Here is a 57,671-nt window from a genome sequence, read left to right as displayed (position 1 = left end):
CTGATCAGACTGCCCACGCCCGAACGCACCGCCCACTGGTTGACCGGAGCCTCTTTCGCGGTGCTAAGTCTGATCTACGCCTCTCGAGCGATCGCGATTTACTCGGCGCCGCCGGGTACCTACACCCTGTTCAGCCCGATGCTAATCAACCCGGTCATGTTCTTGGCGGGCAGCGTCATCCAATTGTTTCTGACCTTCGGCTTTATCTTGATGGTCAATTACCGGATGGCTTCCCAACTGGAAAATCTGGCCACTACCGATGCGCTGACCGGCGCGTGGAACCGGCGCAGTCTGGAGTTGGAATTACAGCGCATGCTGGCGCGCAGCCAACGCCGTCAGGAGCCGATGTCGGTGGTTATGCTGGACGTCGATCACTTCAAGCTGATTAACGACAGCCACGGCCATCGGGCCGGCGACGAAGTCCTGCGTCAGCTGACGGCTAGAGCACGGCTGGAAATCCGCCGCGACGACTATCTGGCCCGCTACGGCGGCGAGGAATTTTGCCTGCTGCTACCCGGCACCACCGAACTGGATGCCCACCAATTGGCCGAACGTTTGCGCCGCATCCAAGCCGAGCAAACGGTCGATTGGCGCGGAACGCCGATCAACAGCTCGATCAGCATCGGCATCGCCAGTTCCGAACACACCGGCCTTAACGGCGACGCGCTGCTGGAAGCCGCCGACGCCGCGCTATACCGTGCCAAACAAACCGGCCGCAACCGCGCGGAAACCTTTTCGCAATTCCGGATCAGCCCGGCATGACCGAGATAGTGCTGTGTACTCTGAATGCTCGCTACATTCATTCGGCCTTCGGTTTGCGCTACCTGTACGCCAATATGGCCGAACTGCGCGAACGTACCCAAATCGCCGAATTCGGCCTACAGCAACGGCCGGCGGAAATCGTCGAGCGCTTGCTCGACCAGCGACCTAGGATTATCGGCTTTGGCGTTTACATTTGGAACGTCGCGGAAATCGGCGCGGTACTGGCCATCCTCAAGCAAGTCGTGCCGGACATCACCATCGTGCTAGGTGGGCCGGAAGTCAGCCATCCACCGGATTTGCCGGCTTGCGCCGAACTGGCCGATTACATCGTCACCGGTCCCGGCGAACGGAGTTTTCCGGCACTGTGCTGTCAATTGTTGACCGGCGTAAGGCCCGAGCCACGCATCGTCGCCGGACCGACGCCGGCGCTCGCCGAATTGGCCTCGCCCTACCCGTACTACAGCGATAGCGATTTGCGCCAACGCCTCACTTACGTGGAAGCCTCGCGCGGCTGCCCGTTTAAATGCGAGTTCTGCCTCTCGGCGCTCGACGCGACCGCCAAGCCGTTTCCGCTCGCGGCGTTTTTAAGCGAACTGGACGCGCTATACCAACGCGGCGGCCGCCATTTCAAATTCATCGACCGGACCTTCAACCTGCGTATCGACAACAGCGTGGCAATACTGGAATTTTTTCTGGATCGGCTCGGCGACGGCCTGCAAGTGCATTTCGAAGTCATTCCCGATCACTTGCCGGAACGCCTGCGCGAAGCGATTCGCCGTTTTCCGCCCGGCGTGCTGCAATTCGAAGTCGGCGTGCAAAGCTTCGACCCGGACGTACAACAACGGATCAGCCGCCGCCAGGACAACGCCGCGACCGCCACTAACCTGAGCTGGTTGCGCGAACACACCCACGTCCACATTCACGCCGATCTGATCTTCGGCTTGCCGGGCGACACCCTCGCCAATTTCGGCGCCAGCTTCGACCACCTCTACGCGCTCGGGCCACAGGAAATTCAGGTCGGCATTTTAAAGCGCCTGCGCGGCGCGCCGATCAACCGTCACGACGACGCCTACCGGATGCGTTACGATCCGAATCCGCCTTATTCGGTACTCGCCACCCGCGATATCGGTTTCAGCGAGATTCAACGCATGCAGCGATTTGCCCGATACTGGGATATGATCGGTAATTCAGGCCGCTTTACGACCAGCCTACCCCTCCTGTGCGGCGATCGGCCGTTCGAACGGTTTTTAGACTTTAGCGACACGCTGTACGCCGGCGCCGGCAGCACTTGGCAAATCGCGTTGAAACGCCTGTACGAGCTAAGCTATGGCATCATGACCGAGCGCTTGCGGATACCGGCCGCTCCGGCGGCGGCGGCCTTGGCGGCCGACTACCGGCGGAGCGGCGAAAAAGGCCGGCCGGCGTTCGAAGCCGGCGCCTCGCCAGCGCCGGCCAAACGTCCGCAAACCGGCAAACGACAACGCCAAGCAATATGCGATTGACCCATGAAGACCCGGCGCCGCGAATGCCGCGTCGACACCCGACCTCCTCCGACTACGCAAAGGAAACCCGATGACTCCACTGAGCGAATACTTCGATTACCGGCAAGATGCCAACGGCCAAACCTATATCGCCGCTAAAATTCGCGGCATCGCCCTACTCCGGCTGCCGGCCACCAATAAAGGCACCGCTTTCACGATCGAAGAGCGTATCGAGCTGGGCGTGGACGGCTTGTTGCCGCCCCGAGTGACCGATCTTAACCGCCAATTGGACCGTCTCTACGCCAACTACCTAAAACAGCCCAGCGACCTGGCCAAGTACCAATTTCTCCGCGCCACCCAGGAACGTTCCGAAGTCTTGTTTTACGCGCTGTTGGAGCGCCATCTGGAAGAGATGGTCCCCATCGTTTACACGCCGACAATCGGTCAGGCCGTCCAACAATTCAGCTCGATGTACACCACCGCGCGCGGCCTGACGTTTTCGGTGGAAAACATCGACCGGGCCGGTACCATCCTCGACAACTACCCCTGGCACGACATCCGGATGATGGTGGTGACCGACTCGTCGGCCATTTTGGGCATCGGCGACCAAGGCATGGGCGGTCTGGCGATCTCGATCGGCAAATTGGCGCTGTATACCGCCGGCGGCGGCCTGTGCCCCTTCCAAACGCTGCCGGTCAACCTCGACGTCGGCACCAACCGCGACGATTTGCTGGCCGATCCGTTTTATCTGGGCGTGCCGCAAAAACGCCTGACCGGCCCCGCCTACTTCGAGATCGTCGATAAATTCGTCGCGGCGGTCCAAGCCAAATGGCCCAAAGCCATCATTCAATGGGAAGATTTCGCCAAAAACGTCGCGTTCGACGTGCTGGAGCGCTACCGCGACCGGATTCCGTGCTTCAACGACGACATTCAAGGGACCGGCGCGGTGGCGCTGGCGGGTTTGCTGTCGGCTTGCCGACTGAAGGGCGAAGCCTTGACCGATCAAACCGTCGTGGTGGCCGGCGCCGGCGCCGGCGGTATCGGCGTGGCGGCCGCGATCAAAAGCGGCATGATTCGCGCCGGTCTGACGCCGGACGCCGCGCAAGCCCGGATTTTCGTCATCGACGCGCACGGTCTGGTCGTCAAAGGCCGCACCAGCGATGCCTACAAATCGCCGTTGGCGCAAGATCCGGATATTTACCGCGACTGGGGCGTTGCCGCCGGCCAAGTACCCAGTTTGCAAGAGGTCATCGCCCACGCCAAACCCAGCGTGCTATTGGGTTTATCCGGCGTCGCGGGCCTATTCAGCCGGGAAATCGTTACCGATCTGGCCGGTTTCCATGCGCAACCGATCATTTTCCCGCTATCCAACCCAACCGACAATTGCGAAGCCAATCCGCAAGATTTGCTGAATTGGAGCGAGGGGCGGGCCATCGTCGCCACCGGCAGTCCGTTTCCCGACGCCAGTTACGGCGGGCGGCAATATCCGGTGGGTCAGGGAAACAACGCCTTCATTTTTCCGGGTTTGGGTTTGGCTGCGACCTTGGCCGAATGCAGCCGCATCAGCGACGAAATGGTCCAGGAAGCCGCCTATGCACTAGCGGACTACACCGCCGAACATTGGCTGGACGCCGGCCTGATCTACCCGCCGGTTGCCGATCTGAAAAAGGTTTGCCAATCGGTCGCCAAACGCGTCTTGGCCCAAGCCCTGCGGGACGGCTCCGCCAGCCGCACCGATTTGAACGGCACCGACTTGGCCGCGTATATCGAATCGGCCTCGTGGCGAGCGGAACAGCTGCCCTTCAAATACGAACCGGCTTAAACCCGCTGAGTCGCGCTATTTTCCGTCCAAGCGATGCCATCTCAGCCGAACCGAGACCGGCCCGAGTATTCAACGGACCGCTCTCGGTTGGAACGGAACAAACCAGCGGCATCGGTAGCCGACTGTCTCGTCGGCGCGGCTTATTGCCGATGCCGACCGCCCGGCGCCACACCAAAATCAGCGAAACTGCTCGTGGTATTCTCGCCACTGTTCGGCGCTCAACGGCAGCTCGTTCAACTCGGCCCGCGCCTCGCGCCAGGCCGGATAATATTCGTTCAAGATCGCGACAAACCGTTCGTTATGGCTTGGCTCCAACAGATGCACCATTTCGTGTACCAGCACATACTCCAAAAGATGCCTAGGCTTCTTGACCAATTCGGTATTCAAGCGAATATGTCCGGCTTTGGGGTTGCAGCTGCCCCATTTGGTTTTCATCCGCTGCAAAAAATACTGCTTAACCGTTACGCCCAGCTTGGCTTGCCATTTAGCAATCAACGGCGGGATGGCCTGATGCAGCAACACCTTATGCCATTCGTGCAGCAACTCGGCGCGTTTTTCCAGAGACGTATCTGGCGGCAAGTACATGGAAATCCGCCGGTGATCGACATTCACAAACGGCTTGCCGCCGCGTGCCATGATCGTCAGCAAATGCCGCCGCCCCCAAAGATAGTGGGTCTCTCGCTCGACAAACTGTCTGGGGGTCTCTCTGGCCTGATTACGCAGTTTAGCCTGTTGATCGCGTATCCATCCCAACTTTGAAATCGCGTAAGCCCTGGCCACTTCCAAACGGGTTTCCAGCGGAGCGGCCAAGGTAACGCGGCCTTCCGGCGGATGAACCGATAGATGTACATTCTTGATTGCCTTTCGAGTCACCTCGATAACAATCTCACCCAGTTCGATGGTTTCAATCATCAGTAGCCCGGCTGATTCTTGATGATCTCGAACAAGGCCAAAGTGGCTTCCTTATGCTTGTTCAGCAACAGAAACAAAAAATTCAAAATCACACTTTCCTTCGCTTGGTCTCCTTTCCAGCCCGCCGGCGCTTGCTCCCGCATGGCATGATCAATTTTTAGCGCCAGTTGCGCACGCTCATCGCTGTAGTCGGCCTTGGGTTCATGCGCCTGTGGCGTCGGTGAGGCTTCCGGCATCAAATCGGCCAGATTGTTGTAGATGACGATGGCCTCATGCTTGCCATGCAACATGGCGGGAATGCCGGCCTCGGGTTGTTTGGCCGCCAAGCGTTTGACCAACTCTTCGGCCTTGCGCAAAAACGCCTCATAAGCGGCAGTATCCGCTCGGCTTTGCTTGATCAGATCGTCGAGCAGCTTGGACATCCGCGCGTAGAACCTGGGGTCGGTGAGCTGGTCGCGGATAATGGTCTTGCGGACGTTGTTGATGATCCCCTCGGCGATAGCGTTCTTCGACAGCTTGCCTTTTTGGTTCAATTTCTTGGCAATAGCGTCGTGGATACCGGTCTCGATGATCAGCTCGGTCAGCGACATTTCACCCAGTTCCCCTAATGCCTCCGCCGGGTCGGCCTGGATGTAAGTATTGATGAGGTGGCGCATGTCAGCCTCGTAAGGCTTGATGTCCAGCTCTTCACCCGAGTGTTTCTTGATGGCGGCGCGAATCTCGGCGTAGAACTCCACTGCCTTTTTCAATGCCTCGGCCTCGGCCTCGGAATAACCCGCCTCGGTCAGTTCCTGGGCGATGTCGGCGTAGGCACGGGCAAAGATCGCCACTGCCTTGTAGTACGTTACCCGCAATGCTTCGGTTTCGGTTAGCGCCTCGGGATTAGCGGCATCGCCGCAGAAATAATGCAAGTACTGCTCGACTTCACGCGGCGGCAGTACCGGTTCGCACAGGTAGTGCAGTGCTTGACGGGCATGGTCTAGTTGCTTTTTGCCTTCTTCCAGCCAGTTTTTCAGGCGCACGTTGTTATCGCCGCCGTTGCCCTGGTCGATGTCCAGTTCGTCGGAACTGTACACCGCGATGGCTTGCTGAACGTCGCCGAAGAGTTTTTTGAAGTCGACGATGTGGCCGTAGTCCTTGTCGTCGCCATCCAGCCGATTGGTGCGGCAGATCGCCTGGAATAGGTTGTGGTCGCGCAATTCGTTGTCGAGATAGATGTAGGTGCAGCTGGGTGCATCGAAGCCGGTCAGCAGCTTGCTAACCACGATCAGCAATTTAAGATTGGCCGGCTCGTCGATGAAGCGGCGCTTCATCTCCGTTTCGTATTTCTCGGTCGTCGGAAAATCCTTCAATACCAACTGACTATAGGTATCAAACTTATAGCGTTCATCGCTGTTGGCGGGTTCTTTCGAGATGGCATTGGCATTCGCTTCGTACGAGGTAATGATGCCGCAGTAGGGGCCAAAGTGGGTATTTCCGAACAGCCTGAAATAATGACAGGCATCGTAGATGGAGGCGGCCACCAGAATAGCGGTGCCGCGGTCGTTGTTCAGTCTCGGTTTAAGGGCAAAATCGGAGATGATCTCGGCGACCACCTCGCGTTTACGGCCCTCGGCGCTCATCAACTCTTCCATCGTCGCCCAGCGTTTACGCAACGCCGCCTTCTGAAAGTTGTTGAGATTTTGGGTTTTCCGCTCGAACCACTCGTCGATTTTCTTCTGCGAGGTCAGCCGTTCGGGCACGTCGCGGGCCTCGTATTTCAAATCCAGCACCACTTTATCGGCCACCGCCTGATGAAACTTGTAGGTATGGATATAGGTGCCGAACACGTCCCGCGTCATTTGCTTGTCCTTGCGCAGCAGCGGCGTGCCGGTAAAACCGATGAAGATCGCGCTCTCCAGCCAGCGCTTCATCTGCTTGTTCATGTCGCCGCCTTGGGTGCGGTGGCATTCGTCGACGAACACGTAGAATCGGCCGAGTATTCTTGGAAGTCCTCGGTCTTCAAGAACTTCGGTTATTCCGTCATAGAGATCATCTTCACGCTTGCGTTTTTTTCGAGTAGGGAACTTATGTATCAAAGCACACATGACTCTGGGATTGGTTGCAGCCAATTTAGCAACCAATTCGTTCCGTGAAGTAATACGCGGCGACGCCGAGTTTTCGCCAATCACCCCGGCATTGCGCATGACGCCGACAATCTGCTTGTCCAGCTCGTCGCGGTCGGTGACCACCAAAATCCGCGCCTCGGGATCATGCTCCAGCAACCACTTGGCGATCAGCACCATCAAAATGCTCTTGCCGCTACCCTGGGTATGCCAGATGACTCCGCCCTCCCGCTTGGCAACGCGTTCCTGCGCGGCCTTCACGCCGAAAAACTGGTGCTGGCGCGGCACCTTTTTCTGGCCGGCGTCGAAGATGATGAAGTTGCGAAGCAAATCCAGCAGCCGAGCTTTGCCGCACAACTGCGCCAGAGGTCGATCCAGCAATGCGCCGATGGCTGTCGTAGGGGCGGGTTTCAAACCCGCCCCTACCAAACCGTCCCCTTCATCCTTCCACTCCACGAAGAACTGCTCCGGCGTGCCGGTAGTGCCGTAACGCAGCCCTTGCGCATCGCTGCCGGCCAACACCAGTTGCACCGTGCTGAAAAAACCTTGGTTGAAAATAGCTTCCTGATTGGTGATCAGCTGGCGTATGCCATCCGCCACATCCACCGAACTGCGCTTTAACTCGATCACCGCGATGGCGATGCCGTTGATATACAGCACAATGTCCGGCCGCCGCTCGTGGCCGCCCTTAAGAGTCACTTCCTCGGCCAGAGCAAAGTCGTTAAGCTCGGGACGTTCCCAATCGATCAAATGCACCGTCTCGTGCGCCTGACCGGCGGCAATTTGCACCGGCACGCCGTAACGCAATAACTGGTAGGTGCTCAGATTGGCCTGATACAAGGTAAAGCCGGTGGTTTCGGCGGCAATCTCCAGTTTCTGCAAGGCAGCGCTGATGTGGGCGGCGGAATAGCCGCGCGCCATCAGGTTGTCGCGAAGCAGTGCGGTTTCAATGAGGCGGTTGTTCTGGCGTTTGCTCCAGTCGCCAAGATAGCGGTAGCCCAAGCTATCCGGCCGTGTCGGGTCGGCAAACAAGGCGACGACTCGGTTCTGGGTGTTACGTTCCGAACGGCTGTGTTGTTCCCTCATGAATTAAGCTCCTATTGCCTGTCGGTTTGTGGTTGTAATTTCGCCAGCGTTTTTTCGACAACGGTTATAAAAATCGGACTTGGTATTTTCACCAGCGTTTTAGCCGGCGTTTTCACCCGCACTTTCAGCAACCGACTGCACTGGCAGTAGGCTCGATGCATCATCACCAATCAGCGCCGGTTTGCCGTCTTTCCAGACCACGGCATACTGACCCAGGCGGCGTTTGCGTTCTAACGCTTCACCAACCGCTGCCGTCAGGCAATCCAGAAGTTGTTTCTCTTTGGCGGGAATCGTGTTCATCATTGGGCCTCGCAAACGCTTAAACTAAAAAATCTATTATGCTGAGGCTAAGTCGTGCCACAAATCCTGCCAGCTCGGATTGGCTTGCTCAATCAGCCGTTTTTTAGCGGCTCGCGACCAATTCTTTAACTGCTTTTCCCGCAATATGGCACTCTCCATCCTGTCCTGCACCTCATACCAAACCAGCAGGTGCGCTCCATAGCGTTTGGTGAAGCCTTCGGCCATATCGGTTTTATGCTGGTAAACACGCCCAATCAAATTCGAAGTCACGCCAATGTAAAGCGTCCCGTTTCGTTGACTGGCCATTATATAAACACAGGGTTGTTTATCCATTTTTGCATGATTTTCAGTTTGACCTGCTGACTTTAATCCCGCCAAAAACAGCGCCGACAAACTTTAACGCAAATACCGCAATAATTCCCCGGCAGGGATTGCCGGGTTCCAGAAGCCATGGAGGGCTTTGGCGTTTTACCTCCCTGTAATCTGGGTTCCGGCAATCCCTGCCGGAACGACGGGTAGCGCGGTCATAGCAGCCAGGTCTTGCCGGTCAGCAATTCCTGCATCATGCCCTGTTTGAGGGCGCGGGGTTTGTCGCGGCGGGCAGACGGCTGCGTTAAACTTCAGTACCGTAAAGTGGCTCGCGGCGCCGTCACCCCGGCAGGGATTGCCGGGGTCCAGAAGCCACGGAGGGTTTTGGCGTTTTACCTCCCTGTAATCTGGGTTCCGGCAATCCCTGCCGGAACGACGGGTGGCGTGATCATAGCAGCCAGGTCTTGCCGGTCAGCAATTCCTGCATCATGCCCTGTTTGAGAGCGCGGGTTTTGTCGCGGCGGGCAGACGGCTGCGTTAAACTTCAGTACCGTAAAGTGGCTCGCGGCGCCGTCACCCCGGCAGGGATTGCCGGGGTCCGGAAGCCACGTAGGGTTTTGGCGTTTACCTCCCTGTAATCTGGGTTCCGGCAATCCCTGCCGGAACGACGGGTGGCGTGGTCATAGCAGCCTGGTCTGGCCGGTCAACAGTTCCTGCATCATGCCCTGTTTCAGGGCGCGGGTTTTGTCGCGGCGGGCAGACGGCTGCGTTAAACTTCAGTACCGTAAAGTGGCTTGCGGCGCCGTCACCCCGGCAGGGATTGCCGGGGTCCAGAAGCCATGGAGGGCTTTGGCGTTTTACCTCCCTGTAATCTGGGTTCCGGCAATCCCTGCCGGAACGACGGGTGGCGTGGTCATAGCAGCCAGGTCTTGCCGGTCAGCAATTCCTGCATCATGCCCTGTTTGAGGGCGCGGGTTTTGTCAAGGCGGGCGGACGGCTGCGTTAAACTTCAGTACCGTAAAGTGGCTCGCGGCGCCGTCACCCCGGCAGGGATTGCCGGGGTCCAGAAGCCATGGCGGGTTTTGGCGTTTACCTCCCTGTAATCTGGGTTCCGGCAATCCCTGCCGGAACGACGGGTGGCGTGGTCATAGCAGCCTCGTCCTGCCGGTCAGCAGTTCCTGCATCATGCCCTGTTTCAAGGCGCGGGTTTTGTCGCGGCGGGCTTCCAGCACGGCGAGTTCGGCATCCATGTCGGAGAGGATGGTGGCGATGGCGGTTTGTTCTTCTTCATTTGGCAAAGCCAGCTCTACGAGTTTCAGTGACTCTTTATTTAGCGTGTATCCTTTAACGGCCTGCTTGCCATATAGAGAAAAATCGGTCCGACCAAGTACGTAATAAAGAAAATCAGCATTTGCCTGCAACTTGTTAAAACTACAAATTGCCTCATTGGTAAACAAATCACAACCAGCGAAACAAAGGCGCCCAATTGAAAGCTTGAAGCTCATCAACAAGGTTCCTTTTGGAATAATCGACATTGACTCAGCGGCAAGCTGGGTGATCTGCTCCTTTGAATTAGACACAACCTTATCTTTGAGGTCTGCAATTGACAGCCATGGGTAACCGTTACCCCACATTGATGCGTTGAGTCTTGGTGGCGTTCTACCCATTTCAATTTCGCATATTTCACCCAACCGCGTAACCTCCCACTCCCCACTATACCCCGGCAAGCGGGTTTGGCCGGTGAGGAGTTGTTCCATGGCGGCCTGTTTGAGGTCGCGCTTCTTGGCGATCAGCCGCTCCAGCCCGTCCAGCAGCGCATCCACATCGCTCAACGCCGCCGCGATGGCGTGTTGTTCAGCGACTGGAGGCACTGGCATCGGGATTTCCATGAACTTTTCACGCGGTAGATGCGCGATACTCGTCTGCGTCACATAATTCTTGAGCATGCCGCGATCAGACCATTGTCGCAAATACGCAACCATGACTTTAGAGTTGAATCCGTTTAGTGGCCTCAAGCGATGAAGCGCTTTTTGATAGTAGCACTCTGATATAGGGGCTTCCCAAATTGCGGCTCGACCTACTTCGCCCCCTTCGCAAACGAGCAGATCACCTTTGTAAAGTCGGTACTTTTCAATATCCGCACGAGACATTGGAACTATAGGTAGTTCTGAGATATCGATCCTATCCCACTGAATTGCTCTATTGCCGAGGTAAGGTTTAGGAACGCCAGTGTTTCTCTCGGCGTCGAGCATTTTTCCAAGTTTGACCTCAAACTCATCGCCCACGGTTGAGACTTTCCAATCCTCCGGAATAACCCCCACCTCCGTCATCTTGTACCCAGGCTTAATCAAAGCCCCATTACCAACCTGCAAGCGATAAGCCGCGCTGGCTTCGTTGACCGCCTCGGCATGGTTTGTTGGTTGATTACTCATGGGTTTGCATTTTCCACGGCATCGCTGAACCGTCGAGCCTTGGGCAAGCAGTTGATTTCCATGCCATACGTTCGATGCGTCCGGTTACCGAAGGTTCACAAAAGGATTGATGACGGTCAAACGATCTTCGATCACCTGACCGTGTTGCAGGTCTTCGGAATAAAGCTGCCGACAATCGGCTTCCAGGGCGCTGGCGACAATCAAACTGTCCCAGTAGGAAAAACCATATTTCAGTTTGAGCCGATGGGCGAAACGTATCGTGGTGACTTGAATGGTCTGGATGGCGGCAATCGAAATGATGACCTCGATATTGTCTTGAATCAGCCTGTCGATGATTTTCTTTTTCAGCATCACGCTGTAGTACTCATTGAGCACTTGAGTACTGCTTACTAATGCCGGCAAGGTCTCGATCAATTCCAACGCAATAGCGCATTTTTCATGACTGTGCTGAAAATGCGCGTACACCCAGACGTTGGTATCGATAAAGCTGTTAACGCTCATATAAAGCTTCTCTGGCAGGCAGTTCGATACCCTCGACTACAAAGCGATGGGCGTAGGCTGTTCTGCGCTCCGTGACTTGCTGGCGGCCGGCGTCGCTATCTTTAAGCACGATGATGGTGAATTTTTCGCCGGTGGCAATGGGCAGGTCGGCTAATAAAACACCATGTGAGCTATCCATCACCAATTCTTTTGTTAATACGACTTGCATGGCATTGTCCTCGATAAGATTTTCAATTTTGGGGCAAATACGTTTTGGGCGGTGGTTTGGCGCGCGTAGCGAGCACATACCAGAGTGTGCTGGATTTTGAGGCATTCGACCCGATATGACCAACGCAATTGGTCAGACAGTGTCTGACTTATTGTGCCGTTGGGAGGATTCATTTCCATGTGATGCCCATCCTGGTGAGATGTCGCTCGACTTTGCTCGCCAGTTTGCTTACCTCGTCTTCCAACTGCGGCAGTGGCGCGGCATAGCGTTCGGCCAGTTGGCGGATGCGACGGGTCAGCGTCTGCGAAACCCGGTCCAGTTCGCCCTGTACGGCGGTGGACAGATGCGCCATCCACTTGTCGTCGATCACCAGCGTTTTGATTTCGGCTTCGCTCAACGTCGGGTATTTTTCATAAGCCTTTTGGTCGAGCGCGGCTTCGGCTTCCCTGATTTGTTTTTTCAACACGCCGATCTGGTTGCCAAATTCCAGCCATTGTTTCAACACTTTTAACTCTTCGGCGCCTTCCTGGTCATTACCGGTCGCTTCCAGCATCCCTGCCTCACGCGACATAAGGCCATCCGTGGCCAAAATTTCCTTGATCCGGTCTTTAACGGCGGCGGCATTGATGTTGTCGTATCCGGAAAAGATGGCGTCTTCGCCGCCGTGTTCTTCTTCCAGCTCGGCTAGGCTGGCGGTGGCGGCTTCCAGTTCGGCTTGTTTGGCCTCAATGGCGGCCTGTTCGTCGGCAAAGTAGCGGGCGACGATGAGGGGCTTGGGGAGCAAATCGCAAACCCAGCCTTTGTCCTTGGTTTTACCTTTTTTGTCGGTTTCGACGATGCGTGTGGGTTGGGCGACCCAGCCGTCGGCGGCGATCAGATAGCAATCGTCCTGCATGGTTTCGGCCCAGTAGTCCATCAGGTGCTGGTAGATGTCGTAGGCATCCAGCAGCGGCGCAGGCTTGAAGGTATTCAACAAGTCTTCGGCGATGGTTTCGATCAATGCTTTGGGATGGCCGTCTTTGCCAAAGCCGGTCAGTAGCGGCGTGACGGCGTCTCGCCAATGTTGAAAGCGTGCGCTGGCTTGGGCGTTGAAGGCGGTGAATTCGGCGTGGCCGAAGATGGCGGGTTTGACCTCGGCCAGCGGCAGCGTCAATTGCGTATAACCGGGGCGCAGCACGGCGAACAAGCTGGCGCGCACACCGGGCAACACTTGCCAGTAATCGGCTAGTGCATCCAGGTCGCGTTCGGGGATGCCGCCGTTCAGGTGACCATCGATGTCCTGAATGTCTTCCGGCTCAGTGCTGTCGATGTAGCGCGGCAGATTCAGGTTGAAGTCGTTTTTCGGATCGGCGATTTCGTCGAACGGCACCATCCGAGCATAGCGCGGCACATCGGCTTGCTTGCCGAAGGTGTCGACGATTTTGTGGATGTCCTGCTCGCGCAGGCGGTTTTTGTTGCCGTCCTTGATAAAGCCCTTACTGGCGTCGATCATGAACACGCCTTTGCGGGCGGTGGCGTTTTCCTTGTCGATGACCAAAATGCAGGCCGGGATGCCGGTGCCGTAAAACAGGTTGGCCGGCAGGCCGATGATGCCTTTCAGATACCCGGACCGCACCAGTTGCCGGCGAATCAACGCTTCGGCATTGCCGCGGAACAATACACCGTGCGGCAGAATGCAGGCGGCTTTGCCGTTGGCTTTCAGGCTGCGGATGATGTGCAGCAAATAGGCGTAGTCGCCTTGTTTGGCCGGCGGCTCGCCCCAAACAAAGCGCTGGTAAGCATCGTCGCCCGGCGTCAGGCCGGTGCTCCAGGTCTTGACGGAAAACGGCGGATTGCGACCACGTAATCGTAAGTGCGCAGGTTTTCGCCGTCTTTGAACTTGGGCGAGGCCAGCGTGTTGCCGGACAGGATGGTGGCGGTCGGGAAGTCGTGCAGAATCATGTTCATCCGCGCCAAACCGGCAGTGGTGACGTCTTTTTCCTGGCCTTCGAGGGTAATGTGTTTGCCGGCTTCGGCGGCGACTTTTAGCAGCAAGGAGCCGGAGCCGCAAGTCGGGTCGTAAGCCGTCGTCGAGCCTTTGGCGTTTTCCGGCGAGATGCCGATCACCTTAGCGATGATACGGCTGACTTCCGACGGCGTATAAAACTGGCCTTTGCTTTTGCCGCTTTCGGTGGCGAAATGGCGCATCAGGTATTCGTAGGCGTCGCCGAGAATGTCGTCGTGCTCGGCGCGGTTCTTGGAGAAATCCAGCTCGGGCTTTTGGAAAATGCCGATCAGGTTGGAGAGCTTCTCCACCATGTCCTGGCCTTCGCCGAGTTTGTTGGGATCGTTGAAGTCGGGGAAGTCGCTAAGCGCCAAACGGGAGTTAGCATTGACCAAGGGGCCGATGATCTGGGTGTTGATCTTGTCGCCGATGTCGGATTTGCCTTTGAGGGCGATCATGTCCTTGAAGCTGGCGCCGGGAGGAATCACCACCGGCGGCGCGAAGTCATCGCTGTCGGCGTATTTGTCGGTGATGTATTTGATGAACAGCATGAACAGCACGTAGTCCTTGTACTGACTGGCGTCCATGCCGCCGCGCAATTGGTCGCACGAGGCCCACAGCGAGGAATAGAGATCGGATTTTTTAATAGCCATGAATCGGTGATGGTGTGGCGTGTTTAGTCTTGGTTATTGGGGTTAGTCGATTGGCTGGGAACGGCGATGCCGTGTTGGCCGCAAAAGCCGTGAATCAGCACTTCCACCCTGTTAGCCAGAAAGCGATGCTTCCGTTCGGCGGCCAGACACAGCGCTGGTTTTAACGCCGAATCGATGCGAAACGTCGGCTTGGCGGCTTTCTTTGGTAGCCGGCCGGCTGCGCCCATCCGGATTACGGTACTGGGAACGTATCGCTATGTAAAGGAAAGCCGGCGACTATCCAAGTCCAGCGGACCTCGCGAAGCGTGGAAGTTTAGCCTCCAGGCGAATATCCGGCCGAAAACCGAGAGCGATCGGCGGCGGCCGCCGCGAACATCGCGCCGTTCGAAGCTATGCACCGCCACGGCAAGCCGTTCGAGTGGATGACTCTATCGGCTGAACGCGACAAGCCCTGAAGATGAAGGCAAAGAACCGCTGCCGCGCCAAATTGCTCGGATCGGCGCGGCGTCACGCCAATCCGAGCGCGAACTAGATTTTTCGCCGAGTCAGCGGGTGACTATCGAAGGCTTTGCGGACATGACGCCAATGTTCGACGACATTTTCTATCCGTTGGGTATCGCCGGTTTGCAGCTGGGTGAAACACTCGCTGCTGCGCACAAAGGACGCCAGGAAGTCGCCCATGATCAATTGCTGAGTTTGATATTCCGCCATGGCTTGACGCTTGGTCGCCACTTCGGCGGGCATCAAATTCAAACACACCCGGTGATGTCCGCGCAGCGGTAAATCGTCGGGCAGTTGCATGGGTTGCCCGCTCCAGTCCTGAGCGATCCCCCAATTCGAGCCGGTCGGCCATCCGGGGCGCCAATGGATCAAGTACGCCAGCATTTTCGGATGAATGTTTTGCGAGGGTTCGCGCGCCAGCCAGTCGCGCACGGCCAGCAACGTGAACATACCCAAACCGGCGTGATCCGAGTCGTTTTCCATCACGTCCGGGAAGGCTATCATGGTCGGACGGGTCTCGCGCAAGATCGCCACCAGTTCGCTGAGTAAGTCCTGGCCGTCTTGCGCGTAGCCTCTATCGACCGCTTCGCTGTAAGGCACATGGTCGAAGCCGGTGAAGTCCGAGCGCATCGGCTGGTTGCGCCGCCAATGCGACACCAGTGCCGAGTAGATGCTGCCGTCCGAGAAGCCCAACAAGTCCAGATGCAAAAACCCCTTGCCCAACACTTGGGCCGCGCGCCGCGATTCGTCCAGGCGACGTTCGCCGAACGCCAGAAAATCGGCCGCGGACGGCTTGCGCTTGCCGGTTTGCTGAACCACGGCATCGACGTAGGCGTCACCCGATGTCACGACGACGCTACGGACACTGCCGCCGTTGGCGAATACTCGTTGCGCCAGACCCGCGGCGCTCAAGCTTTCATCGTCGGGATGCGGCGCCAATATGAGCAGGCGCTCCCCCCTGCCCACGTCCAGCGCTTGCTCCGGCGCGGCGGCGGCCGGTAATGCCACCGCAACGGAAAGCCAAAAAAACATAACATGCCAAACACGATCAGACTGCCGCATACGCTGCTCCTGCTTCCAAAATAGACCCGGATGAAATGTGTCCGCTCGGCCCGTCAACACGGACCGGGCTATAATCCGCCTCGACTGGAGACCAGCGAAGACCGTGCCAAACCATGCCGGCACCGCGACCGGCTGCAATTGTGGCCGACTCAGTCCGGTTTGCAACCGACCCGGTTGAAATATCCGCCAGATTGGTTGCTATCAACCATTCGGGACGAACCCGCTATTCGGCCACCACCACCACCGCGACGACCTGATGAGAAACCGATTCAAACGCGCCTATCGACGTTATCGGCTACGCGGCCACGCCATTCCCTTCCAAACCTGGACCCAAGCCACCGCTGAGTTACCTTTACTGCAAGGACTGACGCCAATCGAACTGGCCCGCTTACGGGTGATGAGCTCGTTGTTTCTCCGCGAAAAAAACCTGGTCGGCGTGGATATTGATCTAAATACCAACATGCGCATCGTCATCGCGGCACAGTGCTGCCTGCCGGTTTTGTATTTGGGCTTGGCTCTGCTGTCCGGCTGGTTGGATGTCGTGGTTTATCCCGACGCCTTCGTCGTGGCGCATGAAGACGTCGACGACGCCGGCGTCGTACATCAAGAACAGCGAATTCTGACCGGGGAAGCTTGGTCGGCGGGACCGCTGATATTGTCCTGGCAAGAAATCCTGGAAGACATCGAATATCCGGAATCCGGACAAAACGTAATCGTTCACGAGATCGCCCACAAGCTGGATATGCGCAATGGGGTCGGCAACGGTATGCCGCCGCTGCACGCCGATATGTCGGTGAGCGAGTGGACGACCGCGTTATCCGCTGCCTTCCGCCAATTGCGCCAGTATCCCGAGTTGCCGATTTCGAGCTGGATCGATCCTTACGCGGCCACCGATCCAGCCGAATGCTTCGCGGTGTTTAGTGAAGCGTTCTTCTGCACGCCTGCGATTCTGTTGGAACATTGTCCGGCGGTGTTCCGACAACTGAGCCTCTATTACCGCCAACAGCCGCATCGGCGTCGCGATCGACAGCTAAACATCGACCATCGTTAAGCCCCCCGACCGGAAGCGCGTTGCAGGCTCATCCGAAACCGATGGAAATCCATTCGACCGCGCAAAAAAAGAAGGCGCGGATAACCGCGCCTTCCGTTACAACAGCAAATATTAGCTTACCAAGTAAAACTCGCCGCCACCTGGCCGCTGCCGTCGTAGGTATAACCGTTTTTGACGACGTTGCTAACGGTGTAGGCACAGGTTCCGGAGCTGCTGGAAGGTAGGCCGGAGCTACTGATGCTGGCGATACCGGTGGAACCGGTCACGGCGGATTTAGCCCAGGTTTTGGAAATAATGCCGGAACTGGTTTTCGCCGAGCAACTCCACGAACCGTTCACCGTGGCGTTAGCCAATGTAGCTTCGCCATACTTAACGGTCACTTTGGCCAAACACTCCGATTTGCCACCCGTCAACAATCTGCGGATTATCGCGGTGTTCGAGACTTTCATACTGACGTTTACCGGCGCCTGAGCGACATTGATCGATTGCGTGGCGCTGTTTTTCAAGCCGACGTTATCGGTCACCGTCAGCGTGGCAGTATAGTTGCCCGGAGTTCCGTAGGTATGATCGACACTGGCGGTACTGCCATTCGTACTTCCGTCGCCGTAATTCCAATCATAACCGACGATGGTGCCGTCCGGGTCGCTAGAGCCCGTACCATTGAATGTTACCTTGGACGGCGCATCGCTCGCGGTCGGTAATGCTGAAATGACGGCCGTCGGCGGGATCAGTTTCACGACGTTCTTCGGATAGCTACCGGTAATCTGGTACTGACCAAGGCTGGCGTAATCCGAATAGCCGGTCGTCAAGTCGCCTTTACCGACGCCATCGATTTGCAGGAAATATTGACCCGCGTTCAAGTTGGCGCTCAGCGACGCCGACAGACTATCGACCGGATTTACCTCGCTGACCGACTTACCGGAAGCATCGAACAATTTCAGAGCAATATCCAAATTACCAGCCACCGAACCCGAGGCCGCGTTGAACTGAACGTCGCCGCCATCGGTGTAAAAAGTGAAGACGTCCAGGTCGGTATTGCGTTCGATAATGCCGGTTTGAACCACCGAGGTGGGATCGCCCGACAAAGGCGCGGCCGAGGCCATGCTGTCCGGAAAATCGTCGACTCGGATCGGAGCACCCGCCGCACTAATGACCGCAAGGTCGTCCTGAGCGTTATTCGCCCCAGGATATTCGCCCTTACTCCATTGCGAAACGGGTTTGTAATAACCGACCCCCATCAGCGGCGCCCAACCGGTGGCGCCGCTGCCGTGCCCCGAATAGTAACCGACACTGGCGGTGCCGTCGTGGTAGAGACTCAGATTGTGGCCAACTTCGTGAGATACCGCCTCGGCCACATATTTGGGGTTGCCGTTACCCAATTTATCGAAGAAAGCCCAAGCCGGTTGATAGCGGTTGGGCGAAGTGGACGAATAAGACGAAAAGACGTTGACATAAGCAACGCCACCGCAGACCTGGCCGCACAGTTCCGGCATCGATCGAGTGATGACCGCGCGGGTGCCGTATTGAGTGTCGCTACTGGTAAGGCGTTGCATCGCATCCGCCGCCGGCTCTTGCGTCGTCACATCCACATCGAACGGCGCGTAGTCTTCCGCCACGCGTTGCCAGATTTCGCGGATGTTGTTCAACTCCGTGGTGCTGAATCCGTTGGGATTGCCATCCGTATCGTAGGCCTGAGCAGTCAACGTACCGTTGTACCAAGTGGTGTTGATGGCCTGATGACCGTTGAAATCCAGGTAAATGACGCGATTGGAATCGGGTTTGCTGTGCAGCGTGAACGGATCGGTCGTCGAGGCGGCGATCGCGGCATAAGTGCTGCCGCTTCCCTCCGCCGTCGCCGCGTCGGCGCTATCGGCGGTCGCGGTCTCGCCGGCACCCTGCTTGGGGTCGGGCTGGATATCCGACTCTATGTATAGCAAGCGGCCGCCTTGATCGATCCAAGCGGTCTGGTCGCTTTTTAAAATATTCTCCAAGCGTTCGGCGGACATCCCATAGGCCTTGGCCACCAAGGCCAGATTGTCACCTAGGGCGTCGACGGCGGCCTGGCCGTTGAGCTTCTCCTTCAACGAGATTTGCGGAAACGGCGATTCGGTTTCGTCCGACGACGGCAAATCGCCAATGTTGGCCAACGACTTTTGCGAGTTCGCCTTAACCACGCTCAACGGATTTTCGAGACCGGAACCGTTCAAACCGGTGACGATGGCCTGTACTCGGCCATTCGAAAGCAAAGTCAAGACATAGTTGTAGCCGACCAAAGCTTTAGCCGCATCGTCCTGATTAGAGAAATACAGTGTCTCTTTCAAGAGACTACCGGTACCGGCGGGCGGATACGACTGGCTCACGTCGCCTTCCGTCTGAGTGGTCTGGTCGGGAGTGACGGCACACCCTACAATAGTCGTGAGAGCGGCCGTGGCAACAAATAGTTTTGTATTCATAATCGACTTCCAAAGTATGAGCAAGATCCAGTCGATGAGTGCCAATCACGCGGCGCATCAAGACCAAAATCCTTGCGGCAAAAATTAATCGAAAAAGCTGACCGCCAGTAGGGAGTATGTGTTTGTTTTAAGCTGAACTATCGAAACGCATATCCCTGGTGATCCGGAATTTGCATTAGAAGCTTGGCAATAAACCTCGCGCGACTTGGAGCGGTAAAAAGATTATTGAGTTAACGCCGTCGATTCTTGGCTAGCTAGCCTACTCAAATTCGAGTGTCTCTGGCACACCGGTTATAGGGAAATTTGACGACAGACAGGTTATAGCCCAACGCGGCCGATTCGGCTAGCCTGGATCTTGGAGCCGGTTTAGAAAATGAAGCGTAGTTCCGATTCGCGATTTTAAAAGCCGCCGCGTTCGACGATTGCGATAATCTTTTCGCCCGTATCACGAACGCTGCCGCCTCGCCATACAAGAACGGTGTCCGATAGCGTTTACGCCGAGAAAATGCCCTATTCAACTTCGAATTCCGTGAGACTGTCGTTCAGCGCCGAAAGACGCCGCTCCGCCAACGGCCCTCGGCATTCACGCTCGCTGATAGGAGTTTGGGCTATCCGTCTGCACGGGGTTCCAACACTCGCCGTCCAGGCGTGTTGATCGCCCGCAAGCCGCGCCGATCAGCGATTATTCCGGTACATATCCTGCTGACGTTCGATGGCTTCGGTCAGGTTATAACCCTGGTCGTTGAGCAAATCGCCGACAAAAAACAAACGCATCTCGAATATCCAGGCGATTTTCTTTTGCTTATTGTTTTCCACGACAATCGTCGCCAGCCTGGGGTTATTATCGACTACCTGACTTACGACGGTTTTCGGATTATTCGGGTCTTCGTTCAACGCGCCGGATACGATCCGCTGTGCGTATTCCAGCGTCAATACCGAGCGAGTGGCCGGGGCCGCCGCATTTTTTTCGTCTATCATCGACTGCGCCTTGAAATAGCCGATGTCATAGGCCAGTTTGGCGACAACACTCACGGCTATCGCGATTGCCCAGATCGACAAGCCGATCTTCAAGCGGCGTCTGACTTGGGGGTGGGAAAGTCTTCTAACTAAAACGCTAAACTTCATTGTATGGTGTTTCCGTGGCGCCATTCGCCGGTTTTTGATGGTTGAAACAGTTGAGGGATTTAAAAACAAACATTCAATCAGGGCATCGGCTATCCATCATCTCTTTAAGTTGGTCCTTACGAGCACCACTCACAACCAGCCGGACCGCTTCAAGCGCCAATACAGCAGCAAGCTACTCAAGGCCACGCCGCCCAGCACCAACGGGTAACTAAAGGTCCACTCCAGTTCCGGCATGTGGCGGAAGTTCATACCGTACCAACTGAACACCATCGTCGGGATCGCCAGAATCGCCCCCCAACCGGCCAGACCTTTAACCACTTCGTTCTGGCGCACGGTTTCGAAGGTCAGGTGAACCTGCATCGCTGCGATCAGCATCTCGCGCATGCCTTGAATCGATCGGTCTATGCGCTTGATATGGTCGGCGATGTCGCGAAAATAAAACCGCACGTCCTTCGGTATCAAGCCGTTATGAAAGCGCATCAATTCGTTGCAGATGTCGATCACCGGCGTGATCGCCGCTTCCAGCATCAACAGCTCGCGCTTTAGTTCGTACAAGCCTTCCATGGTCTGCCGACTGGGCCGTTGCTCGAAAATCGCCGACTCCAGTACCTCGAAGCGCTGTTGCAAGCCGTCGATCACCGGGACATAGTTATCGACGATAAAATCCATGATCGAATACAGCGCAAACCCCGGTCCCTTCGCCAATTGCTGCGGCATCGCCTCGCAACGCCCGCGCACCTTGGCGTGACTCAGCGACGAACCGTGCCGAACCGTCACCAGAAATTTCGCCCCCATGAACAAGTGGGTTTCGCCGAATTCCACTTTGTCGTCGACCAGTCTAGCGGTGTGCAGCACGATGAACAACGAATCGGCGTATTCCTCGATTTTCGGTCGTTGATGAGCGGCGCACGCATCTTCGATCGCCAAATCGTGCAAACCGAATTCTTGTTGCAACTCGGCCAACAAGGCCGAATTGGTTTCTCGCAAGCCCAACCACACGAAGGTCTGATCCTGCCGGATCACTTCGCTGATGTCCGGAATCGACACTTCTCCGATACCAATGCCGTGCCGGTAGGCCACGCATTTCATAATCATGTTGCTATCGATGGATTCGGCCAAAAACTTTCCCCTTATTTGGAAATCGTGATGACGGGAGCCCCGGATTGGGCGAACTGGGTCATCGTCATTTGAAAAATCTGACAGAGCAACCGAAAGCCTTCCCGGTTCCATTGATAGCCGGTTTCAGGGCGAAGCGAATAGTAACGGTCGCCCAAGCGCACGCTCGGATCGTCGTCGGGCTCGTCGCCGACCGTCAAGGCCAGCGTTTCCACGGGATTTTCGCGAACTTCCGGCGTGGCCGGATGGCGGGCCACCGAATATTCGGGCATATCGCCCAAGGTTTGGCCGACGAAATTCAATACGTTGTGAAAACTGCGCAAGCGGAACACGCCGTGCAACGGCCACTCGCCACCTGGAAATCCGGGGCGAATATCGACACTCACATCGTTGTCGGCGCCCTGCTCGGCTTCCTGCTGCAAACGCATCCGTTCCTCGTTGCTTAAGGTAGCCGGATCGTAATTGGTCAGCACGATCCGGCCGACCTCGCGCTTGGTCAATGTCAGTTGTTTACGCGCCGGATCGAAAGTCACTTGGTAGTTTTTTTCGAGCGCCGCCAGTTGTTCGGCCGGCAACGCATCGGCCGGCAAAGTCCAACTACGTTCGAACAACAACGGCTCGACGAACAAGCGATGACGGTCCTGAATCGACGATAAATGCAACACGGCCTGGCGAAATACCCGATAACCATCGGCGTCCGCAGGCAAGTTGCGATGGATGCCGGCTTGATCTCCGCCGGACAAGCGCAGCTCGCCGGCCAACAGGCGCAGTAACAAATCCACGTCCACGCCTTGCCTGAGCAACATCGTCAGCTTGCTTTCCTGAAACGGCGTCAACAAGCGGCGGGTGAATTCCTCGCCTTCGATCGGTACGATGCTAATGGTCGGATTCTCGGACAGGCTGCCGCCGAACACCGGCGTCAACAGAGAGCCGGTCGGTCCGGTCAGCGCCGGCGTGGCGCCGGCATTGAGCTGGAAATTGAAGGTGGCGGCGATATTGGATACGCCGGTGAAATGCAGCGGTTGGTGTTGATGGGCGCGGGCGATGTTTAGCAGCAACTGCTTCGCCAACACGTCGTTAGTGGCCTTATCGTACTCGATGACGGCCCTGTCCAGGGCCGGCGGCGAAACGCATCCCGCCAAGCTCAACGCCAACCCCGCCGCCAACGCCCTGCGCCCGCCGGTCATCCCGTAGCCGCTCCACATGTTTGCTTCCTCAAAACGTCATCCTACCGCGAACTCGCACTCTCAGACCGTTCATTTTATCAGCAATGCCCGATCCCGAGCAGCGTCGTCGCCGACATTTACCATCCGGAATCACTCGGCCACCGCTAAACTAAACGACACGCTAGCCGACCGCACGAAGCTACCATGAAAATTCACCACCTAACGCCCGAGGAAGCCCTCGACAGTCTCGGTTCGGGCCCCAACGGCCTGGCCGATACGACAATTGAAGGCCGCTTGCGCGAGTTTGGTTTCAACCGTCTCGAAGAAACCCGAAAAAAATCGCAGTGGCTGTTGTTTGCAGGCGAGTTTTTACACTTCTTCGCGCTGATACTCTGGCTGGCGGCCGGTCTGGCCTTCTTCGCCGAGTCCCAACAACCCGGCGAAGGCATGGCGACGCTGGGTTACGCAATATTGGGCGTGATCGCGATCAACGGCTGCTTCTCGTTTTGGCAGCGCGTCCAGGCCGAGCAGGCCATTGCCGCGCTACGCAAATTATTGCCGAACCAGGTCAAGGTAGTGCGCGACGGCGCGCTGTGCCGAATTCTCGCGGACGAACTGGTGCCCGGCGACCTGCTGGTCTTGCAGGAGGGCGACAACGTCCCGGCCGATTGCCGATTGCTGGAGACCTTCAACCTGCGGGTGAATAACTCGACCATCACCGGCGAATCCCTACCCAAGGGCCGCGACGCTCTACCGTCGGCGGCCGAAGACCTGGCGCAAAGTCGTAACATTCTGCTGGCCGGCACCTCGGTGGTCGCCGGCGAGGCCAAGGCCGTGGTGTTCGCCACCGGCATGCACACCGAATTCGGCAAAATCGCCCACACGCTGAAAACCACGATCAAGGGCCAATCGCCGTTACAACGCCAGATCGCTCGGCTGAGCCGCTTCGTCGCGCTACTGGCGCTGTTGCTGGGCGCGGCATTTTTTCTGATCGGCCAGGCCATCGGCCTAAGCTTCTGGGAAAATTTCATGTTCGCGATCGGCATCATCGTCGCCAACGTACCGGAAGGCCTACTGCCGACCGTGACACTGGCCTTGGCAATGGCCACCCAGCGCATGGCCAAGCGCAACGCCTTGATCCGCAATTTGCCGTCGGTGGAAACCCTGGGCTCGACCACGGTCATCTGCACCGATAAAACCGGCACGCTGACCCAGAACCGAATGGCGGTCAAACAACTATTTCTGGACAATCGCCACTGTCGACCGGACGAATTGGGCCGCGACAGCCTGCGACACCATGCCGAGTTCCTGGCCTGCGCGGCCCTATGTCACGATCTGAAACGCGTCGAAGGCCAGCACTTGCTCGGCGACCCGATGGAAGTCGCGCTGGTCAATTTGGCTCACGACCAAGGCATGCGCGTGGCCTATCCCAAAATCGGCGAAGTGCCGTTCGACACCGACCGCAAGCGCATGTCCACGCTGCACGATACCCCGGCCGGCAAGCGGCTGTATTGCAAGGGCGCGCTGGAAATGGTGCTACCGCTGTGCTCGCAAATCGCCGTCGCCGATCAGATTCTGCCGCTGGACGACGCCGGCCGCCGCACACTCCAGGACGCCCTGCAGACCATGGCCGATCAAGGCTTGCGGGTACTGGCCCTAGCCCACCGCCCACTGGCCGACAGCGTTGGCGCCGACCCTGAAGCGGCGATGATCTTCAGCGGCCTGGTCGGCCTGGAAGATCCGCCGCGCCCGGAAGTCGCCGACGCCACAACCCAATGCCGGATCGCCGGGATCAAAGTCATCATGGTCACCGGCGACCATCCGCACACGGCGGTCGCGATCGCCCGCCAAATCGGTCTGGTGCAATCCGACCATCCCAAGGTCATCACCGGCGACCGGCTGAAAAAACTCACGCCCAGCCAATTGCAATTGGCCTTGGATGCGCCGGAAATTGTGTTCGCCAGGGTAGGCGCCGATCAGAAAATGCACATCGTCGAAGCGTTGCAGCGTAAGCGGCAAGTGGTCGCAGTGACCGGTGACGGCGTCAACGACGCGCCGGCCTTGAAGAAGGCCGACATCGGCATCGCGATGGGCCTGGCGGGCACCGACGTCGCCAAGGAGGCCGCCGACATGATTTTGCTGGACGACAATTTCGCCAGCATCGTCGCCGCGATCGAAGAAGGCCGCGCGGTGTTCGACAACATTCGCAAATTCTTGACCTACATCCTCACCTCCAACGTCCCGGAAGTGATTCCCTACCTGGCCTTCGTGCTGTTCAAGATTCCGCTGCCGTTGACCATCCTGCAAATTCTGGCGGTCGATCTGGGCACCGACATGCTGCCGGCCTTGGGGCTGGGCGTCGAGAAACCCGATGCGGCGGCAATGCGCAAGCCGCCGCGCTCGAGCCAGGAGTCATTGATCGACTGGCGCCTGCTGGCCCGAGCTTACGGATTTCTCGGCTTGCTGGAAGCCGCGGCGGCAATGGCGGCGTTTTTCTTCGTGCTGAACGCTGCCGGCTGGGACTACGGCGCCAGCCTGCCGCGCCACGATCCGCTGTACCTGCGGGCCACGACCGCCTGCCTGACCGCGATCATTGTGATGCAGATCGCCAACGTCTTCCTCTGCAAGCAACGCCAGCGCGGCCTGCTGGCCACGCCCCTGCTGGACAACCGGCTAATACTGGCCGGCGTCGCCGTGGAGATTGCGCTGATCCTCGCCATCGTCTACACGCCGTGGGGCAATCTGTTGTTCGGCACCGCGCCGCTCGGCCACGAAGTCTGGCTGTTCACGCTGCCGTTCGCGCTGGGCCTGCTAATCTGCGAAGAATTGCGTAAATGGCTGGTGCGCCGCTTCGCGCCGTTTCCGCGTCACGTTAAATCGCCTGTGCTCCGCCGAAGCCGGCGGTGTTAACTCGACGTTGACGGCCTCAAGCGCACCCTTTCCCTGGCGGTTCGGCATGCGACTCGGCGGAAACGATCTAAATGCGTTCCATCAAGGCGCCGCGCCTCTCCTCCGAGCAGAGGCGGGTGGCGGCGCCGGGCCGATTTAGCTTGGTCGGGGCGTGCGCATTGCCGGGACAAAACGCTGGAAATGCCCGGCTATCGGCATGATCTTGATCTCTGAGTCGCGCGCAGGCGACCAAGTAAAGTCACGCGGCCCCGTGTGCGTCAGGCTGGCAATGGCGTTGCGCCGAGCCGTAGCATCCGGAGCCGAAACCGATCCAGATATAAATAAACCACCGGCGTCGTGTATAAGGTCAATAGTTGGCTGAATATCAGGCCGCCGACGATAGCGATGCCCAGCGGCTGGCGCAGTTCCGCGCCGTAACCGCTACCTAAGACCAAGGGCAACGCGCCGAACAGCGCCGCCAACGTCGTCATCAGGATCGGTCTGAAGCGTAGCATGCACGCTTGAAAGATCGCCTCGCGCGAATCCAGCCCGCGCTCGCGCTCGGCCAGCAACGCAAAATCAATCATCATGATCGCGTTTTTCTTGACGATGCCGATCAACAGGATCACGCCGACCAGCGCAACGATGCTGAACTCCTTACCGCAAACCATCAGAGCCAACAACGCGCCGACGCCGGCCGACGGCAGCGTGGACAGTATAGTCAACGGATGCACCAGGCTTTCGTAAAGCACACCGAGCACAATGTAAATGCTGATCAGCGCCGCCAAAATGAGCCAGGGTTGATTGCGCAACGCGTCCTGAAAGGCTTTGCCGGAACCTTGAAAACTGCCGGTAACGGCCGCCGGCAAGCCGATGTCGCGTAAGGCTTGATCGATCGCCGCGCTGGCGCCGGACATTGCCACGCCGGGTTTTAGATTGAACGACAGCTCGCTGACCGCGAACTGGCCTTGATGGCGCACCGACAGCGGTGCGTTGCTGGGGGCGAAACTGGCTAGCGCCGACAGCGGCACTTGGCGCGGCTGACCGGTGCCGGCAGTGCCGCTCTGGGCCGGCGCGCTGATATACAGTTGTTTCAGACTGTCCGTCGATTGCCAATATTGCGGCGCCAATTCCATGATCACCCGGTATTGGTTGAGCGGATTGTAAATCACCGACACTTGCCGCTGACCGAAGGCGCTGTTCAAGCTGTTGTCGATCAGGGCCTGGCTGACGCCGTAACGCGCGGCCAGATCGCGGTTGACGGTCAAGCCGATTTGCTCGCCCTTGTCCTGCTGACTGCTGTTGACATCGGTCAGTTCGGGCAAGCGGGCCAAGGCGGCCTGGACCTTGGGCGTCCATTCTTTCAACAAGGCCAGATCGTCGGCTTGCAAGGTATAGTCGATTAAACCGAAGGACATCCGCCCGCCGATGCGCAGCTCCTGGGCCGGAAACATATGCAAATTGGCGCCGGGGATTCGGCCGGCCGCCTTGCGCAATCGATCCATCACGATCTCGATAGCTTCGCGCTCCCCGTGCGGCTTCAACGTGATAAACACCCGCGCGCTATTGCTGCTTTGCGAACTACCGGCAAAGCCGGCGACATTGGTGACCGCGGGGTCTTTCAGCAAAATCTCGGAGATTTGCCCAAACTGCTTTTGCAGCGTTTGAAACGAGGTGTTTTGGTCGGTTTGTATCTCGCCCAACAAACGGCCGCCGTCCTGGGTAGGGAAAAAACCTTTGTCGATGGCGCCGTATAAATAAAAATTCAAGCCTATCGTCGCCAGCAACAGGCTCAGCATGATCCGACCATGACGCAAGGCCCAACTTAGGCTGATGCGATAATTGTCCTGCACCCAATCGAAGGCCGCGCCGATACCGCGATAGATCGGTCCGTGTTCCGTTGGCTCCTTGCCCAGCCAGCGCGCGCACAACATCGGCGTGGTAGTCAACGAAATCAGCAGCGAAACCAGCACCGCCGCAGACAAGGTCACCGCGAATTCCCGAAACAGCCGGCCCGGCACGCCGCCCATCAATAGAATCGGCAGAAACACCGCGACCAGCGACACGCTCATCGCCAACACCGTGAAGCTCACTTCCTTGGCGGCCAGCAGCGCGGCCTTGAACGGTGCGATGCCGGCCTCGATATGCCGGTTGGTGTTTTCGACCACGACAATCGCATCGTCCACGACAAAGCCGGTGGCGATGGTCAAGGCCATCAAGGTCAAGTTGTTGACGCTAAAACCGCAGAAGTACATCACCGCGCAGGAACCCAGCAGCGAGGCCGGTACCGCGACGATGGGCACCGCCGCCGAACGCGGATTACGCAGAAATACCAGCACCACCAAAATCACCAGGACCACCGCGACGAACAAGCCGTGCTCGACTTCCCGGATAGACGCCCGAATCGACAACGATCTATCCACCACCACCGACAGCTCGATATTGCTGGGCAAAGCGGCCTTGAGTTGCGGCAACACCGCCAGCACTTGATCGACGGTTTGGATCACATTGGCCAAGGGTTGTTTGCGGATGATCAGCAACACCGAGGGTTTGCCGTTTTTCAGGCCGACATTGCGCAAATCCTCGACCGAATCGACCGCTTCGCCCAGGTCGGCGATGCGCACTGGCGCGCCGTTACGGTAAGCAACGATCAGCGGCAGATATTCGGCGGCGGCGCGGGCCTGGTCGTTGGCCTGTATTTGCCAGCGGGTATCGGTGCTTTCCAACACGCCCTTGGGCCGAGTGATGTTGGTTTGGGCGATGGTGTTGCGCACGTCGTCCAAACCGATGCCGTATTTGCTCAAGGCATTGGGATTCAGTTCCACCCGCACCGCCGGTAGGGTCGCGCCGCCGATTTGCACTTGGCCGATACCGGGAATTTGCGAAATTTTTTGCAGCAAAATCGTCGACGCGGAATCGTACAGCTGGCCGCGCGTGAAGCTGTCCGAGGTCAGCGCCAGGATCAGAATCGGCGAATCGGACGGATTGTCGCGCCGATAACTGGGCCGGTTGGGCATGCCGCTGGGCAGCAGGCTGGCGGCGGCATTAATCGCGGCTTGCACGTCGCGGCAGGCGCCGTCGATGTCGCGGTTTAAATCAAACTGCAACGTAATCGAAGTCGAGCCTTGCGAACTGTTGGAGGTCATTTCGGTGACGCCGGCGATGCGTCCCAACGCACGCTCCAGCGGCGTGGCGACCGTCGCGGCCATGGTTTCGGCGTTGGCGCCGGGCAATTGCGCCTGCACCGCGATGGTCGGAAAATCCACCTGCGGCAGCGACGAGACCGGCAGATTCAAAAACGCCAATACGCCGCACAGGCAGATGGCGAGGGTCAGCAAGCTGGTGGCGACCGGGCGGCGGATGAATAGCGCGGACAAATTCATCTCAATCGCGGTCCCGTTCCGCTGCGGCGCGCGGGTCAACACCCAGCGCGGTTGTCACCCGTCGCGCCAGATTATCCATCGCCAGATAAATCACCGGGGTGGTGTACAAGGTGAGTAGTTGGCTGAGCAACAGGCCGCCGACCATCGTAATACCCAGCGGATGGCGCAGTTCCGAACCCACGCCGTTGCCCAGCATTAACGGTAAGGCCCCCAACAGCGCCGCCAGCGTGGTCATCAAAATTGGCCGGAAGCGCAGCAAACAGGCTTGGAAAATGGCTTGCTCGGGTGGCAGGCCTTGCTGACGCTCGGCTTCCAGGGCAAAGTCGATCATCATGATGGCGTTTTTCTTGACGATGCCGATCAGCAAAATAATGCCGATGATGCCGATAATGCCCAGATCGCCGCCGGACAGTTGCAGCGCCAGCAAAGCGCCGACTCCGGCCGAGGGCAGGGTGGACAATATGGTCAACGGGTGGATGTAGCTTTCGTACAGCACGCCCAGCACGATGTACACGGTCACAATCGCCGCCAGGATCAACAACAGGGTGTTGCTTAAGGATGCTTTGAAGGCTTGGGCGGCGCCCTGGTATTCGCTGCGAATTGCCAGCGGTAATTCGATTTGGCTCTTGGCGGCTTCGACAGCGTTCACCGCATCGCCCAGTGCATAGCCGGGCGCCAGGTTGAACGACACCGTGGCGACCGGATATTGGTCGAGATGATTGATTGCCAAGGTGGTGGGCCGCTCGGACAATTCGGCGATGGCCGATAGCGGCACCTGGCTGCCGTTGGTCGACGGCACCCGCAATTCGTTCAGCGCCGCCGGACTGGTCTGCTCGGCCGGATCGACTTCCAACACGACCCGGTATTGGTTCGCCTGGGTGAATATCGTCGACACCAAGCGCTGGCCGTAAGCGCTGTACAGCGCATTGTCGATCGCGGCGGTACTGACGCCCAAGCGGCTGGCGGTAGCTCGGTCGATGTTGACGAACACCTGCCGGCCTTGGTCGAGTACGTCGCTGACCACGTCGGCGAATTCCGGCCGACCTTGCAGCTGGTCTACCAATTTGCCGGTCCAGCGGTTCAATTCGTCCAGATCGGCGCCTTCCAACGTAAATTGATATTGGGTGCGGGTGACGCGGTTTTCCATCGTCAAATCCTGCACCGGTTGCAAATACAGTTGTATACCGGGCAAATCGGCCAGCCGGTCTTTCAGACGGGCGATAATTTCGCGGGCCGGCGGGCGTTGGTCGTGCGGTTTTAGATTAATCAAAAACCGGCCGCTGTTCGGGGTGGCGTTGATGCCGTCCACACCGATGAAAGACGACAAATTCTCGACCGCCGGGTCTTCCAGGATGCGTTGCGCCAGCTTCCGTTGTTGTTCGGCCAGGGCTTGAAACGACACGGTCTGCGGCGCTTCGGAAAAACCTTGAATGATGCCGGTGTCCTGACTGGGGAAAAAGCCTTTCGGTATCCACACGTACAGCGCGGCGGTCAGTGCCACGGTGGCGAAAAACACCAGCAAAGTCGCCGCTTGGCGTTGCATCACCCAACTTAGGCTGCGCCCGTAGAGTTTAATCAGCCGGCCGAACCAGTCGTCGCCGATTTTATTTTGGTGTTGATGGCCTGCGCCGGGCTGTAACAGCTTGGCGCACATCATCGGCGTCAGGGTTAACGACACCACGGCGGAAATTAAAATCGCCACCGCCAGCGTGATGGCGAATTCCCGAAACAGCCGGCCGACCACGTCGGACATAAACAGCAGCGGAATCAACACCGCGACCAGCGAAAACGTCAGCGAAATAATCGTAAAGCCAATTTGCTCGGAGCCTTTCAACGCTGCTTTCAGAGGCGATTCGCCGCGCTCGATATAGCGCGAGATGTTTTCGATGACGACGATCGCATCGTCCACGACAAAGCCGGTGGCGATGGTCAGCGCCATCAAGGTCAGGTTGTTGATACTGAATTCGGCCAGATACATCGCCGCGAAGGTGCCCACCAGCGATAGCGGCACCGCGACGCCGGGGATGATGGTCGCCGGAATGTTGCGCAGGAACAGAAAAATCACCATCACCACCAGGGCCACGGCCAGCAGCAATTCGAATTGTACGTCGTGGACCGACGCGCGGATCGTCACGGTGCGGTCGGTGAGTGCGTCGACTTCGACGCCACTCGGCAGCGAGGCTTGCAGCTTGGGCAGCAAGGTCTGGATCCGATCCACCACCTCAATGACGTTGGCGCCGGGCTGGCGCTGAATGTTGACGATGATGGCGGCCTTGTCGTTGGCCCAGGCCGCCAGCCGGGCGTTCTCGGCGCCGTCGATTACGGTGGCGACATCGGTCAATTTGACCGGCGCGCTGTTTTTGTAAGCCACCACCAGGTCGCGGTACTCGGCAGCCGAGCGCAGTTGATCGTTGCTGTCTATGGTCGCGGCGCGGGTCGGGCCGTTGATCGAGCCCTTGGGCTGGCTGACGTTGGCGGCGGCGATGGCGGTGCGTACGTCTTCCAGGCTGATGCCGTAAGCCGCCAGTGCTTTGTGGTTGGCCTGAATCCGCACCGCCGGTCGCTGGCCACCGCTGATGCTGACCATGCCGACACCCGGCAATTGGGCGATTTTTTGCGCCAAGCGAGTATCGACCAAATCTTCTACCTTGAACAAAGGCATGGATTCGGCGCTGACCGCCAAGGTCATGATCGGCGTGTCGGCTGGATTGACCTTGCTGTAGATCGGCGCTTGCGGCAGGTCGCTGGGCAGGAAATTGTTGGCGGCATTGATCGCGGCCTGTACGCTTTGTTCGGCCACGTCCAGGTCTAGGCTCAAGTTGAATTGCAACGTGATCACCGAGGCGCCACCGGAACTGGTCGAGGTCATTTGCGTCAGGCCCGGCATTTGCCCGAATTGCCGCTCCAACGGCGCGGTGACAATCGCGGTCATCACCTCCGGGCTGGCGCCGGGATACAGCGTGGTGACCTGGATGGTAGGATAATCGACCTGCGGCAGCGCCGACACCGGCAGCAGCCGGTAGGCCAATACACCGACCAGCAACAGCGCCACCATAAGCAACGAGGTGGCGACCGGCCGCAGAATGAACAGTCGAGACGGATTGAAGCCCGCCTTGCCGGGATCGCTGAAACTCATGAGTTACCCGCGCCGCCGACGTTGGCCGGATTCGTCTGCCGGCTTGGGCTGTAGTTCCGGCCTTGCCGCCACTGCCTGGCCGTCTTTTTCGGCGACATCGACCGCCCCACCATCCTTGACCCGGTCGATGCCGGTGACGATCAAGGCTTCGCCCGGCGCAATCCGGTCCGCGATCGCGACTTTTTCGCCTTCGCTGGGCCCCGGTTCCACCCGGCGCAGATGGGCGATGTTTTCGGCATCGACCACGTAGACAAAGGCGCCCTGACTGTCGTGCTGCAGCGCGGCGCTGGGGATTTGCGTCACGCCGCGCAAGGTGTCCAGATGCATGCGGATATTGACGAACTGGTTGGCGAACAGGGTTTGCTCGCGGTTGTCGAATTGGGCCTTCAATTTTAGGGTGCCGGTGGTCGGATCGATTTGATTGTCCAGTGCGATCAGTTTGCCGTCGGCCAGCTTGGTTTTCCCGGCGCGGTCGTAAGCTTCGATGCCAATCTCCTGGCCTTCTCGATAGCGTTTTACCACGTCCGGCAGCTTGTCTTCCGGCAAGGTAAACACCACGCTGATCGGTTGCAGTTGGGTAATCACCACCAGGCCGTTGACGTCGCTGGCCCTGACAATATTGCCTTGGTCCACTTGCCGCAAGCCGGCCCGGCCGGAAATCGGCGCGGTCAGTTTGGCGTAACCGAGCTGTAGTTTGGCATTATCGACCTGGGCTTGATCCATCTCGACATTGCCGCGATATTGTTTGACCTGCGATTCTTGGGTGACGGTTTGTTGGGCGGCAATCGAATCTTGTTCCAGCAGGGTTTGATAGCGGACCCGGTCCAGTTCGGCGTTTTGCAGCAAGGCCTGATCGCGGGTCAGCTGGCCTTGGGCTTGTTGCAGCTGCACCTGAAACGGACGCGGGTCGATTTCGGCCAGCAGATCGCCGGCTTTAACCATTTGCCCTTCGCTGAAGTTCACTTTCACCAGTTCGCCGTCGACGCGCGATTTGACGGTGACGGTGCGTAGCGCGGTGACAGTGCCTAGCGCGTTTAAATACACCGGAAAATCGCCGCTACCGGCGGATTGGATGGCCACGACAGCCGGTGCGTCCGGCCGCTCGCCGAACGGCGGCCGGTTTTTGGAGCCGCGCTCGGCTTTAGTATCGGGCGCGGCCTGACCGAATTGCAGATAGACCAGAATACCGATCACGCCGAGGGTAGAAAGTGCGCCGCGCCAATACCAGCGAGAGCGGCGCCGGATAGAAGCATCGATGGGGGTTGGGTTAGTCATGCAAGGGATTCTATATGAGGATATAAGGTTGCCAAGGTATTGTCGTTATTAGGCGTGCGAAGCGGCCGCCGGTTCCGCCGAGAGTCGAAAAACGGTTGCATAGCAAGGCGAGCCGGCCGGGCTTTAAGCGGTATCGATTAATCGCTGGAACCTGGACACTGACGACGGCGTCGCGGCGGTTAGCCTGCTAACGGAGTTGAAGCCGCGGCTTGGCCATCGTTTGGTATTTCCCTTTGGCAAACATTGTTTCACGAACCTTAGGTCGACAGCGGCGATTTAGTTCCCGCCTCGGCCAGTGGCTTGGAGAGCCAACTCATATTGGGTTAGCAAAAGGTATGGCAGCGGCTTGCACGGCATGCCAGCAACAACTCTTCAGTTTGTGGGTGGCGAGGCAATACCGCTCGGCGAACTGGCTACAGTCCATCAATTCGCCGTCCCTGGCCGGGAAGTACCGCCCGGCTCGACCATCTGGCCGCGGGCAATCCGCACCCTGACGCTGGTATCGAAATTAAACTCGGCGGTGTAGCTGTCAACCGCGACCGGAGGTCTAGACAAATCCGGCGCGGGCGCCTGGCCGAACTGAAACCAACAGCCGACACCGGAACATTCGATGCCTTTATCAGAGCGACACCGGCCGATTCGCTGGTCAGTTTAACCTTATCTTGGGATAAACCCGCGCGGCCGGCCAGAGCGGTACAGAGGCTGGCGGAGTTGAAGGAAATGCGCATGGTGACTCCTGGTCAGATGTCGGATGAATGGCGATGCCGATGCTCCCTCAAAGGGCAAAACTTATGCCATGCGCTGCAATGGCGTGCTATCCGGACGGAAAAGCAGCGGTTGCTAGCGCGCCATACGATGATCCCTGAATAATCCAACCCGGCGTCTTTGCTCGGTCGCGCTTTGAATCCGGAGCGTCGAACCTTGGTTTGACATTCTAAAATAGGCCGTGACGAGGATACGATAGGGACCTGGAGGTAACGCCGAACCCGGCCGTCGAATGTCGGCGGATTGTTGCTGCAGGATCGGCGATTGCTGGACGACTGCTGTTTCGGCAACAACGCGGCGTGGTCCCAGTCGACTACTGTCACAGCAAGCCTTCCCCGATCACGACTACTTCACACCGGAATCAATCGACATGTTGGGCATCGCCCCAACCGTCATTACCCCAGCGTTCTGTGTTGGATCGACACGTTCTGGCTAGCCGTTCAGGAAAACGGCCTGCGTCAATTGCTTGGTGTGTGACGGAATTGGTATATCTCAACAGGCCAGCCTGACGATCGAACCGCCCGTGGCCGACAAAATCCGCCCAGTCGGTTCCGAACGCTCACGAACCGCGGCGGCGCGGACAACTTGGCCGCAATCGGCGCAGCGGCCTGCCGAATTGATGGGCGCCGGCGGTCGGGCCGACATCCGGACTGCCGAGTGTACGGCTTGTCTCTGGGCTGGCGAGGTGAAACGTTGGGCGCGCCTTATTTGCGCATGCCGACCTTTTGGGATCGCCGCATCGCTTTACCCAGCCGAGGACACCCACCCTGGCCATGCCCTACATCCGTCTAGCGGATTTGGGGGCGAGGAGAAACTTAAGCCACAAAGGAATTTAGGCGCCCAAACGACATGGGTTGGGAAACACTTCTAAACGAGCTCCCCTATAAAACACGAATAGCTTACGTCTCCCAGGCCTGGAATGCCGGTGTGACGAGTTAAGCGAGTGGGTATCTCAATCCGCCGGACAAAAAAAAACGGCCGCGGGCATGACGCCCGCGGCCGTCGTAAGATACCTATATATGCAGCTGAGATTAGCCTAACAAACCGCCAACGTTGATGCGCGTGCCGTTGCCTTGAGCGGCGTAGAAAGCCGCCGGGTTGGCCGCGCTGGAGCTCACCAGATCCTCGGCGGCCCGGCGCGCTTCGGCGCTGGAATTCAGCGCCGGTTGCGCGTCGGTCTTCGATTGACTTTGCGCCAAGCGCAACGAGGCTTGGGAAAAGCTCACGGTATCGCCAACGGCCTGATTGTCGCTATCGGAATCGCGATCCGGCGTCGTAACCGATTTGGGTTCCGCCGATTCGGCGCTTTTGGGTGCTTTAAGATCGCGGGTTGCCTGAGTGGTCAGGGCGCTGGATTGCGAGTATTGGGTATTGATGTCCATGGGGGCCTCCAGATCTTTACGGAGCGAGGGCGTTGTGCCATCGTTGCGTCGAATTCTAATCCAATCCGCCGGCAATTGCCGAATTTAATCGTTTTCTTATTATTACGCCCCACATCCCGGAGTTCATCGATGAAATGTTTGCAGATCACTATGTTAGCGACCGGCGCGCTGCTGTCCACGGTGGCATCGTCCGCCGATTTATCGCGCATCGAGCACATCCTGGTGATCTATCTGGAAAATCGCAGTTTCGACAATGTGTTCGGCCTGTTCCCCGGCGCCGACGGCCTCAGCAACGCCCAATCGGCGCCGCCGCAAATCGACGAATTCGGTAGGCCCTACGGCACGCTGCCGCCGATTCGCAGCGACGGCAAAAACGACGAGCGCTTCCCGGCCGATCTCGCCAACGCCCCATTCGACATAGGCCGTTACATCAACCCCAACCAACGTCACCCGGATCTGACTCACCGGTTTTTCATCCACCAGATGCAAATCAACGCCGGCCGTAACGACCGTTTCGCGCAATTATCGTCGGCCGGCGGACTGACCCAAGGCTACTACAATCTGGCCGGCACGGCGCTGTGGCAATATGCCAAGGAGTTCACGCTGGCCGACCATTTTTTCCAGGCGGCTTACGGCGGCTCGTTTTTAAATCATCAATGGCTGATCTGCGCCTGCACGCCGCGTTTCGACAATGCGCCGGACGACATGCTGCACTGGCAGGCGGACCCGGCCACCGGCAAGCCGGTCGGCGATCCCAGCGTCACCTTGGACGGCTACGCGGTCGGCACGATACAACCGTTTTTCCCACCGCACGACGACAAGCACCCCGAACGGCGTCTGCCGATACAAACCGCGCCAACCATCGGCGATCGCCTGTCGGACAAGGGCGTGAGTTGGGCCTGGTATGCCGGCGGTTGGGACGACGCCGTGGCCGGCCGCGACCTTGGCGACAACTTTCAGTACCACCACCAACCCTTTATCTACTACGCCAACTACGCGCCGAACAGCGCCGCCCGCGCCGAGCATTTGCGCGACAAACAGCGCCTGTTCGCGGACCTGAAAACCGGCTTTCCGCAAGTCGCGTTTTACAAGCCGGTCGGGCGCAGCAACCAACACCCCGGCTACTCCAGCATCCTGGAAGCCGACCGGGATGTTCGCGACGTGGTCGAAGCAATTCGCGCCAGCGCGATCTGGTCCTCCACCGCCATCGTCATCACCTACGACGAATACGGCGGTTTGTGGGATCACGTCGCCCCACCCGAGGGCGACCGTTGGGGACCCGGTACGCGGATTCCGGCCGTCGTGGTTTCGCCGTTCGCGAAAAAACACTACATCGACCACACCCGCTACGACACGACGGCCATCCTAAAGCTGATCGAAACCCGCTTCGGCCTGGCGCCGCTCGGCGAACGAGACGCCAACTCGGAAGGCTTGCTGGGCGCGTTCGAATGAATCGCCGGATTAATAGGCCCGAAGCAAAAATATCGCCGACCTCGCGCCGATCGCTCGTTGTCACCCATCCCTGGGTAGCCGCGGTCGCTTTACAGACGAACACGGCTTTTTATATGAGGCCGATATTTGCACTCCGTTTTCGAGTGGCTTAAGCTCTGCCGCGTCCAGCCGATTCAGGCTTGCCGCCAGTCCGGCGGCTCGCGGCTCGCCCCCGCCTGTCGATGTCAAGGTTCGGCCGTTTCCGGGACAGAGACGGCGAATTTCCGGTTTTCAGTTAGTATTTGCAATCGTACGCCACCAAGCAGGGAGACCCTCCGATGAATCAAGCCTATCCACGCCAACCCGCCGAAAAATGGCGTTTCGCCAAACTCGGCGGTTTCGACCAAGTGGAACTGAAGCGCGCCAGCGATTTACTGGCGCTGCCGGAACTCGATCAGAAATTGTGGGCGGCGCTGAGTTGTCCGACCCACGGTCTGTACTTCGACGAACGCACGTTACAACTGCTCGACAGCGACGGCGACGGCCGGATTCGGGTACCGGAGGTGCTGGCGGCGGTACGCTGGGTCGGCAAGGTCTTGAAAAACCCGGCCGATTTGCTGCAACAAAAAGCCAGCCTGCCGCTGGCGGCGATCAACGACCACGATGAGGAAGGCAAGCAGCTGCTGGCTTGCGCCAAGGAAGTACTGAAAAATCTGGGCAAACCGCAAGCCAGCGAAATCACCGACGAAGATTTGGCCGACATGGCGAAAATCTTTGCCGAAACCCGTTTTAACGGCGACGGCATCGTCCCGGCCAAAGCCGCCGACGACGAAACCGGCCAAGCGGCTATTAGCGACATCATGGCCTGCCAAGGCGAGTTGATCGACCGTTGCGGCGAACCCGGCATCGACGCCGAAAAGCTGACGCAATTCTTCGCGGACGCCCAGGCCTATTACGACTGGTGGCGGGAATGCGACCGGGAAGCCGCCCAGGTGCGCGGCAACATCGCCGACCCGGAATCGGCGGCAGCCTCGCTGGACAAAATCAAGGCCAAGATCGACGATTATTTCACCCGCTGCCGGCTGGCGGCCTTCGACGAACGCGCCGCCACGGCACTGAATCCCAGCGACGCCCGCTACGAACAACTGGCCGGATTCGATCTGGCGCCTGAGCTGGAAGCGGTGGCGCAACTGCCGTTGGCCACCATCGCGCCCGACCGCGATCTGCCGCTGGGCGGCGGGCTCAATCCGGCCTGGAGCGATGCGTTGGCGCAATTACGCGCCGACGTGCTGACGCCCTTACTCGGCACGCTGGAAAGTTTGAGCTACGCCCAATGGCGGGACGTACTCGGCCGGTTTGCCGACTACCGGGCGTGGCTGGCGCAAAAGCCGGCCAGCACGGCCGCCGGCCTGCCGATCGCCAGCGTCAAAACCTATCTGGAAAGCGGCACCCAAGCCAAGCTGGCGGCGTTGATCGAACAGGATCTGGCCCTGAAGGCCGAAGCCGACGCGATCGACGGCCTGAGCCGCTTGCTGCACTATCACCGCGACCTGTACCGGCTGCTGAACAACTTCGTCTCCTTCCGCGATTTTTACACCGCCGAGCCGCACGCGATCTTTCAGGCCGGTACCTTGTATCTGGACGGCCGGGCTTGCCGTCTGTGCGTTAAGGTCGACGACGTCGCCACCCACGGCAAACTGGCCGAACTGAGCAAGATTTTTCTGGCGTACTGCGAATGCCGCCGCCAGGGCAGCAGCGAGAAACTGACGATTGCCGCCGCGTTCACCGACGGCGACAGCGACAATTTGCGGGTCGGCCGCAACGGCGTGTTTTACGACCGCGCCGGACAGGACTGGGACGCGACCGTCGTTAAGATTATCGAAAACCCGATCAGCATCCAGCAAGCCTTCTGGGCTCCCTATAAACGGGTGGCACGGATGATTAACGAACAATTGGAAAAAAGCGCCAGCGCCCGCGACAAGGCGGCCCACGAAGGCGCATTCAAGGGTATCAACGAAGCCGGCGCACAGGCCGGCGAAGGCAAGGCGCCGGCCGCGACCGCCTTCGACGTCGGCAAGTTCGCCGGGATCTTCGCCGCGATCGGCCTGGCGATCGGCGCGATCGGCACCGCGCTGGCTTCGGTATTTAGCGGCTTTTTGGCCTTGCAATGGTGGCAAATGCCGCTGGTGATCGCCGGCATCATGATGGCGGTTTCCGGACCATCGATGTTCATCGCCTTTCTGAAACTACGCCAACGCAATCTGGCGCCGTTGCTGGACGCCTGCGGCTGGGCGGTCAACGCCAAGGCCTACATCAACATTCCGTTCGGCCATTTGCTGACCGACGTCGCCAAACTACCCAAGGACGCCGAAACCCATCTGGCCGATCCGTTTGGCGAAAAACCCAGCCGCTGGCCCGCGCTGTTGTTGCTGCTCGCGTTACTGGCCGGCGCCGGCTGGGCTTGGCGACAAGGCTATATCGGACCCGCTACCGCCCCGCCGACCGCTGAAGAAACCCCGGCAACCGCACCGGCGCCGGCGAACGGGCCGATTGCACCGCCTGGGCCGGCAACCCCAACACCCGCGCCGGAAGCCGCGAAACCGGCCGCGAAACCCGCCAAGTAAAGGGCGGCAGGCGGCCGTCTCGGCGGTCGCCGGCTAAGGCGCGATCATGCCGTTATGCAAATAGCTTTCTTCGTAGTTGAAAACGACATTACCGTCCGGCAAGATCAACTCCTCGTCCCGGCCCTTGTAATCCAGTCGCGACAATAAATCCTTGATAATGTTGACGCGCGCCGCCTGCTTGTCGTCGGCGCGCACCACAGTCCAAGGTGCCGATAAATGATGGGTCCGGGCGAACATGATGTTGCGCGCCTCGCTGTATTGGCGCCAATGCTTTTGGGCGGCTTTGTCGATCGGGCTGATCTTCCATTGTTTCAGCGGATCGTCCAGCCGCGCCTTCAGACGCTTTTTTTGCTCTTCCTTACTGATATCCAGATAGTACTTAAATAGCTTGATGCCGGAACGCACCAGCAATTGCTCATAATGCGCGACGGTTTCGATGAACTCGTGGTAATCGGCGTCGCTGCAAAATCCCATGACCCGTTCCACGCCGGCCCGGTTGTACCAACTGCGGTTGAACAGCACCATTTCTTGCGCGGCCGGCAGATGCTCGGTATAGCGCTGAAAATACCAGCTCCCCAGGTCGCGATCCGACGGTTTGCCCAAGGCCACCACTCGAGTCTCGCGCGGGCTCAGATGCTGAATGATGCGCTTGATGGTGCCGTCCTTGCCACCGGCGTCCCGGCCCTCGAACAGGATCAAAATCTTGTCGCCGTGCTTGATGATATGGCTTTGCAGTTTGACCAGTTCTACCTGCAACTGCCGCAGCACGTCCTTGTAATTCGGTCGTTCGGATTTCTTTTTGCCCATGGCTGCATCCTCGAAAGTGAATTGGCTGACTACCAGTGTAGCGGTTTCGCCGCATCGCGCTATCGATCCGCACCACAAGCGTGCAAAATGTCGTAAACCGTACCGATTGAGTGCAACTTTGATCCCACTTGGCCACACACCGACAAGCCACACCGACAACCGCGACCGACCGAACTCAAGTCATATTATTGATTTTTAATTAAATTATCGCAAATCGACTCACAAATATCGGTTTTGGCATCCGAATTGCTTTCGGGCTAACGTGGCTCCGCGATAGGAGCCGACTGAATTTAGGCTCGACGTAGAGCCGACAGACAAAGGCGTCTAACTCTCGTTTCGGTAACGAAACGGGGTAGACGCCTTTTTTTTGGCCTGACTTTTTCAAACCCACGGGAATCCGCCATGACTTATCGCACGACATTCGCTCCGAAATCTCTGATCGCGGCCTTGGCTACGCTGATCGCCGCCGGCCTGGCCGGTTCGGCCTGGGCGGCCGGCAAGCCGGAAAAAGAAGACCTGAAATTCGGCTTCATTAAACTGACCGACATGGCGCCGTTGGCCGTCGCCGCCGAGAAAGGCTTTTTCGAGGACGAAGGCCTGTTCGTGCAACTGGAAGCCCAAGCCAATTGGAAAGTGGTAATGGACCGGGTCGTCAACGGTGAACTGGACGGTTCGCACATGCTGGCGCCGGCGCCGCTGGCGGCCAGCATCGGCTTCGGCACCAAGGCCGACATCGTGACTGCCTTCAGCATGGGTTTTAACGGCAACGCCATCACCATTTCCAACGACATCTGGAAGCAAATGAAGCCCAACGTGCCGATGGACGGCGGCAAACCGGTTCACCCGATCAAAGCCGACGCGTTAAAACCGGTCGTGGACAAATACAAAACCGAAGGCAAGCCGTTCAACATGGCCATGACCTTCCCGGCCGGCTCGCACAATTTGAAACTGCGCTACTGGCTGGCGGCCGGCGGCATCAATCCCGGTTACTACGCGCCGCCGCAGGATATTTCCGGTCAGGTCAACGCCGACGCACTGCTGTCGGTAACGCCGCCGCCGCAAATGCCGGCCACTCTGGAATCCGGCACCATCTTCGGCTATTGCGTCGGCGAGCCGTGGAACCAGCAAGCGGTATTCAAAGGGATTGGCGTGCCGGTGATTACCGACGAGGAACTGTGGAAAGACACGCCGGAAAAAGTCTTCGGTGTCACCAAGGCTTGGGCCGATAAATATCCCAATACCTACTTAGCGGTCACCAAAGCCCTGATTCGCGCCTCGATCTGGCTGGACGCCGAGAACAACAAAAACCGCAAGGAAGCCATCGAAATGCTGTCGCAAAAACAATACGTCGGCGCCGACGTCGAGGTACTGGCGGCCAGCATGAACGGCAGCTTCGAGTACGAGAAAGGGGACAAGCGTTCGCTACCCGACTTCAACACCTTTTTCCGCCACGGCGCCAGCTATCCATCCTACGGCAGCGCGGTCTGGTATCTGACCCAATTGCGCCGCTGGGGCATGATCAACGAAGCCAAACCGGACAACTGGTATCTGGAAACCGCGAAAAATGTCTACCGCCCCGACATTTATCTGGCCGCGGCGAAGGAGCTCGTCGCCGAAGGCAAGGCCAAGGCCGAGGACTTTCCGGCCGACACCGCCATCAAGCCTTCGCAAAACTTCTTCATCGACAAAGTACCGTTCGACGCCAATAAGCCCAACGATTATTTGGCCAAGTTCGCGATCGGCTTGAAAGGCAAACAAACAGTTTCCGGCGGCAAGGTCGTCGACTAAGAACCTTTGGTGGGTGCTCAAAAGCAGGGACGCGATTTGATGCAGGGAGGCATCTTTTTTACCAACCGAAATTTTGCAGCAAGCGCAGGGTACCCACCGCGTACCTTGCCAGCCGATCCGATTGTCAAGACCGAAAAAAGGTACGCGGTGCGTATCTACGACATCACATACAGAGGTATCCAGATGACTAACAAACTCATCAAATTCTTCAACATCACCGGCCTGACCTGGTTCGTGCCGCTGGTCAAAATCGCCGCCGGCGAAAATCCGGCCCAACAACTGCGGCAACTGTTCTTGGTAATGGGCGTGCCGATGATTGCCTTCGCGCTGTTTCTGGGACTGTGGAGCGTGTCGGCATCCGGTGTCAATACCAGCCTGGGCACGATTCCAGGTCCGGTCGCGGTGTGGGACGAAGTCGGCGGTCTGATCGCCGAACACACCGCCGAACAAACCAAGAAGGCCGAGTTCTACCAGCGCCAAGCCCAGCGCAATAAGGAAAAGCTGGCCGAAGATCCGAAGGCCGACATTAAAACCCGGCCTTACACCGGTAAACCGACCTATCTCGACAAAATCCTGACCAGTCTGCGCACCGTGTTCGCCGGCTTCGTGATCGCGACCTTGATCGCGGTGCCGATCGGTATCCTGTGCGGCATGAGCCCGGTGCTCAATACCGCCTTCAATCCGTTGATCCAGATTTTCAAACCGGTATCGCCGTTGGCCTGGCTGCCCATCGTCACGCTGGTGGTCAGCGCCGCCTACGTGACGACCGACGACTCCTGGTTCGAGAAATCCTTCATCACCTCGGCGATTACCGTGACCTTATGCTCGCTATGGCCGACGCTGATCAACACCGCCGTCGGCGTGTCGTCCATCGATCGCGACCTGGTCAACGTCGGCAAGGTATTGCGGCTGGACTGGATGACCCAGATCAAGCGCATCATTCTGCCGTCGGCCCTGCCCTTCATCTTCACCGGCATGCGCTTGTCGCTGGGCGTGGGCTGGATGGTGCTGATCGCCGCCGAAATGCTGGCGCAGAATCCGGGTCTGGGTAAGTTCGTTTGGGACGAGTTCCAAAACGGCAGTTCCAATTCGCTAAGCCGCATCATGGTGGCGGTGTTCACGATCGGCTTCATCGGCTTCGCGCTGGACCGCATCATGCACTCGTTGCAAAACCTATTCTCTTTCCAAAAAGTGTAAGGCCGCCGCCATGAATGCCCCCGCCAAAATCATCGAACTTTCCATGCAAAAAACCGCGACCAACCAACCCGCCAACGACGCGCGCGCGCCGCTGGTCGAATTGAAAAATGTCTGTAAATCCTACGGCGAGGGCCGGAGCAAGACCTCGATCCTGAAAGACATCAATCTGGACATACAAGAAGGCGAATTCATCGCCATCGTCGGCTTTTCCGGCAGCGGCAAAACCACGTTGGTGTCGCTGATCGCCGGCCTGATTCAGGCCGACGCCGGCGAGTTGCTGAAAAACGGCGCGGCGATCCGCGAACCCGGACCGGACCGGGGGGTGGTGTTTCAAAACTATTCGCTGATGCCGTGGCTGACCGTTTACGAAAACGTGGCGTTGGCCGTCGATGCGATCTTCAAGGACTGGACGCCGGCGCAACGCCGCGCCCACGCCGAAAAATACGTCAAGATGGTCAATCTGGGCCGAGCCATGGACAAGCGCCCGGCCGAACTGTCGGGCGGCATGCGCCAACGGGTCAACGTGGCGCGCGCGCTGGCAGCCAACCCCGATATTTTATTGCTGGACGAACCGCTCAGCGCGCTGGACGCTCTGACGCGCGGCAACTTGCAGGACGAGATTCTGCAAATCTGGGAGCAGGACAAGAAGACCGTCATTCTGATCACCAACGACGTCGACGAAGCCATCTACATGGCCGACCGAGTGATCCCGCTGAAACCCGGCCCTGACGCCACCTTCGGCCCGGATTTCGTCATCGATCTGGAACGGCCGCGCGACCGCGCCGCGTTGAACCACGATCCGGAATTCAAACGACTGCGCGCCGAAATCACCCGTTATCTGATGGACATCGGCCTGCAAAAAGCCCAAGCCGAAGTCGGCGACCGGGTCAAGCTGCCGGACGTGCGTCCGAACACCAGCAACGACTGGAAACTCGATACCTCGGCGCTCAAGCCCAGCCAAACCGACCTGGGTAAGGCCCGCTATCTGGAGTTCGCCAACCTGTCGAAAATCTATCCGACCCCGGACGGCAACAGCACCGTCAAGGTGGTCGACGGTTTTGACTTGCGGATGAAAAAAGGCGAATTCGTGTCGATCATCGGCCATTCCGGTTGCGGTAAATCCACAGTGTTGTCGATGACCGCCGGCCTCAACGACATTTCCGAAGGCGGCATCATTCTGGATAACCGCGAAATCGACGGCGCCGGCCCGGATCGCGGCGTGGTGTTTCAGGCGCCGAGTTTGTTTCCGTGGCTGACCGCGTTCGACAACGTCATGCTCGGCGTCGATAAGGTTTACCCGCACGCCAGCCAGGACGAGCGCGACGACATCGTCGAATACTATCTGACTCGGGTCGGATTGACCGACAGCATGTTCAAGAAAGCCGCCGATCTGTCCAACGGCATGCGCCAACGAGTCGGTATTGCCAGGGCCTTCGCGCTGTCGCCGAAACTACTGTTGCTCGACGAGCCTTTCGGCATGCTGGATTCGCTGACCCGCTGGGAATTGCAGGAGGTGTTGATGGAAGTGTGGGAACGCACCCACGTCACCGCGATTGTCGTGACCCATGACGTCGACGAAGCGATTCTGCTGGCCGACCGGGTGGTGATGATGACCAACGGCCCGCACGCCAAGATCGGCAAGATACAAGACATCGATCTACCGCGGCCGCGCAGCCGCAAGGCGCTGCTGGAGCATCCGGACTACTACCGTTACCGGGAAAGCCTGCTGACCTTTCTGGCGGAGTGCGACCACACCCATTAGATATTGTTGGGTACACATCCCGTACCTTTTCAAGCCATGAACAAACCGAATTCAACCAGGTACGCGCTGCGTACCCTACGACCTCTTTGTGCCGAAATTCCCGCCTTGCAGGCTTAGGCGGATGGCAAACCGACTTTCGACCGACCACAGACCAGGAGACATCATGTTCAAATCCACACACATCTTGCCGGCCGGCGTGCTGGCGATCGCCGGAGCCGGCACGCCGGCCCAAGCCGACATCACCAAGGAGGTGGAGGACGCGCTGAATTTTTACCACTACGGCAGTAACGGCGCCGTCAAAATGGATTTGAACTACCGCTGGGAAAACGTCGATCAGGACAAAGGCCCCATCATCCCCGGCAAGGCGCCGAAACGGGTGGAAACCGCGAACGCCAATACCGCCCGCTTACGCTTGGGCCTGCTGTCGCCGACTTTTTACGATTTCCAAGCCTACGCCGAATACGAAGGCAATTACGCGCTACAGGAGGACTACGATCAGGGCGGCACGACGTTGAACCGTCACCGCGACTATTCGCTGATCGCCGACCCTGACCGTAGCGAGCTCAACCAGTTCTGGCTCAGTTACAAGGGCATCGCCGACACCTTAATCAAGGTCGGCCGGCAACGCATCAAATTCGACGACGACCGCTTCATCGGCAACGTCGGCTGGCGGCAAATGGAGTCGACCTACGACTCGGTGCTGGTTACTCACAACAACCAAACCCTGTTCGGCTTGACCGTCAACGCCGGTTACCTGGACCACGTGCAAAACATTTTCGGCGAAACCGACACCTTGAACGCGCCGGTGCTGAATCTGAATTACAAGGTTGGCGATTGGGGTAACCTGATCGGTTACGGCTATTGGCTGGACTTCCGCGAGCGCGCCAATTACGCCAAATCCTCGCAAACCTACGGCCTGCGCTTCGACGGCAAATCGCCGCAGTTCTTCGATACCGTGAATTTTCTGTACACCGCCGAATGGGGCAAGCAATCCAATTACGCCGACAACCCCAACCATTACCAGGCCGACCGCATTAACCTGATGGGCGGTCTATCGGCTTTCAACCTGACCTTGCAAGGCGCGATGGAACAGCTGAACGGTTACGGATTGAACAAGACCTTCAACACGCCGTTGGGCACCAACCACGCCTTCCAGGGCTGGGCCGATTTGTTCATCAATCCGTTGGGCAACGCCACCTTGGGCCAGGGTATCCGCGACGTGTTCGCCACCGCCAGCTATAAGGCGATGAACGATACATTGATCGTCACCGGCATGTACCACGATTTCTACGACGACACCGGCGGCGTCGAATACGGCAGCGAGTGGGATTTCTCGATTTTGAAAAAATTCGGCAAGCACTACTCGCTGCTGGCCAAGTACGCCAATTTCAACACCGAAAACGCCGCGTTTACCGATACCCAGAAAATCTGGCTGCAGGCCAACGTCAGTTTTTAACGACTTATCGCTCGCGCCGGCCGGTATCGGCCGGCTCCCGAGGCGCAACGTCAACGAGGCAAGATCATGAAACCGAAACTCGTCGTCGTCGGCAACGGCATGGCCGGCATGCGGACCGTCGAACAACTGCTGCAAATCGCCCCCGACCTTTACGACATCACCGTATTCGGCGCCGAACCGCACGGCAACTACAACCGCATCATGCTGACGCCGGTGCTGTACGGCGCGAAAAATTTCGCCGACATCGTGATCCACGACTTCGACTGGTACCGGAGCCGCGCCATCACGCTACATTGCGGTCCCGCCAAAACCGTGGTCGCCATCGACCGGACGCGACGCCAAGTCATAGCGCGCGACGGCACGACGGCGGACTACGATAAACTGCTGATCGCCACCGGTTCGCTGCCGCTGCTGCTGGACATTCCGGGCCGCGACTGCGACGGTGTGATGGGCTTTCGCGACATCGCCGACGTCGAGACAATGATCGCCAAATCGGCCCGGCGCCGTCACGCGGTGGTGCTGGGCGGCGGCCTGCTGGGACTGGAAGCGGCCAACGGCTTGTTGAAACGCGGCATGCAAGTCACCGTGGTCAACCGCGCCGACCACTTGCTGAACCGGCAACTCGACGCCCAGGCCGGCGAATTCCTGCGCCGGCACCTGGCCGAAACCGGCATGGAATTCCAACTCGGCGCCACGATCGCGGCGATTGTCAGCCGCGCCGGCCACGTCGTCGAGGTCGAACTGGACAACGGTCAAAAACTACCCGCCGATTTGCTGGTGATGGCTACCGGCATCCGCCCTAATATCGCGTTGGCGGCGGCGGCCGGCCTGGAATGCCGGCGCGGCATCGTTGTCGACGATGCGATGCAAACCAGCGATCCGGCCGTGTACTCGGTCGGCGAATGCATCGAACATCGCGGCGAATTGTTCGGCTTGGTGGCGCCGGTCTACGAACAAGCCAGAATCTGCGCCGACCAACTGGCCGGCGGCACGGGCAGCTATCGGACCGGTTTCGCCGCGACCATGTTGAAAGTCACCGGCATCGATTTATTTTCGGTCGGCGATTTCGACGGCGATGCCGACAGCGAAACCCTGCGCTTCGTCGATTACGGCCTCGGCATCTATAAAAAAGTGGTACTACGCGGCGACGTGCCGATCGGAGTGATTCTGTACGGCGATACCGGCGATGCCAATGGCTATCTGCGCTTGGTCCGCGACGGCGTGCCGGTGAGCGACAGACGCCGGCGCTTACTGTTTGGCGGCGCGACAACCGCCGAGGCCGCCTGAGACAATAGCACCATGAGTCTAACCACCATCGTCAAGACCACTTGCCCTTACTGCGGTGTCGGCTGCGGCATCTCGGCAGAAATCGAGGATGCCGCCGGCCACCGCGTCCGGATTGCCGGCGATCCGGAGCATCCGGCCAATTTCGGTCGGTTATGTTCCAAGGGCGCCGCACTGGCCGACACCGTGTCCTTGGAAAACCGCCTGCTCCATCCGCGCATCGGCGGCGCCCGCGCCGATTGGGACAGCGCGCTGGATCTGGTCGCCGAGCGTTTCCGAGCCGCGATCGCCGAGCACGGCCCGGATTCGGTGGCCTTCTATGTATCCGGCCAATTGCTGACCGAGGATTACTACGTCGCCAACAAATTGATGAAGGGCTTCATCGGCTCGGCCAATATCGATACCAACTCGCGGCTGTGCATGTCGTCGGCGGTGGTTGGTTATAAACGGGCCTTCGGCGCCGACGCGGTGCCGTGCAATTACGAAGACCTGGAACTGGCTGATTTGATCGTGCTGGTCGGCTCCAACGCGGCTTGGTGCCACCCGGTGGCCTTCCAGCGCATCCGCAAGGCCAAGGAACGCAATCCGGCGTTGAAAATCGTCGTGGTCGATCCGCGCCGCACCGCCAGTTGCGACATCGCCGATCTGCATCTGCCGATTCAACCCGGTATGGACGCGCTGCTGTTCGACGGCCTGCTCGGTCATTTGGCGGCGGTCGCCGCCACCGACGCCGCCTATATTACCGCTTATACCGAAGGCTTCGAGGCGGCCTTGGCGCAAGCGCGAAGCGCCGCGCCGGACATCGCCGCGACCGCCGCCGCTTGCGGGCTGGCCGCGGCCGAGGTTGGCTTGCTGTTCGACTGGTTCGCCGCGACCGAAAAAACCGTCACGGTGTACTCGCAAGGCATCAACCAATCCAGTTCCGGTTCGGACAAATGCAACGCGATCATCAACTGCCACCTGGCCACCGGCCGCATCGGCCGGCCCGGCATGGGGCCGTTTTCGTTCACCGGCCAACCCAACGCGATGGGCGGCCGCGAGGTCGGCGGCCTGGCCAACATGCTGGCCGCGCACATGGATTTGGACAATCCGGTCCATGTGGATCGAGTCGGCCGGTTTTGGGGTAGCCAGCGGGTCGCCGACCGCCAGGGCCTGAAAGCGCTGGAACTGTTCGACGCGGTCGCGGCCGGCAAGATCAAGGCGATCTGGATCGTCGCCACCAATCCGGTCGCGTCGATGCCGGACGCCGACCGGGTAAGGCAGGCGTTGCAGGCTTGCGATTTCGTGGTGGTCTCCGATTGCATCGCCGATACCGACACCACTCGATTGGCGCACGTGCTGCTGCCGGCCACCGGCTGGAGCGAAAAAGACGGCAGCGTCACCAATCTGGAGCGGCGGATTTCCCGCCAACGCGCGTTGTTCGCGCCGTCCGGCGAGGCCCGCCACGACTGGTGGATCTTCAGCCAGGTGGCGCAACGCCTGGGCTTTGGCGAAGCCTTCGCCTACCGTTCCAGCGCCGAGATTTTCCGCGAACACGCCGCGCTGTCGGCCTTCGAAAACGATGCCGGGCACGGTCGCCGCGACTTCGATCTGTCCGGTCTGGCCGATCTGAGCGATCCGGCCTATTCCGACCTGCAACCGCTACAATGGCCGGTGAACGCAGCCGGCGGCACTGCCCGGCTGTTCGGCGACGGCCGGTTTTTCACGGCCAACGGCAAAGCCCACTTCGTGCCGGTGTCGCCCCGCCCTCCCCGCCACGTGCCCGACGCCAACTATCCGTTCACGCTGAATACCGGCCGCTTGCGCGACCAGTGGCACACGATGACCCGCACCGGCCTGGCCGCCAAACTGAACACCCACCAAGTCGAACCTTGCGTCGAAATCCATCCGGACGACGCCGCCTGCCTGCAGTTGCCGGCCGGTGCCATCGCCAAACTGACCAGCCGCTGGGGCGCGATGCTCGCCAAGATCGCGATCAGCGCCGAACAACGGCCCGGCAGCTTGTTCGTGCCGATGCACTGGACCGGCGTCAACAGCAGCCACGGCCGGATGGGCGCGTTGGTCAATCCGGTGGTCGATCCCTTGTCCGGTCAGCCGGAAAGCAAGCAAACGCCGGTCGCCATCGAAGCCTGGCCGGCCCGCTGGCATGCCGTACTGTTGTCGCGGCAAGCCTTGCCGCTATCGGACTGCGAATACCGGGTGGAGATGCGCGGCGACGGTTTTTACCGTTACCAACTGGCCGGCGGCCATACCGGCCGGGACTGGCGAACCTGGAGTCGCCACCGGCTGGCCGCCAATGCGGCCGAACGGTTGGACCGCCACTGGCTGGAATACAGCGATCCGCCATCCGGCGACTTTCGGACTGCTCTGATCACCGAAGCCGGCCTGCAAGCTTGTTTATTCGTCGGCGCCGGGCCGGAATTGCCGGAACCCGGCTGGATCGCGACCTTGTTCGGCAAAACGGCCTTGAGCCGGGGCGAACGCCTGAGTCTGTTGAGCGGCGCACCGCCCGCCGGCGAAGCCGATATTGGCCGAATCGTCTGTTCGTGTTTCAATGTAGGCGAGAAAACCATTCGGCAAGCGGTTCGCGACCGCAAGCTCGGCAATGTCGCCGAGATCGGCGCCTGCCTGGGGGCGGGTACCGGCTGCGGTTCCTGCCTGCCCGAGTTGAAGGTTTTTCTAGCGACCTGAACTAACAACGCGCATGCGAGCAGCCACCAGGGAACGATGCAAGCCAAACTACAGTTATTTCCGTATTTTCAACCTATCATTTCCACCGCCAGCGGCCAGATCGTCGGCTACGAGGCGCTGGCCCGCCAGCACGACGCTAACGGCCGCGTGGTTTCGGCCGGAGCTTGGTTTTCCTCGGCCGACATCGACGCCAAGCAGCGAACCGAACTCGACCGCCAGGTGCGTTGGCAGGCCTTGCAAAAGTTTGCCGAACACGCCGATCCCAATAGCTTTCTGGCCATCAATATCTCGGCGGCCTGGATAGACAATCTGCGCCAGCTGAACGCGGTGCCGACGGTGCGGATGCTGGAAGAACTGAATATCGACCGCGGCCGAGTCATCGTCGAAATCTCCGACGCACCGGCCGATCCGCAAAAACTCAAGCAAATCGTCCAGCGCTACCGTAAGCATGGCCTGAGCGTGGCGATCGGCGATTTCGGCGCCGGCTCCTCGCAGCTGGAACGACTGATCGCGGTCCAGCCCGACATCATCAAGATCGACATGCGTTTGTTCAAGCAAGCCGCCAAGGGCGGCATCGCCGGCGACATCATGCAAGTGTTGTCGCGGCTGGGCAAACGCACCGGCGCCCGGCTGACCTGCGAAGGGGTCGAAACCGACGAGGAATTCTGGTTCGGTTTGGACTGCGGCGCGCAATATATGCAGGGTTTTTTGTTCGGTAAGGCCGAGGCCGATTTCAAGCCGGCCCAGCAATATCAGCAACACATTGCCTCGCTGCGCGGCAAGTTTCTAAAACAAACCCTGGTCCGCGAAGAACGCAAAATCAACGCCATCAACACCCTCAAGAGCTTGGCCTATCGGCTGGCGGAGGCTTTGCAGGACGATTTCAATCTCAACGAATTGGTCAGTTGGAATTTCGCGGAAAGCGGCGTAATCCGCTTTTATCTGTGCAACAACCTGGGCGACCAGATTTCCCCCGACTTCAATTTCAGCGCCAACCGCTGGTTTACCGATCCGCGCAAGATCGGCTTCAATTGGTCATGGCGGCCTTATTTCTTTCAACTGTTGGCACTGGAACATTGCGGCGACCGCGACCGCATCGTCAGTTCCGAACGCTATCGCGATTTCGAGACCAACCTGCTCTGTAAAACCCTAGCATTACGGCTGGACGGCGACCGATTATTGCTGGTCGATACCGTCGCGGTCGATTAAGCGGTCTATACTCTTTCCAGCGGCGGCGCATCAGGAAGCGGGTTTAGGCCCGGGTCGGCGCTTTTCGTGCGTCCGTTCCCGCGATTGAAGGCATTCCGGGTTTTTCAGGCGTGTAGGCGACCAAACCTCCCCGCGCCGAAAACCGGTGATCGCAACGCTTTACGGCGCGTACCTACCGAGCTTACGGAATGACCAAGCCATCGCGCATCCCCACTTCACTTTCATTCGCTATCCTGGCCGCGGGCCTGGGACTGTTGTTCCCACTGGGTACTAGCGCCTTTCTGTTGAATGGCGAGGACTTCCAGCTTGATCTGGCCACTCTCGCCTCCTTGCACCGGCTCCACCCCGAACTGTGGGTCATCTGGGGCGCTCCGCTGGTTCTGGGACTAGCCGGCTATCTGCTGGGCCGTCAAAACGAAACACTGCAACAAAAAATGCGCAGTTTGGAGCGGCAAACCAGCCAACTGAACACAATTCTGGATACCGCGCCCAGCGCGATCATCACCATCGATCAAACCGGAGCGATCCGAAGTTTCAATCGCGGCGCGGAACGCATTTTCGGTTACTCCGCCGGACAAATGGTGGGCGAAAACGTCAAACGGCTGATGCCGGCCGACATTGCAAGCCGACACGACGGTTATTTGGCGCACTACATCGCGACACGGGAAAGCCGCGCCATGAACCAGCGCCGCGAGTTCCAGGGCCGCCGTGCCTCCGGCGAAATTTTTGCAGTGCAATTGCACATCAGCCCCATCGAAATCGACGGCGAGACGCTGTTTTGCGGCATCCTCGACGACGTCAGCGAAACCAAGGCACTGCAAACCCAACTGACCCAAGCTCAAAAACTGGAAGCCATCGGCCAACTCGCGTCCGGCGTGGCTCACGAAATCAACACGCCAATTCAATATATCGGCGACAACCTGGCCGCGTTGCAAAACTACTTCGTCGACCTGAGCGCCTGGCAGTCGGCGGTTTACCAACAAGCCGACCCGGCCTCGAAAACCCGGCTAGACGATCTCGGCGAGCAATTCGATCTGGCCTATATTCTGGACGACAGTCCCAAAGCCATCGGCCAAGCGCTGGAAGGCGTGACCAGGGTCGCCGAAATCGTCAAGGCCATGAAGACTTTTTCGCACGTCGAACCTAGCCAATCCCGGCAAGCGATCAACCTGAACGACACCGTCGCCGGCGCGATCACGATCAGCCGAAACGCCTGCAAATACATTGCCGACGTCGAAACCGACCTCGCCGCCGATTTGCCTGCCGTGCCCTGCTACGCCAACGAACTTAGCCAGGTCCTGCTCAACCTGATCATCAACGCCGCCCATGCCATCGAAGAAAAAGGCGGCGAACGCGGCGTGATCCAGATTGCCACCCGCAAGCTCGGCGATATGGCGGAAATCCGCATCCGCGACAATGGCGCGGGCATTCCGGCCGAGATTCGGGAGAAAGTCTTCAACCTGTTTTTCACGACCAAACCGGTCGGCAAGGGCACCGGCCAGGGGCTGAGCCTGGCCCACAACATTATCGTGGAGCGACACCGAGGCAGACTATACTTCGAATCCGAGGCGGGACTCGGCACCACCTTCCACGTACTGTTGCCGCTCGACCCGCAGGCACCGGTTACCGAAAATGACTAAGAAGCACATACTGTTTGTCGACGACCAGGAATTGGTTATTCAAGGCATACAACGCCAATTGCGGCCCTACCGCGAGCAATGGCGGCTGTATTTCGCGACGAGCGGCGCGCAAGCCCTAGCCATCATGGCGGCGGAGAAAATCGACTTGGTGGTTAGCGATATGATGATGCCGGGGATGCACGGCTACGAATTGCTGAAGACCGTCGCCGAGCGCTATCCCGGCGTGGTTAGAATCATGTTGAGCGGCTACACCGACGAAAACAACCTGAAACAGAGCCTGGAAGTCGCCCACCAGTATTTGAGCAAGCCTTGCAGCGCCGAAACCTTGCGGGAAGCGCTGAGCCAAATCTTCAAAATCCAAGATTGCATCAACGATCCGCTGATCGCCGGCACCCTCGGGGATGCCAACGCCCTGCCCAGCCTGCCCGCGATCTACCGGGAGTTGAACGCGGCAATCGCCGACGAAAACACCACCACCAAGGACATCGCCGACATTTTCGCCCGCGACATGGTACTGTCGGCCCGATTGCTGCAACTGATCAACTCGCCCTATTTCGGACTGAACCGGGTGGTCTCCAGCCTGACCGACGCCATCAACCTGATCGGCATCAAGCGCCTGAACAATCTGGTCTTGTCGGTACATGTGAAGACTGCGTTTCCGATCGCCAGTCCGGAATTGGAGCGAAAAATGGAATATTTGTGGCAAAACGCCGGCCGGGTCGGCGAGTTGGCACGCCTGATCGCGCTAGCCGAACATCAGCGGGAAGACCGTCCGGACCAAGCCTACCTGGGCGGCTTGCTGCACAATATGGGCTTGCTGCTTTTTCTGTCGCGCGGCGGCGGCAAAACCCTGGAATTGTTGGCGCGCGCCAAACGCCACGAGCAACCGATAACGGCCTTGGAAACCGAGATTTTCGGCTTCAATCGCTGTCAGGCGGCGGCCTATGTGTTGAGCCTGTGGAAAATCCCGCCGCGTATCATCGAAGCGATTTTGTTGCATTACACCCCCAACGAGACCGATTACGACGGCGTCAACGCATTAACCGCCGTTCACGTCGCCGCTTGCCTGTTGCAGCCGGCAAATCCGAACGACTACAGCCATTTGTTCGAAATGCAATTGGACGAAGCCTATCTGCGGCGTTTGGGCAAATGGGAACGTCTTGCGGAATGGCAGGCGTTGGCGGAAAAAGTCGCGGAACAAGCCGGAGGCAGCCGATGACCTTACCCAGCAATCCGACCGCCGAGCCGGCCGCCTTACCCGAGATCAGCCGGAAAACCCTGTTCGTCGACGACGAAATCCTGCTGTTGGAGGGCATCAAGCGCCAATTGCGCCGCGATTTCGACCTGACCGTCGCCGACGGCGGCGCGGCCGGCTTGCGCATCCTGGCCGAGCAGGGACCGTTCGCGGTGGTGGTGTCCGATTACAACATGCCGGATATGGACGGCATCGCCTTTTTAAATGCGGTGTACCGGCAGTATCCCAATACGGTCTTGGTCATGTTGACCGGGCGGGCCGAATTGGACATCGCCGTCAACGCGCTACACAGCGCTCATATCGCCCGCTTTTTAAACAAACCCTGTCCGCCGGAAATTCTGCGCGAGACCTTGAACGACGGCCTGGAGCAATATCGCCTGAAAATGGCCGAGCAAATCCTGCAAAACCAATTGCAGCAAGCCAACCATCAACTCGGCCAACTCAACGCGCACCTCGAAGACTTGGTGGCCAAGAAAACCCGCGCCCTCGCCTTGCAATATCGCTACGTGGCCAACATGACCCGCTTGAACGACTCAAGAGGCGTGGTATCGGCACTGATCGCCACGTTGACCGAGCTGATCGGTAGCAATGCGATCGGTTTGTGGTTGAGTCCGGGGGCCGATCAACAGTTTCGCTGCTTCCATCCGCAAAACGGCGAACCGAACCAGTTCGCCGTCGCCGATCTGCCCGAGGGCGCGATTCGCCGCGCGATCGCCGAGAACCGGCGTTGGCAATTCGGATCGCCGCTGGACGGCGGCGGCATCGCCTGGTTTACCGGCCAGCCGCTGGCCTGTCTGCCGATGGTCAGTTCTCGCGGCGTCATCGGCCTGATCACCCTGGCCGGCGACGGACCTTCCCTGACGGCCGACACCTTGTCGACATTGATCGGCATGCTGAACGTCACCGCCACCGCGTTACAGAGCCACTGGCACCGCGAAGCCTTTATCGAAGCTCAAGACGCCATCATCACCGCGTTGGCTAAACTGTCCGAATACCGCGATCCGGAAACCGGCTCGCACCTATTGCGTCTGAAGAAATATTGCGAGCTGATTTGCCGCCACATGAGCCGCACCGAGCGTTATGCCGCCAGCGTGACCGCCGAATTCACTCAGGATCTGGTGCGCTCGTCGCCGCTGCACGACATCGGCAAGGTCGGCATCCCCGACGCGATTTTGAAAAAGCCCGGCCGGCTGACGCCGGAAGAATTTCAGATCATGAAAACCCACGCGGCGATCGGCGGCGATACGCTGCGTTCGGTTTACGAGCAATATCCGTCGCAGGGCTTCATTAAATGCGGCATGGACGTCGCCTACGGCCACCACGAGCGCTGGGACGGCAGCGGCTATCCGCTGGGCTTGCGAGGCGAGGACATTCCGCTGGCCGCCAGAATCCTAGCCTTGGTCGATGTATACGACGCACTGACCAGCCGCCGGGTTTACAAAGCGCCGATGCCGCGCGAGGAAGCGATGAACTTGATCGTCGAAGGTAACGGCAGCCACTTCGATCCCGACATCGTCGCGGCCTTCCAGGAACTCGAACCGCAATTTCATCGCATCGCCGAAACTTACGCCGACCACGTCGAGGTACTTGCACCCGACGACCAATAGCGGAGACAATGCCGACAACGCTAGCCACCGCCTCGAGGAACCGAGATGAATTATTGGTTGATGAAATCCGAACCGGACACTTTCGGCATCGACGACTTGCAACGCAAACCCGAGCAAACCGAGCATTGGGACGGCGTCCGCAACTATCAGGCCCGCAACATGATGCGCGACGACATGCAGCCGGGCGACCTGGTGTTTTTCTACCATTCCAACTGCGCCGAACCGGGCATCGTCGGCATCATGCAGGTCGTCAAGGCCGGCTATCCGGACTTCACCGCCTTCGATCCGGACAATATCCATTTCGACCCGAAAAGCCGTCCGGACAATCCGACCTGGTTCATGGTGGACGTCAAATTCGTCCGCGAATTGGCGCGTAACATCACCCTCAAGGAGTTGAAGGAAAAGTCCGAACTGGCCGAATTGGCCTTGCTGCGCCGCGGCAACCGCTTGTCCGTGATGCCGGTCGGCGCCGCGCACTGGGACTTCATCCTCGGCCTGGAATAGCCGGCCGGCCGTGCCATGGCTGACATCGCGGCATCCGGATCGGCGCCGCCGGCTTACGCCGAACTACCGGCCCTCGCCGAAGCGGTACGCATCATCCTAAACCTGACGGCTGCCGGCCAAGGGGAAGTCATGGATATCAACCTGCCGTTGGACGCCCGCTTGCAAGCCAGCTTGAACAAGGTCGCGGAGGAACTCCCCGAACTCAAGCTCAATCAATTGCTGGAAGCCAAAATCACGCTGGTGGATAGCCTAAACCAGGCCGTGACGGTGACAATCGGCGAGCGCAACCTGCTGTTGCAAAACCCCGCGCGAATGCCGGTCCAAGTCGGCCAGACCCTGCAACTCCAAGTCGTCAAATTGGCGCCGACCGCCGAACTGCGCCTGGTGGCGGTCAGTCAGCCGAATCGAAACGAATTTTTGCCGGTAGCCGGCGCTAGCAACGGCGGCGTTTTCAAACTGCCGACCGCGCCGGCGAATTTAGGCGCGGCGACCTCAGCGAACCCCGCCAGCTCGGCGACTTCCTCTCCCTCCGCGACCTTGGCGGCCGGGGCCGGCGG

Annotated in this window: 38 protein-coding genes and 1 pseudogene (1 of these 39 running past the window's edge); 19 read left to right on the top strand and 20 right to left on the bottom strand. The window is 58.8% G+C overall.

Annotated elements, in window-relative coordinates; translation table 11 throughout:
• The 3 genes from BJL95_RS10960 to BJL95_RS10950 form a co-directional block, all read left to right on the top strand.
• Window positions 1-762: the 3' portion of a GGDEF domain-containing protein gene (locus BJL95_RS10960; RefSeq protein WP_071157921.1), read on the top strand. Its footprint begins 417 nt before the window's first position; 762 of the gene's 1,179 nt are visible here — the last part of the coding sequence; its start codon lies beyond the left edge, outside the window; it ends in the stop codon at window positions 760-762.
• Window positions 759-2,264: a B12-binding domain-containing radical SAM protein gene (locus tag BJL95_RS10955; RefSeq protein WP_071157919.1), complete on the top strand. Its 1,506-nt coding sequence runs from the start codon at window positions 759-761 to the stop codon at window positions 2,262-2,264. The genes BJL95_RS10960 and BJL95_RS10955 overlap by 4 nt, the downstream gene beginning before the upstream one ends.
• Before the next feature lie 70 nt (window positions 2,265-2,334).
• Complete coding sequence (locus BJL95_RS10950; protein ID WP_071157917.1) at window positions 2,335-4,065, top strand: NAD-dependent malic enzyme; 1,731 nt, start codon at window positions 2,335-2,337, stop codon at window positions 4,063-4,065.
• Between the two features lie 177 nt (window positions 4,066-4,242).
• Here the strand turns inward: BJL95_RS10950 and BJL95_RS10945 are convergent, their stop codons facing one another.
• From BJL95_RS10945 to BJL95_RS10900, 10 genes and pseudogenes are all read right to left on the bottom strand, one after another.
• Window positions 4,243-4,977, bottom strand: coding sequence for a M48 family metallopeptidase (locus BJL95_RS10945; RefSeq protein ID WP_071157915.1), 735 nt, complete (start codon window positions 4,975-4,977; stop codon window positions 4,243-4,245).
• Complete coding sequence (locus BJL95_RS10940; RefSeq protein ID WP_071157913.1) at window positions 4,977-8,168, bottom strand: type I restriction endonuclease subunit R; 3,192 nt, start codon at window positions 8,166-8,168, stop codon at window positions 4,977-4,979. Before BJL95_RS10940 ends, BJL95_RS10945 begins: the two co-directional genes overlap by 1 nt.
• A gap of 99 nt (window positions 8,169-8,267) precedes the next feature.
• Window positions 8,268-8,471: a hypothetical protein gene (locus BJL95_RS10935; protein ID WP_217631680.1), complete on the bottom strand. Its 204-nt coding sequence runs from the start codon at window positions 8,469-8,471 to the stop codon at window positions 8,268-8,270.
• A gap of 33 nt (window positions 8,472-8,504) precedes the next feature.
• Window positions 8,505-8,846, bottom strand: coding sequence for a GIY-YIG nuclease family protein (locus BJL95_RS10930; RefSeq protein WP_254786775.1), 342 nt, complete (start codon window positions 8,844-8,846; stop codon window positions 8,505-8,507).
• A gap of 1,076 nt (window positions 8,847-9,922) precedes the next feature.
• Window positions 9,923-11,209, bottom strand: a complete 1,287-nt coding sequence (locus BJL95_RS10925) for a restriction endonuclease subunit S (protein ID WP_071157909.1) — start codon at window positions 11,207-11,209, stop codon at window positions 9,923-9,925.
• Window positions 11,210-11,293: 84 nt separating this feature from the next.
• Complete coding sequence (locus BJL95_RS10920) at window positions 11,294-11,710, bottom strand: PIN domain-containing protein (protein WP_083385917.1); 417 nt, start codon at window positions 11,708-11,710, stop codon at window positions 11,294-11,296.
• Window positions 11,700-11,918, bottom strand: coding sequence for a hypothetical protein (locus BJL95_RS10915; RefSeq protein WP_071157906.1), 219 nt, complete (start codon window positions 11,916-11,918; stop codon window positions 11,700-11,702). Before BJL95_RS10915 ends, BJL95_RS10920 begins: the two co-directional genes overlap by 11 nt.
• 169 nt (window positions 11,919-12,087) lie before the next feature.
• Window positions 12,088-14,489: pseudogene (locus tag BJL95_RS10910) on the bottom strand (N-6 DNA methylase).
• Window positions 14,490-14,578: 89 nt separating this feature from the next.
• The gene (locus BJL95_RS10905) at window positions 14,579-14,782 is read right to left on the bottom strand and encodes a hypothetical protein (protein ID WP_071157904.1); all 204 of its coding nucleotides are present in this window, start codon (window positions 14,780-14,782) and stop codon (window positions 14,579-14,581) included.
• A 301-nt stretch (window positions 14,783-15,083) separates the two neighbouring features.
• Window positions 15,084-16,118: a PIG-L deacetylase family protein gene (locus BJL95_RS10900; protein ID WP_083385915.1), complete on the bottom strand. Its 1,035-nt coding sequence runs from the start codon at window positions 16,116-16,118 to the stop codon at window positions 15,084-15,086.
• Between the two features lie 256 nt (window positions 16,119-16,374).
• Here BJL95_RS10900 and BJL95_RS10895 point away from each other — a divergent pair, with 256 nt between their 5' ends.
• Window positions 16,375-17,169 (top strand): zinc-dependent peptidase, encoded by a 795-nt coding sequence (locus BJL95_RS10895; protein ID WP_071157900.1) that lies wholly within the window; start codon window positions 16,375-16,377, stop codon window positions 17,167-17,169.
• A 116-nt stretch (window positions 17,170-17,285) separates the two neighbouring features.
• Here BJL95_RS10895 and BJL95_RS10890 read toward each other — a convergent pair whose 3' ends face one another.
• From BJL95_RS10890 to BJL95_RS10875, 4 genes are all read right to left on the bottom strand, one after another.
• Window positions 17,286-19,529, bottom strand: a complete 2,244-nt coding sequence (locus tag BJL95_RS10890; protein ID WP_254786774.1) for a PKD domain-containing protein — start codon at window positions 19,527-19,529, stop codon at window positions 17,286-17,288.
• A gap of 768 nt (window positions 19,530-20,297) precedes the next feature.
• Complete coding sequence (locus BJL95_RS10885) at window positions 20,298-20,747, bottom strand: hypothetical protein (RefSeq protein WP_071157896.1); 450 nt, start codon at window positions 20,745-20,747, stop codon at window positions 20,298-20,300.
• Window positions 20,748-20,876: 129 nt separating this feature from the next.
• Window positions 20,877-21,866 carry a magnesium/cobalt transporter CorA gene (gene corA / locus BJL95_RS10880; protein ID WP_217631679.1) on the bottom strand — a complete coding sequence of 330 codons (990 nt, stop codon included), beginning with the start codon at window positions 21,864-21,866 and terminating at the stop codon, window positions 20,877-20,879.
• 11 nt (window positions 21,867-21,877) lie between these two features.
• Complete coding sequence (locus tag BJL95_RS10875) at window positions 21,878-23,068, bottom strand: hypothetical protein (protein WP_254786773.1); 1,191 nt, start codon at window positions 23,066-23,068, stop codon at window positions 21,878-21,880.
• Between the two features lie 165 nt (window positions 23,069-23,233).
• Between BJL95_RS10875 and BJL95_RS10870 the strand changes: the two genes are divergently transcribed.
• Window positions 23,234-25,939, top strand: a complete 2,706-nt coding sequence (locus BJL95_RS10870; RefSeq protein WP_071157894.1) for a cation-transporting P-type ATPase — start codon at window positions 23,234-23,236, stop codon at window positions 25,937-25,939.
• A gap of 257 nt (window positions 25,940-26,196) precedes the next feature.
• Here BJL95_RS10870 and BJL95_RS10865 read toward each other — a convergent pair whose 3' ends face one another.
• The 5 genes from BJL95_RS10865 to BJL95_RS10850 all read right to left on the bottom strand — a co-directional run bounded on the left by BJL95_RS10865 (window position 26,197) and on the right by BJL95_RS10850 (window position 35,859).
• Window positions 26,197-29,301 (bottom strand): efflux RND transporter permease subunit, encoded by a 3,105-nt coding sequence (locus BJL95_RS10865; protein WP_071157892.1) that lies wholly within the window; start codon window positions 29,299-29,301, stop codon window positions 26,197-26,199.
• Window position 29,302: 1 nt separating this feature from the next.
• Entirely contained in the window at window positions 29,303-32,437 is a 3,135-nt protein-coding gene (locus tag BJL95_RS10860) for an MdtB/MuxB family multidrug efflux RND transporter permease subunit (protein ID WP_071157890.1), read from the bottom strand.
• Between the two features lie 3 nt (window positions 32,438-32,440).
• Window positions 32,441-33,712, bottom strand: a complete 1,272-nt coding sequence (locus tag BJL95_RS10855) for an MdtA/MuxA family multidrug efflux RND transporter periplasmic adaptor subunit (protein WP_071157888.1) — start codon at window positions 33,710-33,712, stop codon at window positions 32,441-32,443.
• 423 nt (window positions 33,713-34,135) lie between these two features.
• Window positions 34,136-34,267 carry a hypothetical protein gene (locus BJL95_RS25925; RefSeq protein ID WP_302848342.1) on the bottom strand — a complete coding sequence of 44 codons (132 nt, stop codon included), beginning with the start codon at window positions 34,265-34,267 and terminating at the stop codon, window positions 34,136-34,138.
• 1,241 nt (window positions 34,268-35,508) lie between these two features.
• On the bottom strand, window positions 35,509-35,859 hold the full coding sequence (locus BJL95_RS10850; RefSeq protein WP_064028696.1) for a hypothetical protein: 351 nt from the start codon (window positions 35,857-35,859) through the stop codon (window positions 35,509-35,511).
• A gap of 129 nt (window positions 35,860-35,988) precedes the next feature.
• On the opposite strand from BJL95_RS10850, the gene BJL95_RS10845 reads away from it, so the two are divergent.
• Both BJL95_RS10845 and BJL95_RS10840 read left to right on the top strand, forming a co-directional pair.
• The gene (locus BJL95_RS10845) at window positions 35,989-37,311 is read left to right on the top strand and encodes an alkaline phosphatase family protein (RefSeq protein ID WP_083385914.1); all 1,323 of its coding nucleotides are present in this window, start codon (window positions 35,989-35,991) and stop codon (window positions 37,309-37,311) included.
• Window positions 37,312-37,628: 317 nt separating this feature from the next.
• Window positions 37,629-39,914: a hypothetical protein gene (locus BJL95_RS10840; protein ID WP_071157886.1), complete on the top strand. Its 2,286-nt coding sequence runs from the start codon at window positions 37,629-37,631 to the stop codon at window positions 39,912-39,914.
• Between the two features lie 33 nt (window positions 39,915-39,947).
• Here the strand turns inward: BJL95_RS10840 and ppk2 are convergent, their stop codons facing one another.
• Window positions 39,948-40,721 (bottom strand): polyphosphate kinase 2, encoded by a 774-nt coding sequence (gene ppk2 / locus BJL95_RS10835; protein WP_064028691.1) that lies wholly within the window; start codon window positions 40,719-40,721, stop codon window positions 39,948-39,950.
• A 402-nt stretch (window positions 40,722-41,123) separates the two neighbouring features.
• Here ppk2 and BJL95_RS10830 point away from each other — a divergent pair, with 402 nt between their 5' ends.
• The 12 genes from BJL95_RS10830 to BJL95_RS10775 all read left to right on the top strand — a co-directional run.
• Window positions 41,124-42,509 (top strand): CmpA/NrtA family ABC transporter substrate-binding protein, encoded by a 1,386-nt coding sequence (locus tag BJL95_RS10830; protein ID WP_071157884.1) that lies wholly within the window; start codon window positions 41,124-41,126, stop codon window positions 42,507-42,509.
• Between the two features lie 183 nt (window positions 42,510-42,692).
• Window positions 42,693-43,706, top strand: coding sequence for an ABC transporter permease (locus tag BJL95_RS10825; protein WP_064028709.1), 1,014 nt, complete (start codon window positions 42,693-42,695; stop codon window positions 43,704-43,706).
• A gap of 10 nt (window positions 43,707-43,716) precedes the next feature.
• On the top strand, window positions 43,717-45,468 hold the full coding sequence (locus tag BJL95_RS10820; protein ID WP_071157882.1) for an ABC transporter ATP-binding protein: 1,752 nt from the start codon (window positions 43,717-43,719) through the stop codon (window positions 45,466-45,468).
• Window positions 45,469-45,631: 163 nt separating this feature from the next.
• Window positions 45,632-46,924: an alginate export family protein gene (locus BJL95_RS10815; RefSeq protein WP_071157880.1), complete on the top strand. Its 1,293-nt coding sequence runs from the start codon at window positions 45,632-45,634 to the stop codon at window positions 46,922-46,924.
• A gap of 66 nt (window positions 46,925-46,990) precedes the next feature.
• Complete coding sequence (locus BJL95_RS10810) at window positions 46,991-48,211, top strand: NAD(P)/FAD-dependent oxidoreductase (RefSeq protein ID WP_071157878.1); 1,221 nt, start codon at window positions 46,991-46,993, stop codon at window positions 48,209-48,211.
• 12 nt (window positions 48,212-48,223) lie between these two features.
• The gene (locus BJL95_RS10805; RefSeq protein WP_071157876.1) at window positions 48,224-50,899 is read left to right on the top strand and encodes a nitrate reductase; all 2,676 of its coding nucleotides are present in this window, start codon (window positions 48,224-48,226) and stop codon (window positions 50,897-50,899) included.
• Between the two features lie 36 nt (window positions 50,900-50,935).
• Window positions 50,936-52,108, top strand: coding sequence for an EAL domain-containing protein (locus BJL95_RS10800; RefSeq protein ID WP_064028671.1), 1,173 nt, complete (start codon window positions 50,936-50,938; stop codon window positions 52,106-52,108).
• A 188-nt stretch (window positions 52,109-52,296) separates the two neighbouring features.
• Complete coding sequence (locus BJL95_RS10795) at window positions 52,297-53,748, top strand: nitrogen regulation protein NR(II) (RefSeq protein WP_071157874.1); 1,452 nt, start codon at window positions 52,297-52,299, stop codon at window positions 53,746-53,748.
• Window positions 53,741-54,967, top strand: coding sequence for a response regulator (locus BJL95_RS10790; RefSeq protein ID WP_071157872.1), 1,227 nt, complete (start codon window positions 53,741-53,743; stop codon window positions 54,965-54,967). The genes BJL95_RS10795 and BJL95_RS10790 overlap by 8 nt, the downstream gene beginning before the upstream one ends.
• Entirely contained in the window at window positions 54,964-56,610 is a 1,647-nt protein-coding gene (locus BJL95_RS10785) for an HD domain-containing phosphohydrolase (RefSeq protein ID WP_071157871.1), read from the top strand. The genes BJL95_RS10790 and BJL95_RS10785 overlap by 4 nt, the downstream gene beginning before the upstream one ends.
• A 45-nt stretch (window positions 56,611-56,655) precedes the next feature.
• Window positions 56,656-57,114, top strand: coding sequence for an EVE domain-containing protein (locus BJL95_RS10780; protein WP_064028663.1), 459 nt, complete (start codon window positions 56,656-56,658; stop codon window positions 57,112-57,114).
• Between the two features lie 15 nt (window positions 57,115-57,129).
• On the top strand, window positions 57,130-57,671 hold a 542-nt coding region (locus tag BJL95_RS10775; protein ID WP_217631678.1), incomplete at its 3' end, for a hypothetical protein.

This window comes from Methylomonas sp. LWB, from assembly GCF_001856095.1.
Taxonomy (GTDB): domain Bacteria; phylum Pseudomonadota; class Gammaproteobacteria; order Methylococcales; family Methylomonadaceae; genus Methylomonas; species Methylomonas koyamae_A.
Note: the sequence above shows the minus strand (reverse complement) of the source record. Positions and strands in the feature narration are given on the sequence as shown.

What these genes read in the sequence shown, in the direction of transcription:
- BJL95_RS10915 (WP_071157906.1), bottom strand. Translation starts at nt 11,918, where the DNA reads ATGCAAGTCGTATTAACAAAAGAATTGGTGATGGATAGCTCACATGGT.
- BJL95_RS10780 (WP_064028663.1), top strand. Translation starts at nt 56,656, where the DNA reads ATGAATTATTGGTTGATGAAATCCGAACCGGACACTTTCGGCATCGAC.
- BJL95_RS10945 (WP_071157915.1), bottom strand. Translation starts at nt 4,977, where the DNA reads ATGATTGAAACCATCGAACTGGGTGAGATTGTTATCGAGGTGACTCGA.
- BJL95_RS10785 (WP_071157871.1), top strand. Translation starts at nt 54,964, where the DNA reads ATGACCTTACCCAGCAATCCGACCGCCGAGCCGGCCGCCTTACCCGAG.
- BJL95_RS10950 (WP_071157917.1), top strand. Translation starts at nt 2,335, where the DNA reads ATGACTCCACTGAGCGAATACTTCGATTACCGGCAAGATGCCAACGGC.
- BJL95_RS10790 (WP_071157872.1), top strand. Translation starts at nt 53,741, where the DNA reads ATGACTAAGAAGCACATACTGTTTGTCGACGACCAGGAATTGGTTATT.
- BJL95_RS10875 (WP_254786773.1), bottom strand. Translation starts at nt 23,068, where the DNA reads ATGTGGAGCGGCTACGGGATGACCGGCGGGCGCAGGGCGTTGGCGGCG.
- BJL95_RS10830 (WP_071157884.1), top strand. Translation starts at nt 41,124, where the DNA reads ATGACTTATCGCACGACATTCGCTCCGAAATCTCTGATCGCGGCCTTG.
- BJL95_RS10925 (WP_071157909.1), bottom strand. Translation starts at nt 11,209, where the DNA reads ATGAGTAATCAACCAACAAACCATGCCGAGGCGGTCAACGAAGCCAGC.
- BJL95_RS10820 (WP_071157882.1), top strand. Translation starts at nt 43,717, where the DNA reads ATGAATGCCCCCGCCAAAATCATCGAACTTTCCATGCAAAAAACCGCG.
- BJL95_RS10860 (WP_071157890.1), bottom strand. Translation starts at nt 32,437, where the DNA reads ATGAGTTTCAGCGATCCCGGCAAGGCGGGCTTCAATCCGTCTCGACTG.
- BJL95_RS10895 (WP_071157900.1), top strand. Translation starts at nt 16,375, where the DNA reads ATGAGAAACCGATTCAAACGCGCCTATCGACGTTATCGGCTACGCGGC.
- ppk2 (WP_064028691.1), bottom strand. Translation starts at nt 40,721, where the DNA reads ATGGGCAAAAAGAAATCCGAACGACCGAATTACAAGGACGTGCTGCGG.
- BJL95_RS10825 (WP_064028709.1), top strand. Translation starts at nt 42,693, where the DNA reads ATGACTAACAAACTCATCAAATTCTTCAACATCACCGGCCTGACCTGG.
- BJL95_RS10940 (WP_071157913.1), bottom strand. Translation starts at nt 8,168, where the DNA reads ATGAGGGAACAACACAGCCGTTCGGAACGTAACACCCAGAACCGAGTC.
- BJL95_RS10920 (WP_083385917.1), bottom strand. Translation starts at nt 11,710, where the DNA reads ATGAGCGTTAACAGCTTTATCGATACCAACGTCTGGGTGTACGCGCAT.
- BJL95_RS10845 (WP_083385914.1), top strand. Translation starts at nt 35,989, where the DNA reads ATGAAATGTTTGCAGATCACTATGTTAGCGACCGGCGCGCTGCTGTCC.
- BJL95_RS10870 (WP_071157894.1), top strand. Translation starts at nt 23,234, where the DNA reads ATGAAAATTCACCACCTAACGCCCGAGGAAGCCCTCGACAGTCTCGGT.
- BJL95_RS10810 (WP_071157878.1), top strand. Translation starts at nt 46,991, where the DNA reads ATGAAACCGAAACTCGTCGTCGTCGGCAACGGCATGGCCGGCATGCGG.
- BJL95_RS10805 (WP_071157876.1), top strand. Translation starts at nt 48,224, where the DNA reads ATGAGTCTAACCACCATCGTCAAGACCACTTGCCCTTACTGCGGTGTC.
- BJL95_RS10935 (WP_217631680.1), bottom strand. Translation starts at nt 8,471, where the DNA reads ATGATGAACACGATTCCCGCCAAAGAGAAACAACTTCTGGATTGCCTG.
- BJL95_RS10955 (WP_071157919.1), top strand. Translation starts at nt 759, where the DNA reads ATGACCGAGATAGTGCTGTGTACTCTGAATGCTCGCTACATTCATTCG.
- BJL95_RS10865 (WP_071157892.1), bottom strand. Translation starts at nt 29,301, where the DNA reads ATGAATTTGTCCGCGCTATTCATCCGCCGCCCGGTCGCCACCAGCTTG.
- BJL95_RS10840 (WP_071157886.1), top strand. Translation starts at nt 37,629, where the DNA reads ATGAATCAAGCCTATCCACGCCAACCCGCCGAAAAATGGCGTTTCGCC.
- BJL95_RS10900 (WP_083385915.1), bottom strand. Translation starts at nt 16,118, where the DNA reads ATGCGGCAGTCTGATCGTGTTTGGCATGTTATGTTTTTTTGGCTTTCC.
- BJL95_RS10815 (WP_071157880.1), top strand. Translation starts at nt 45,632, where the DNA reads ATGTTCAAATCCACACACATCTTGCCGGCCGGCGTGCTGGCGATCGCC.
- BJL95_RS10855 (WP_071157888.1), bottom strand. Translation starts at nt 33,712, where the DNA reads ATGACTAACCCAACCCCCATCGATGCTTCTATCCGGCGCCGCTCTCGC.
- BJL95_RS10850 (WP_064028696.1), bottom strand. Translation starts at nt 35,859, where the DNA reads ATGGACATCAATACCCAATACTCGCAATCCAGCGCCCTGACCACTCAG.
- BJL95_RS10905 (WP_071157904.1), bottom strand. Translation starts at nt 14,782, where the DNA reads ATGGGCGCAGCCGGCCGGCTACCAAAGAAAGCCGCCAAGCCGACGTTT.
- BJL95_RS10800 (WP_064028671.1), top strand. Translation starts at nt 50,936, where the DNA reads ATGCAAGCCAAACTACAGTTATTTCCGTATTTTCAACCTATCATTTCC.
- BJL95_RS10795 (WP_071157874.1), top strand. Translation starts at nt 52,297, where the DNA reads ATGACCAAGCCATCGCGCATCCCCACTTCACTTTCATTCGCTATCCTG.
- BJL95_RS10885 (WP_071157896.1), bottom strand. Translation starts at nt 20,747, where the DNA reads ATGAAGTTTAGCGTTTTAGTTAGAAGACTTTCCCACCCCCAAGTCAGA.